Genomic DNA, 53,670 nt, shown 5'->3' with positions numbered 1-53,670 from the left:
ACGGGTCAGATGGTGAAGATCGCGGCGGATGTGCAGCCGGTGCCGCCGGAGACGATGGCGGGCACGCCGTTCCGGCCTGCGGTGTTCATCGGGTTGAAGGTGACGCCGTACGTGAAGGAGGGCTGGGTCACGTACACGATCTGGGCTGACGAGATGGTCTCGAAGGAGCAGGCGGCCAGGCGTGCCGGTGGTCGTGGCGGCTCCAAGCCGGACACGTCCGCGGGTCCCGGTTCGGCTGCGGCGTAGGCGGCTGTGATGTCGATGGTCAAGGCGGTGTTCGTGCCGGGGCCGGGTGCCGGCGTTTCGATCGTGCGGTGGCCGCGCTCGGAGTTCCACGCGTTGCGGTTGGAACTGGATGGGACGCGGTTGGTGTTCGCGCCGGCGGACGGTGAGGGAGGGCCGGAGGTGTTGGCGGCGTTCCTGATGGAGGTGGCACGGAACGCGGAGATGCTGGCGGCGGTGCTGGCTCCTTCTGCGGGGCGGCACCGGTGGAACGGGCCGTCTGGTTGGTCGGGACCGGGCATCGAGGTGGAGACGGGCGAGAGCCTTGGGGAGTCGGGCGCAGGAAGGTTGCCGGGATGAGCGCGGGGCGGGTGACGTTGGCTGATGTCGAGCGGCGGGTATTGGTGCCGGCAGGCGGCGGTCGGCGTGTGACGTTGGCGGCGCGTCGGGCCGGGTGCGGGTTGACCCAGGAGACCTTGGCTGTACGGGTGGGGGTGAACACGCGGGCGGTGGCGGCTTGGGAAGCGGGTGGCAACGTCCCTCGCCCGTTCTACAGGGTCCGTTTGGCTGCCGCGTTGAACGTCGACCAGGCAGGCTTGGCGCGGTTGTTGGCCGGCCTTCCGTTGGAGGACAGGACAAAGCACGGCGTACCGGCCGAGACTGCGGCCGTGTCGGTGGCGGGCCTGGGCAAGGAATTGCTCGGGTTGGGAGTGTTGCTGGTGGTCAGCGCGGTGCGGCGGTTGACCGGCGGTCGGTCATGAGCGGGGCTGTGGGGCCGGAGCGGACCGGGTACGAGGGTCCGTGGGCTGCGACGGAGATGGTGGAGACGTTGGCCCAGGCGCATGTGGCGTTGTTGCGGGTGACGCCTGTGATGTCCGCACCGGTGGAGCTGTGGCGGGAGTTCTGGGAGCGTTCGGCGGCGGTGTTCGATCGGGTCGCGGAGTCGGACCCGCACCCTGAGCAGCGACTTCAGGCGCGTACGTTCGCGTCGCTGAACCGGTATCAGGCCAAGCACTCGGTGCCGTTGTCGCGGGCGGAGTCGTTGGTGGCCGGTCGGCCGCTGGTGCGGGCCGAGGACGTGTGGGGGGCGCGGTTGGCCCCCGAGGTCGAGCGGAACCGGCTCGAAGTCCGGTATTCGGTGGGGATGCTGCACGCGGCGGTGAAGCTGATCACGGGTTCGTCGCCGAACCGCTGGTGGACGGTGGAGGACGTGGCGCAGTCGGCCGGTGTTGCCAGGGAGAGCGTGCGGCTGGTCATGCGGGATCTGTTGGCGGCGGGGCATGTGGAGATCGAGTCTCCGGAGCAGTTGGAGCCTGGTGTGCTGCGGCGGTACCGGTTGACGGTGGCCGGTGCGGCAGCTTGGGAGGGGGTGCGGTTGGACACGGCGATCAGGCGCTACAGGAGGCGGCGTCCCCTGGAGTAGCCGGTCCTGTGTGGACACACGCGGTCGTGGTAGTGGGCCGTCGTGGTGGTGACGCGCGCGCCGATTCGGGCGTGGGCGACAACTGGAGAGCGTGAAAAGTGCCGGTGGGTGTGGTCGCCGGGAACAGTCCAGAGTCTTGGCGGGCCTTGAGCTGTTCCCGGTGACACACCGACTGGCATTCCGTGCACTGTGTTGCGACACAAGGGATTCCAGTCATGTCAAGCGTATCTGTTCACGGGGGTGGCGCGTCAAGTCGGCGCGATGCCCCGTTGGTGTGGTCGTGCTCTCCGGCCGGCGTGGTCGGGGGTGGTGCGTGATGAGTCGTTGGGTGGATCCGGCTCCGTTCGAGGGTGCTCGGCCTCGGGTGCCGTGGTGGATGTTGGTGCCCGGCCGGCTCAAGTGGTTGGCGGCGCTGCTGGCCGTGGTGTGGCTGCTGGTGGTCGGCGTCGCGCGCCTGGTGCTCGTCGTGGTCCGGTATCCGGTGGCGGTGTTGGTGCCGTTGTCGGCGGCCTGGTGCTGGTTGCGGTTCGGGCTCTCGCCGCTGGTGTTGTCGGTACTGGCGGTGACAGCGGCCCTGGTGATCTGGTCGGGGCTCGACCGGGAGTCGTTCCTGCGGCACACGTGGTTGCGGCTGGTGACGGAGTGGCGGCGGGCGTCGGTGTACGTGCCGAAGTGGCGGACCACCATGCGCCTGGCGGAGCTGGCGAAGGACAGTCGCGGGCGGGAGTACCGGCCGGTGTTGCGGCGGGTGCGGTCGGATGGGTGGAGGGACCGGGTTCGGGTGCGGATGGTGCCTGCCCAGTCGCCGGAAGCGTGGGAGCTGCGCCGTGACGGCCTCGCCCACTCGTTCGGGGCGAAGTCGTGTCGGGTGCGGGTGTTGAAGCCGCGTCTGCTGGAGCTGGACTTCGTGCACCGTGACCCGCTGGTCCGTGCGGTGCCGGTGCCGGCGTTGTCCCGTGACACGGAGGTGGATCTCAAGCGGGTGGTCGTCGGGCGGACGGAGTCGGGTCGGCCGTGGCGGCTGCGGTTGCTCGGCTCCCAGGTGCTCGTGGTGGGTGTGCCCGGTGCGGGTAAGGGGTCGGTGTTGTGGTCGTTGGTGTGGCAGCTCGCGCCGGCGGTCCGGGCCGGGCTCGTGCGCCTGGTGGGCATCGACCCCAAGGGCGGGATGGAGCTGGGGCAGTGCCCGGACGCGTTCGACCGGGTCGTCTACGACAACGGCCCGGACGCGGTGGCGCTCTTGGAGGAGATCGCCGCTGAAGTCAAGGAACGGGCGGCGCGGTACCGGGGCGTACGGCGGCTGTGGGCGCGCTCCAGCGGCGAGCCGTTCACCGTACTCGTCGTTGATGAGTTGGCGGACCTGATCGCCTACCAGCCGGATAAGGGGCTGCGGGAGCGGGCGGCTCGGGCTGTCCAGACCATCACCTCACAGGGGCGTGCACCGGGCTATGCGGTCGTGGGCCTGGTCCAGGACCCGCGCAAGGAAGTCGTCTCGTTCCGTCATCTGTTCACCACCCGCGTGGCGCTGCGGCTGGACGAACCGGGCCAGGTGGACATGGTGCTCGGGGACGGTGTCCGTCAACGAGGTGCGGCGGCGCACGAGATCGGGGAGAACACGCCCGGTGTCGCCTGGGTGAAGCAGGACGGGCAGCGGGAACCGGAGCGCGCTCGGGCCTTCCACGTCACCGACGCCGATTTGGTCGAGCTGGGCCTGTTCCTGACGGCGAAGGACGCGACGGTGCACACGTTCCCGAACCGTCCCCGACCCGACAACAACACTGGGGGTGTTGCGGCATGAGCGAGTCCACACAGGACACAACGAAGGAAATCGTTGTTAGCGCTGCGGTTCCGGTGGTTCCGGCCATGGCGCTGGACGTGGCGGGGATGACGTCGGCCGAACGGGCTCGGATGCCGTTGACGTTGGACGTGGTCAAGGCTGCGGCCGAACAGCACGGCGTGTGCACCCGACCCGTGCTGCGGGAAGTGGTCGACCTGGACACCGGGGAAGTCCGGATCGTCGGTATCCGGTGCAACGCCACCCAGTCCACGAAGTGCCCGGCGTGCGCGGATCGCAACCGCCGCTCCCGCATGGCCCAATGCCGGGAGGGCTGGCACCTGGACACCGAACCGGTCGCGGAACGACACACCCCGACCGTGGACCAGGTGGCGTTGGTGACCCACCGCTCGGACCTGACCGCCGGCTACCGCCAAGCCGTCGCCACGGGCGAACTGGGCGACGCGGACGACTACCGGGAGGGGATCCGGGAGACTGACGCGGACATCCGGCGGGAGGGAATCCGCGGGAACCTCCCGGCTGTGGAACGACCGGCCCGGACCACCCCGGCCCGGTCCACCCGGCGGCGGCAGGACTCACCGAACCTGCCTCGCCGCAAGGTCGACAAGCGGACCGTGGGGCGGGAGTTCGCGGGGAAGTACCGGCCGTCGACGTTCGTCACGCTCACCCTGGACACCTACGGCAAGGTCCGCCCGGACGGCGCGCCGGTCGACCCGGACACGTACGACTACCGGCGGGCCGCTCGGGACGCGGTCCACTTCGCGAGCCTGATCGACCGGTGGTGGCAGAACCTCCGCCGCGTCGTCGGCTTCGACGCGCAGTACTTCGGCACGGTCGAACCACAACGCCGGATCACCCCACACGCCCACTTCGCCGTACGCGGCTCGATCCCCCACAAAGTCGTCCGCCAGGTGACCGCCGCGACCTACCTACAGGTGTGGTGGCCTGCTCACGACACTCCCCTCTACGGCGGCGGCCGGCTGCCGGTGTGGGACATGCGAACCAAGGGCTTCATAGACCCCGACACCGGGGCACCGCTGACCCCGTGGGCGGACGCCGTGGCCGGCCTGGACGCCCCGTCCCACGTCGCCGAGTTCGGGGCACAGGTGCACTCCAAGGGCATCCTCGGCGGCACCCAGGAAGCCGGACGCCACGTCGGCTACCTCACCAAGTACCTGACCAAATCCATCACCGAAGTGGTCGACACCGACGCATCCGCTCGGCTGGTCGACCACGCGGACCGCCTGACGGCGGAACTGGCCGTGACGCCGTGCTCGGAACGGTGCGCGGTCTGGCTGCTCTACGGCATCCAACCCAAGGGGTGCAGCTCCCGCACCACTCCGGGGCACTGCAAGGGCAAGGCACACCGCCGCGACACCCTCGGACTTCCTGGCCGGCGGGTCCTGGTCTCACGCCGCTGGTCCGGCAAGACCTTGGCGGAGCACAAGAGCGACCGGGCCGCGTTCGTCCGCGAAGCCCTCGAAGCAGCCGGGATCTCCAAGCCCGACCCCGGACAGACCCGCTTGCAGTGGGCACCGGTCCGCGCCGGCGACCCTCACGTCCCTTCACGGACCGAACTGCTCTTGCACATGATCGCCCAACGGCTCAAGTGGCGCGCCGAGTACGACCAGGCGCAGAACGTCCTCGCACTCCTGCGGGCACCGATCCCCGATGTTTCAGCAACTTCGACCGTAGCGGCCTGACCGGCGGAAACGAGGGGGGAAAGCCTCATGACCGAACGACCCCGCTACATCACCGTGGAAGTCCTCTGGACGCCGGAAGACCTCTCCGTCTTCCTCGGCATCCCCGAGAAGACCCTCACGGACTGGCGCTACCGCGACAAGGGACCCGCGTTCAAGCGCCTCGGCAAACACGTCCGCTACCGACCCCAGGACGTCACGGCCTGGCTCGACGCACTACCCGACGCTGCCTGACCCGCCCACCATCACGGCCGCACAGCGTCGTGCGGCCTTTCAGCAACGCACAGAGAGGACACACGGCATGGCCGGACACGTCGAAGACCGCTGGTACCGCGACAAGATCGACCCTGAGACAGGGAACCCCGTGCTCACCACCAAGGGCAAACCCGTCCGGGAAAGAAGCGACCTGTACGGCACAGGACTGCGCTACCGCGTCCGCTACTACAACGACGAGAAGAAGGAGCGCAGCAAGAGCTTCCCGGACAGGGACCTCAAGAAGGCGCAGGACTTCCTGACCAAGATGCAGCATGACGTGTTGGCCGGCGTGTTCGTGGACCCCGACGCCGGGGACATGCTGTTCAAGGCGTTCACCGAGAACTGGCGCAAAGGCCAGTCCCAGGACGCCGCGACCCGGCAGACGGTGGACCGCCGGTTGAACTCGCAGATCTACCCGTTCCTGGGCTCCAAGCCGCTCAAGGTCGTGGAACGGCCCGACACCATCCGCGACTGGCTCCACTGGATGCGCTCCGAACGGCCCGACCGCCGCAAGACCGGCGCGGCCTACCACGCGCAGATGTTCGACCTCGTCTCCGCCGTCCTCCAGGCCGCCAAGGAAGAACGACGCATCCGCACCAACCCCTGCCGCCTCAAGAGCATCAAGAAACCCAAACCCGAACAGCGCAAGGTGGTCCCCTGGCCGGAAACCACCGTGCACGCGCTGCACTCCGCGCTGCCGGAGCGATACAGGATCGTGGTCCCACTCGGCTCCGGCGCGGCCCTGCGACAAATGGAGATCCTCGCCGTCAGCGCCGACGACATCGACCGTGACGGCCTGGAACTCAACGTCGTGCGACAGATCCGGTGGATCGGCAACACCCCGGTGTTCGCCCCTCCGAAACACGGCAAGACCCGCGTCGTCCCCCTGTCCGAAGGAGTCCTGGAGCAGATCGACCGGTACCGCCGCGACCACGAACCCCGGCCGCTCACCCTGCCCTGGCGCGACCCCGGCGGCAAACCCGTCACCGTGAACCTGCTCATCGACTACCGCCACGACATGACCCGCCTGGGCCGGCCGCACACCCGAACCCGGCCCTGGCGCGGCGGCAACTTCGACGCCTCGATCTGGACACCCGCGTTCGCCGAAGCCGGACTGGTCTACGGCGGACGCACCGACGGGATGCACGCCATGCGCCACTTCTGCGCCTCGCACTGGCTCGCCCACGGCGTGTCGATCAAGGAGGTCGCCGAGTACCTCGGACACCGCGACCCCGGATACACCCTCCGCATCTACACCCACCTGGTCCGGTCCAGCCACGCACGCGCACGGGCTGCGATCGACGGAGTGTTCACCCCCGAAGAGTCCACAAAGGACGAACAGAAGTCCACAATGGACACCAACCCGGATGGGGCCGGCGACGACACCGACCACGACACCGAGGACTGACCCCGTGCCCACCTCACCCCACACGGCCTGGACACGGCCTGACAAGATCCACATCGGAGAAGACGCAGGTCAGAGCGCCCTGGATGGAGTCGTCGTACCACTCGATGGTCGTGCCGACGAGGCTTCCTATGACGACCTTGGCGAATCCGGGTTTGGGCGCAGCGGCAGTGCTCATGGCGGGTCACCACTTCATCAGGGGGAGGGGTTCCTACGGGTGCTCGTGGGCCTACTGGGCGGTCCAGCCGCCGTCGATCGTGAAGCTCGCGCCGGTGACGTGGCGGGCCGTGTCGCCGCACAGCCAGCGGACCAGGTCGGCGACCTCGTGCGGCTCGACCAGCTCCTTGACCGCGTGGCGGGTCAGCAGGACGTCGGAGAGCACGCGGTGCGGGTCGACGCCGTGCGCCCTGGCCTGGTCCGCGATCTGGTCCTCGACCAGCGGGGTGCGCACGTAGCCGGGGCTCACGCAGTTGCTGGTGACGCCGTGCTCCGCGCCTTCCAGCGCGAGCACCTTGCTCAGCCCTTCCAGGCCGTGCTTGGCCGCCACGTAGGCGGATTTGAACGCGCTGGCGCGCCGGCCGTGGACGCTGGAGACGTGCACCAGCCGTCCCCGGCCCCGCCGGTGCATGTGCGGCAGCACGTGGCGGGCGAGCAGGAACGGCGCGGTAACCATGACCCGTTGCAGGAGCGCGAACTTCTCCGGCGGGAACTCGTGCACCGGGGCCACGTGCTGGAGGCCGGCGTTGTTGACCAGGATGTCGACGGCGGTCGGGAGGGTGCGGGTCGGGTCGTCGTCGGCGAGGTCGACCACGTGCGCGGTGCCGCCGAGTTCGGCCGCGACGGCGGTGACCGCCTCGTCCCGGTCGACCAGGTGGACCTCCGCGCCGGAGGCGGCCAGCGCGGCGGCGCACGCCCGCCCGATCCCGCTGCCCGCGCCGGTGACCAGGGCGGTGCGGCCGGCGAGGTCCGCGCCGTGCCCGACCTGGCCTGGGTTGTGACCCGGGACACTGTTCATGGGCAGCAACGCTAGGTCCGCCGCGCCCCCGCGCCCATGTCGGCACCGCACACAACCTGCGGGTATCGGGTGTGTTTAGCCAACAGTTAGCGACACGGACCCCGATTTGGCGGATACCAGGTGAAGTGGACACCGGGCCGCGAGTAGGCTGCTTTGGTCCGATCGGGGGATGAACCAGACTGTGGGGGTTACCAAGTGTCACTCACGCCGATCTACGACGACCTGCTGCGCGAGTTCGAGGGCATCATCGAGGCCAGCGCGGACGTCGAGGCAGACGCCACCCCGGCCGACGCCGCACCAGCCGACGCGGAGGGCTGAGCGGGGTTGGCCAGGGGGTCGAGTACGCGAACGGCGCTGTTTCCGGGGGGGGCGGGAACAGCGCCGACGTCGTTCGCACGGCCGACCGGCCGGACCCGACGGGTCGGACCGGCCGGACCGGCTGACTAGCCCGGTTGCTGCAACAGGTCGGCCGGCACCGGCTCGTCCTTCTCCAGCGCGCCGAACAGGCGCAGCGCGTTCTCCCGGTCCCACTGCACGACCGAGCCCGCGCCCGGCACGGTCGGCGTGCCGCCCACCGGCACCGTCACGTTGTCCACGCCGCCGCCCATGCCGAACGCCATGCCGGCCAGGTGGTGCAGGTGGTCGCCCTCGTTGACCGAGATCGAGTCGGTCGCCGAGAACAGCAGCGGGAACGCCTTGAACGGGTTGATCAGGGTGCCGACGCTGGTCGCCTTGTCCGACAACGCCGAGAGGAACTCGCGCTGGTTCTGCACCCGCTGGAGGTCGGCGGTGGCGAACGCGCGGGTCCGCACGAAGCCCAGCGCCTGCGCGCCGTTGAGCTCCTGGCAGCCGGGCTGGAGGTCCAGGCCCGCCAGCGGGTCGTTCATCGGCTCCTTGATGCACAGGTCGACGCCGCCCACGGCGTCCACGATGCCCGCGAACCCGCCGAAGCCGATTTCCATGTAGTGGTCGATGTGCAGGCCGGTCGCGCCCTCGACGGTCTGCGCCAGCAGCGGCGCGCCGCCGAACGCGAACGCCGCGTTGATCTTGTTCTTGCCGTTGCCCGGGATGTCCACATAGGAGTCCCGGGGGACGCTGACCAACGTGGACTTCCCGGAACCCGAGGGGATGTGCAGGATCATGATGGTGTCCGTGCGGCGGCCGCCCGCGTCCCCCGTGGACAGATCGGCCTTCTGCTCCTCGGTCAGGTCGTCGCGCGCGTCGGACCCGACCAGCAGCCAGTTGGTGCCGGGCGTGTCGGCGGGCCTGCCCTCGTAGTCCGGCAGCGCGTCGACGCGGCGCAGCGACGAGTCGACGTAGACCCACATGCCGACCGCGAAGGCCAACAGCAATACCAGGAGCACCAGGATGATGCGCCCGATGCGCGGTTTGCGGCGCTTCGGCGCGGGCCGATAGCCCCTCTGCTGGTAGCCCTGGTGGTAGCCGGCGCTCATGTCAGCGACCCCGATCCCGTATGTCGGCAACTGCTCGCACCTATAGACGCGGCGTGAGGCAAGAGGTTGCCAGCCTAGTGCTCGGGCGGCAGCACGAGGGTGCGCAGGAGGTGCTCCAGCGCCGCCTCCGGGTCGTCGGTCAGCCCGGTGTGCGCGGGCGAGGTCTGGATGATCGTGCTGCGCGGCGCGGTCAGCCACCGGAACCGCCGGCCAGGCGTGGTCCGGGAGACCGGTCCCGCCCCCGGGTGGCCGTCGCAGGACAGCCCGAGGTGGTCCAGGTTCGCCTTGAGCAGCTCGACGTCCAGGAACGGGTCCAGCGCGCGCAGGCGCGCCTCGTCGACGTGCACGCGCGCGCCCAGGAAGCCCAGCGGCGCGCAGTAGACCAGCACGCCCACGTTGACGAACTCGCCGCGCTCCTGCCTGGGCACCGCGCGCAGCAGCGCGTACTCAAACACGTGCGGCACGGTCGGCCTCCAGGGCGTCCACCCAGGCGCGCGGCTGCGCCAGGCGGGTCGTGAAGAACTGGGCGTACGCGGCGCGGACCGCCTCCGGCGGGCCGAACGCACCGTCCTGCGCGAGCCACTCGTCGGGCACCAGCGCCAGCACCTCGCGCAGCAGCTCGGGGGTGATCTTCGCGGACAGCTCGGCGTCCACCTCGGCCAGGGGTCCGGCGAAGGGCAGCATCAGGTGGTCGGCGGCGTCGAACCGGTAGCTCGCGGCCGGGAACCGCTCGGGCTTCCACGAGTGGTGGAAGTACAGCGCGGCGCCGTGGTCGATCAGCCACAGCTCGCGGTGCCACAGCAGGGTGTTCGGGTTGCGCCAGCTGCGGTCCACGTTGAGGGTCAGGGCGTCGAGCCACAGCAGCCGGGCGGCGAGGTCCGCCGAGGGCTCGCGCACCACCGGGTTGTAGTCGAACGAGCCGGGCAGGTAGTCCAGCCCGAGGTTCACGCCGCCGCTGGCCCGCAGCAGCTCCTGGACCTCCTGGTCGGGCTCGGCGCGGGCGAGTTCGGGATCGAGGTCCACCAGGACGATCTCGGGCACCCGGAAGCCCAGCCGGCGGGCCAGCTCGCCCACCACGATCTCGGCGACGAGGGCCTTCACCCCCTGGCCCGCGCCGCGGAACTTGAGCACGTACATGCCGAGGTCGTCGGCCTCGACCAGGCCCGGCAGCGAACCACCCTCCCGGAAGGGGGTGACGTAGCGGGTGGCCGCGACCGTGCGCAGCCCGTTCGTGGCGTTCACGCCGGGCATCATCGCCGGTCGGGGTCGACCACCGCCAACGGGTTCTCCGCGGCGGCGGCGTGCCCGGCGAGGATGCCGCCCCACCCGCCTTCGCCGCCCACGCCGTCCGCGACCTGCCGCGGGGCCACCACGTGCCGCTCGAAGCCGCGGTGCACCAGCTCCACGGTCGTGTCGCCCCGGGCGGTGAACGTGACCTCGACCTCACCGGCGTGCGCGGGGTCGGGGTCGTACTCCCACTCGCCGTCGAGGTGCCAGGCCGGCAGGAGCCGCGCGGGCGGCTGGTAGGCCCTCACCCGGCCCCAGTCGCACTCCCGGCCGTCCACGCCCCGCTCGTACCAGCGTCCGCCGACCGCGCGCTCCACGACCACGTCGGCGAGGTCGGCTCCCCGATGTGGTGCGCGGCGGGCCACCAGCCGGCGAACCCGGCCACGAACACCTCGAACGCCCGTTCCGGCGGCGCGGCCACGGTGACCGAGCGGCGGACTCCGGTCATGACTCCTCCTCGACGGCGCGCGCGAACGCGGCCGGCGCCCGGCCCCGGATCCCGTCGAAGTAGTCGCGCGCACGTCCTCCGGGTCGACCCGGTGGACGCGGCGCGTGCCGACCGCCTCGTCCCGCACCGGCCGCGCCTGCTTGAGCACCTTGAGGTGCTGCGAGACGGCCGGCCTGCTCACAGGCAGCCCGGCCGCGAGCTGCCCGACGGCCGGCGGCCCGGCGGTGGGCCGTTGGAAGGATCAGCCGCCGGGTCGGGTCGCCCAGAGCCGCGACGGCTCGGCAAGTCCCCGCGAACGGCAAGTGCGTGAACTCACCGATGGGCCGGGGTCAAGACCTCACGGCGCCGCGCGCTCCAGGACGGGCAGGTAGCCGGCCCGGTGGCCGGTCGCGTTCGGGTGGTAGGAGTCGCCCACCGGCCACGACACGTCGTTGACCCACGGGTCGCCGCCGCACACCCCGTGCCCCGCAAACGCTTCCCTCACGTCGCCGAAGACGAACCCGGCCGCGCCGGCCCACCTCCGCTCGACGTCGGCGAGCAGGTCGGAGGCCCGGTTCAACGCCGCCCGCTGCTTGGGCGTCATCAGGCACGAACCGGTCGGCTCGAACAGCCTCGGGTAGCCGAGCACCACCACCCGCGCGGACGTCCGCGCGCGCACCGCGCCGCCCACCCGGTCCAGCCGGGCGGGCAGCTCGTCGCGGATGAACCGCTCGGCCTCGGCCACCCTGCTCTCGCACGTCGAGTCCGAGCCGAGCGCGCACGCCTTCATCACCGCGGCGAAGCCCGCGTCGTTGCCGCCGACGGTCACCGTGACCAGGGACGTCCCGGGTGTGATCCGCTCGGTCTGCTGCAGGACCTCGGTCGTCGTCGCCCCGCCGCACGCGGCGAACACCAGCGCGTAGTGCCGCCGGGCCGCGAGGAGTTCGGGGTGGGCGGCGGGGCTGCGCCCGCACTCGTCCCGTTTCGCGCCGACCCCCGCCGCGTAGGAGTCGCCGAGTGCGACGTACTCCGGAGCGACGGGGGTCGGCGCGGGGGTCAGGGCCGCCACCAGCAGTGCTGCCACCAGGTTCATGCGTCCGGCGTACCACTGTGGACGGTCGCGGCGGTGGAAATTCCCCCTACAGGGCGACGCACACCGGGATGGGCGCCGGGAACGTGCTGGTGTGCTTGAGCTTCCCGGTCGCCTGGTCCACCGCGAACGTGGTCACCGTGTTGGAGTTCTGGTTGGCCGCGAACAGCAGCTTGCCGGTCGGGTCCAACGCGATGTGCCGGGGGAACTCGCCGCCCACCGGAACCGCCTCCAGCAGGCGCAGCGCCGCGCCGTCCTGCTCCACCGCGAACACCGCCACGCTGTCGTGCCCCCGGTTGGACAGGTACGCGAACCGCCCGTCCGCCGACACGACGACCTCCGCCGGGTAGTTGCGCGGCCTGGTCGGCGCGCCGGGCGGCAGCGTGCCGAGCTTCTGCCCCGGCGTGAGCGCGCCGGCCGCGTAGGACGCCACCACGACGGTGGAGTCCAGCTCGTTCGCGATGTAGGCGTACCGCCCGTTCGGGTGAAACGCCAGGTGCCTCGGTCCCGCGCCGGGGTGCAGCTTGGCGGTGCCGACGCGGGTCAGCCTGCCCTGCTCCAGCCGGTAGGAGAACACCGCGTCCGCGCCGAGGTCGACGGCCAGCACGAACGCGCCCGCCGGGTCGGCCAGCACCTGGTGCGCGTGCGGGCCTTCCTGGCGGTCCGGGTCGGGCCCGGACCCCTTGTGCAGCACCAGGTCCGTCCGCGCGCCGAGCCCGCCGTCGGCCCGCACCGGGTGCACCGACACGCTGCCCGAGCTGTAGTTCGCGGCCAGCACGTGCCCCTTGTGCAGCACCAGGTGGCACGGGTCCGCGCCGCCGGTGCTCTGCGTGTTGATCACCTTGGGCACCCCGGACGCGCCGACCTCCAGCGCGGTGACGGTGCCCTTGGACTGCTCGTTCACCGCGTAGACGCGCTTGCCCGCGCTGATCACGAACGACGGGTTCGGCACGCCCGCGACCACACCGGTCGACCGCAGCCGGCCGGTGGCCGCGTCGTAGGAGGCCAGCCCCAGGCCGGGGCCGCCGCCCGCCCAGGTGGTGTAGGTGCCCAGGTAGACGCGGACCTCCGCGCGTGCTTCGGCGACACCTTCGGTCATCAGCAACCCCGCTCCAACACCCACGGCCCCCAGGAACCGCCGCCTGTCCATTTCCACGCCAGACCTCCGCTCCACCGTGCCCGCGGCGTGTCCCACAGTGGACTAGACCACAGCGGGAGGGCAATAGGTGCAACGGATATTGCGTCTAGTGCAACGGGTCGGCCTCCTGGAGGCGAGCCAATTCGACCACCGGATCGTACGAGGGCTCGGGGAACACCGGTGCCACCTCCCGAAGCGCCTCCAGCAGCACCCCGGCGACGGCCCAGTTGCGGTACCACTTGCGGTCGGCGGGAATCGCGTACCAGGGCGCGACGGCCGTCGAGCACTTCGCCAGAGCGTCTTGATAGGCGGCCTGGTACTGGGAGAACTTCGCCCGGACGTCGACGTCGTGCGGGTTGTACTTCCACCGCTTGGCCGGGTTCTCCAGCCGCTCGACCAACCGCTCCCGCTGCTTGTCCGGCGAGACGTGCAGGTAGCACTTCACGATCGTGACGCCGCTGTCGGCCAGCTCCGCCTCGAAGTCGTTGATCAGCTTGTACCGGCCGCGCCACTCGGCCGCCGGGACCAGCTTGTCCACCCGGCCCACCAGCACGTCCTCGTAGTGCGACCGGTCGAACACGCCGATCAGCCCCGGCGCGGGCACCTGCCGCCGGATCCGCCACAGGAAGTCGTGCCGCAGCTCGGCCCGGGTGGGCTTCTTGAACGACGCGATGTGCAGCCCCTGCGGGTTCACCAGACCGGCGACGTGCCGGATGACCCCGCCCTTGCCGGCGGTGTCCATGCCCTGGAGCACGAGCAGCACCCGTCGCCGCCCGCCGCCGGTGCCCTCCGCGTAGAGCGCCTCCTGGAGGGCGTCCAGCTCCGCCCCGATCGCCGCCAGGTCGTCGGCGGCGGCGGACTTGGACCTCGGGCCGACCGGTGTGCCCGCCGGGTCGACCCGGGCGATGTCGAAGTCGGCGGGCTCGACCCGCAGCACGTTCCGGACCGATTCGACCTGCGCGGACTTCTTCGCCATCGTCGGACTGTAACCGCGCGATCTTCAGCCCGCCCGGTGCGCAACGGATCGCCGCACCAATCCCCAACTGCGCAATGAATACACCAGAGACGCAACACCTCACGGATGAAATCGCCGTGACAAGCCGTTTAGCCTGGTGACATGACCACCGTCGCCGCTACCACCACGGGGCAGTTCATCGCACTCGACGAGCAGTGGAGCACGCACAACTACCACCCGCTGCCGGTCGTGATCTCCCACGGCGAGGGCGCGTGGGTGACCGACGTCGAGGGCCGCCGCCACCTCGACTTCCTGTCCGGCTACTCGTCGCTCAACTTCGGCCACCGGCACCCCGACCTGGTGGCCGCCGCGGTGGCGCAGCTCGGTCGGGTGACGCTGACCAGCCGGGCGTTCCACCACGACCAGTTCGGCCCGTTCTGCCGCGAACTCGCCGAGCTGACCGGCACCGAGATGGTGCTGGCCATGAACTCCGGCGCGGAGGCCGTCGAATCCGCGATCAAGGTCGCCCGCAAGTGGGCCTACCAGGTCAAGGGCGTCCCCGAGGGCACCGCCGAGATCGTCGTGGCCGGCTCCAACTTCCACGGCCGCACCACCACGATCGTGTCGTTCTCCACCGACGACACCGCGCGCGCCGACTTCGGCCCGTTCACCCCCGGCTTCCGGGTGGTCAAGTACGGCGACCTGGACGCGCTGCGCGACGCGGTCGGCCCGCGCACGGCCGCCGTGCTGATCGAGCCCATCCAGGGCGAGGCGGGCGTGGTCGTGCCGCCGGCGGGCTACCTGGCGGGCGTGCGGGCGCTGTGCGACGAGCACCGGGCGCTGTTCATCGCCGACGAGATCCAGTCCGGCCTGGGCCGCACCGGCGAGGTGCTCGCGCTCGACCACGAGGGCGTGCGCGCCGACCTGTACACCCTGGGCAAGGCGCTGGGCGGCGGCATCGTGCCGGTGTCCGCCGTGGTCGGCCGGCGCGACGTGCTGGGCGTGCTCAAGCCCGGCGAGCACGGGTCCACCTTCGGCGGCAACCCGCTGGCGTGCGCGGTCGGCCGGGCCGTGGTGCGGCTGCTGGCGACCGGCGAGTTCCAGCAGCGCTCGCGGGAGCTGGGCGCACGGCTGCACGGGCGGCTGGGCGAGCTGGTCGGCCGGGGCGTCGCCGAGGTGCGCGGCCGGGGCCTGTGGGCGGGCGTGGAGATCGCGCCCGGCGGGCCGCGCGGGCGCGAGGCGTCCGAGGAGCTGGCCCGGCTCGGCGTGCTGTGCAAGGAAACCCAGGACACCACGCTGCGGGTCGCGCCGCCGCTGGTGATCACCGAGGCCGAACTCGACCAGGGCCTGGACGCGATCGCCCGGGTGCTCGGCCGGTAACCCACCCACGGTGGCGCGGCCGACCTCCGCGACCCGTCCGCGCCACCACCACACCCGCCGTCACCGCCACACCGACGCCACCCACCGCGTTCCCGCACCGCCCGACTGCCGCCCGCCGCGCTGGTGCCGACACCCGCACCGCCGGCACGCGCACCGCCGGCACCGCGCCGCCCGTCCACCTCAGGGCCGCCACCTCGGGGCCGATCGCGCCCGTCCGTCACGTCGTCGTCGGAGCCGTGCGCGGCCGAGTGGTCGGCACTGTTCGCCACCGTTCGGACACGGCCGGTGGCGATCATGCCCGAATTGCGCGAACAGCCCGATTGCGCAGGTCACAGGCTCGGCACGGCGCGGTATCCAGCGCGTCGCCCGTGCATCATTCCCGGTATGGGAGAACACAGGCGGGCCGAGGCGGCCGTCGCGCTGGGACGGTGGACGGAGCCCGAGGAGGTCCTGGCGGAAGGTCGCCGGCTGCGCTCGGCGGTGGCGCACGAGGAGCACCGCGCGCTGATCCTCGCACCGGACCGGCCGTCGGTCGTCGAGTACGTCGAGGCGTCCAACGAGGGCCGGCTGCCGCACCTGGTGCCGTTGCGGATCGGGCGGATGCTGGCCTCGCCGTTCGCGTTCTTCCGCGGCAGCGCCGGGCTGATGGCGGGCGACCTCGCGGCCGGGCCGCGCAGCGGGCTGGACGCGCAGCTGTGCGGCGACGCGCACGCGGCGAACTTCGGCCTCTACGGCACGCCCGACGGCCAGATCGTCATGGACATCAACGACTTCGACGAGACGCTGCCCGGCCCGTGGGAGTGGGACCTCAAGCGGCTGGTGGCCTCGCTGGTGCTGGCCGGGCGGGTCGGCGGGGTGTCGGAGAAGGGCTGCCGGGACGCGGCGGGCGACGCGGTGCGCGCCTACCGGGACGCGGCCAAGCACCTCGCGGAGATCCCGTTCCTGGAGTCGTGGAGCGCGCTGGGCGACGAGTCGGTGCTGACCAAGGCCAAGGCCGACGACCTGACCGACGAGTTCAGCAAGGCCGCGTCCAAGGCGCGCAAGAACACCAGCGCGAAGGTCGCCGCGAAGTGGACCCGCCGGGAGGGCGGGCACTGGCGGTTCGTCGCCGATCCCCCGGTGCTGACCCGGATCCCGGACGCCGAGGCGCGGGCCGTGATCGACGCGCTGCCGTCCTACGTGGACACGCTGCGCGAGTCGCGGTACAGCCTGATCATGCGCTACGGGGTGTCGGACGTGGCGTTCCGGGTGGTCGGCACCGGCAGCGTCGGGCTGCGCAACTACCTGGTCCTGTTGCACGGCAACGGGGACGAGGCGCTGATCCTCCAGGTCAAGGAGGCCCGCCGGTCCGCGCTCGCGCCGTTCCTGGACGTGCCGGAGGCCAAGCACGAGGGCAAGCGGATCGTGCACGGCGCGCGGCTGGTGCAGGCCGAGACGGACATCCTGCTCGGCTGGACCACGATCGGCGACCGGCACTTCATCGTGCGGCAGTTCCGCAACCGCAAGGGCGAGATCGACGCGACCACGCTCAAGCGCGACGACCTGGACGACTACGGCCGGTTCGCCGGGGCGCTGCTGGCGCGGGCGCACTCCCGTTCGGTGGACCCGAGGCTGCTCGCCGGGTACTGCGCGGGCGGCGACGACCTGGACGACGCCTTCACCCGGTACGCGGTGGACTACGCCGACCAGACCACGGCCGACCACGAGCAGCTGGTGAAGGCGGTCAAGTCCGGTCGGCTGACCGCCCACGTCGAATAGCCGCCCGCGCGACCAGGAACAGCACCGCGGCGTTGAGCACGTGCCAGGCGTAGTGCGTGCCGCTCGGCCAGACCCCGCACAGGGGCTGGTCGAGCGTGCGCAGCGTCAACGACACGGCGAAGATCCCGGCCGCCGCCGCGAGGTCGTGCCACGGCAGGTCGCGCACGGCGGCCACGACCGCGAGCACGACCAGCGCCAGCCACGGTGCCAGGTACCCGCCGCCGGGCAGCACGGCGGCGAGCGGGCCGGTCGCGACCGCGAACACCGCGAACGCCGGGACCGCGAGCCACGCCCGCGCCCAGCGCACGCCCAGGTGCCAGTGCGTGAACACCACCAGGTACCAGAGCACGAACACCGCGATGGACCCCGTGTCGAGCGCGCCGGTGAGCCGGGTCGCGTAGGTGTGGAACGCCAGGCTCGCCACGCCGACCAGGGCGAGCAGCACCGGCAGCGCCCGCAGGCTGCGCGCGGCCGGCCGGTACCGCCACAGGAGGGCGGCGGCGAGCAGGAAGGCGAGGTTGCTGACCGCGTTGAGGGGCTCGGCCCACAACGCGTCGGTCAGCCGTTCGCAGTACGCGTCGACGTGCTCCACGCGCCGGTTGTACCGGATCCGGGTGAACAGCCGCCGCGATCTGGTTGGCTGGACGGGTGGACCCGATCAGTCGCCCGATGTGCGCCGCGGGCGCGTTGTTCGTCGACCCGGACGGCCTGGTGCTGCTGGTCGAGCCGACCTACAAGGACGGCTGGGAGATCCCCGGCGGGCTGGTGGAACCCGGCGAGACGCCGGCGCAGGCGTGCCGCCGGGAGGTCGCCGAGGAACTCGGGCTGGAGCTGGACCCGGGGCGGCTGCTGGTGGTCGACTGGGCGCCCGACGGCGTCGAGGACAAGGTGCTGTTCGTGTTCGACGGCGGCGTGCTGGACGACGAGCGGCTGGACCACGTGCACGTCGACCACACCGAGATCCGGGCCTGGCACTTCGTGCACCCGGCCCGGCTCGCCGACCACCTGATCCCCCGCCTCGCCCGCCGGGTGACCGCCGCCCTGCGCGCCCGCGCGGACGACGTCACCCGCTACCTGGAGCACGGCGTGCCGCGCCCGGTCGACGCACCCGGGCCGGGAGACCGACCGGCGGGCACGGCCTGAGGCGGGTCGCGCGGCCCGGTCAGCGGGCGCGGCGGACCCGCTGCTCGTCCCACACCGGCTCGTCCACCTCGACCACCTCGCCGTCCGACCGGAACAGCAGGAACCGGTCGAAGGTGCGGGCGAACCAGCGGTCGTGGGTGACCGCCACCACGGTCCCGGTGAACTCGTCCAGCGCCGACTGCAACGCCTCAGCGGAGTTCAGGTCCAGGTTGTCGGTCGGCTCGTCGAGCAGCAGCAGCGTCGCTCCGGACAGCTCCAGCAGCAGCACCTGGAACCGGGCCTGCTGGCCGCCCGAGAGCGACTCGAACCGCTGGTCCCCCGACTTGGCCAGGCCGTAGCGGTCCAGCGTCGCCATCGCCGCGCCCCGGTCCTTGCCCGAACGGCCGTCGTCGCCGTGCCACAGGATGTCCACCAGGGTCCGGCCGATCCACTCCGGGTGCTGGTGGGTCTGCGCGAACAGCCCCGGCACGACCCGCGCGCCCAGCTTCCACGCCCCGGTGTGCGCCACCTCGCCGCCGCCCAGCAGCCGCAGGAAGTGGCTCTTGCCCGACCCGTTCGAGCCCAGCACGGCCACCCGGTCGCCGAAGAACACCTCCACGTCGAACGGCTTCATCAGCCCGGTCAGCTCCAGGCCGGCGCAGGTGATCGCGCGCACGCCGGTCCGCCCGCCGCGCAGCCGGGGCGTGACCCGCTCGTCGGTGGGCAGCTCCGGCGGCGGCCCGGCCTCCTCGAACTTGGCCAGCCGGGTCTGCATGGCCCGGTACTTGGCCGCCATCACCTCGCTGATCCGGGCCTGCACCTGCAGCGTGCGGACCAGCTCCTTGAGCCGGGCGTGCTCCTCCTCCCACCGCCGGTGCTGCTCGGCCAGCCGGTCGATCCGGGCCAGCCGCGCCGCGTGCCACGTGCCGAACGACCCGCTGTGCGTCCACGCCGAGTGCGCCTCGACCGTCACCACCTGGGTGGCGGCCACGTCGAGCAGCTCCCGGTCGTGGCTGACCAGCAGGACCGCCTTGGCGGTGTCGGTGAGCCGCTCCTCCAGCCAGCGCTTGCCCGGCACGTCCAGGTAGTTGTCCGGCTCGTCGAGCAGCAGCACCTGCTCCGGCCCGCGCAGCAGCGCCTCCAGCACCAGCCGCTTCTGCTCGCCGCCGGACAGCGTGCGCACCTCGCGGAACCGGGCCCGGTCGAACGGGACGCCGAGCGCGGCCACGGTGACCGTGTCCCACAGCACCTCGGCGTCGTAGCCGCCCACCTCGCCCCACCCGGTCAGGGCGTCCGCGTAGCGCATCTGGGTGGGCTCGTCGTCGGTCTCCATCAGCGCCAGCTCGACCTCGTCGAGCGCCTTCGCCGCGTCCCGCAGCGCGCGCGGCGAGGCGGCCAGCAGCAGGTCGCGCACCGTGCTGCCGTCCCGCACCGAGCCGACGAACTGCGGCATCACACCGAGCCCGCCCTGCACCCGCACGCTGCCCGCGCCCGGTGTCAGCTCGCCCGACAGGATGCGCAGCAAGGTCGTCTTGCCGACGCCGTTCGCGCCGACCAGCGCCACCACCGCGCCCGCGCCGACTTTGAACGACACGTCGCGGAACAGCTCTCGGCCGTCGGGCAGGCGGAAGGCGAGGCCGTTCGAGTCCAGGAATCCCACACCGCGCATGGTCGCCCGGACACGCATCGTCACGCCAACCGGTTTCGCGTATCAGCGGGCCCCTCCGGGTGCTCCTTAGGACACGGACACCATTCTGGGGAGGGTTCGATGGCCACGGTCGAGATGGCGCGGCTGGTCGCGGCACAGCTGGGGGTGCTCGTCACGGTCGGCGCGCTGCCGCTCCCGGGCGACGGCGTGCGGCTGTCCGACCGGCCGGTGCCGGTGTGCGACGGGACGGGCGAGGTCGTGCTGTGGCGGCACGCCGCAGGTGAGGGCTACGTGGACGTCGCCGCCCGGCCGTGCCTGGGCGCGCCGCTGGTCGCGGTGGTGCCGCGGGGCGGGCCGGAACCGGCGCGGCCCGTCGTGCGGCCGTCGGTGTCGGTGGCCGCGCGGATCGCGAACGAGGAGCGCTACCGGCAGCGGGTGCAGGACCTCACCCACCTGGCGCAGGTGTTGAAGGTCACCGAGCCCGTGGTGCGCAGATTCGACCGGGGCCTGGTCGAGGAGGTGCTCAGACCGCGCGTGGACACCCAGGAGCTGGGGCTGTGCGGGCGGCCGTTCCGGCAGGAGACCGCGCAGTGGGCGACGGCGGCGTGCGCGCAGGTCGTGCTGGACTTCTACCGCTACCGCTACGACCAGGAGCGGCTGGCCGAGGAGCTGGGGCTGGGCACCGAGGAGTTCCCGGTGTCCGGGGACGAGCACGACGTGGCGCCCGCCCTGGAGACGTTGACCGGCAAGGCGCTGACCGCCGAGCTGACCTCCACGCCGACCTTCGCCGAGTACCGGTCCGAGGTGCGCGAGCAGCGGCCGTCGATCAGCTTCGTGCCCGGTCACGCGCGGGTCGTCACCGGGTACACCCGGATGAGTTCGCTGCGGCTGATCGGGGCGAGCTTCGCCGGACTGCTGGTGCAGGACCCGTGGGACGGCGGCGCGCGCTGGGAGAACTACGACGCGACGACGTTCATCGGCACGTGCACCGCCCGCGTGAACCTCATCCCGTAGTACGAGGGCCTCGTACCCGGGGACGAGCGGACCCGGTCAGCGGAGGGTGAAACCGCGCAGCAGCAAGGTGATCGCCGCGCAGCCGAAGCAGAGCAGAGCGGTGCCGACGACGCCCAGGGCGAGCAGCAGCACGCCGAGCGCGGCGAACGTGGCCGCCAGTGCGTAGGTGAGGACGGGGTGGCGAGGGCGACCGCTGACCAGCACGTCGGCCAGTCCCGGCTCCTCCACGGCGAGTCTGTGCTCTATCTCGTTCAGCGTCCGGCGCTCCGCTTCGCTCATCACGGATTCTGGATACCCGGCGCACACCCGGTAAAACCAGCGCCCGCGGTATCTACCACGTCCTCCCCGAGGAGGGTTTTCCGGTACCCCGAGGGGTGGTGCGGAACTACCGCGAAAGGGCTACCAGCCGGGACACCGCGCGCAGGTACTTCTTGCGGTAGCCACCGCGCAGCATCTCCTCGGTGAACAGCTCGGACAGCGGCGCACCCGACACCGCCACCGGGACGTCCCGGTCGTAGAGCCGGTCGCCCAGCGCCACCAGCCGCAGCGCCACCGCCTGGTCCGGCGCGGGCGCGACGCCCCGCAGGTGCACCGCCGTCACGCCGTCGAGCAGCCGCCCGTAGCGCGACGGGTGCAGCCGCGCCAGCCGCGCGCACAGCTCGGCGAAGTCGTCCAGCGTCGACCCGGGCGTCGCCTCGGCCCGCGCGGTCAGCTCGTCGTCGGTCATCGGCTCCGGCGCGTCCGGCAGCCCCCGGTGCCGGTAGTCCGGGCCGTCCACCCGCACCACGGTGAACTTCGCCGACATCGACTGGATCTCGCGCAGGAAGTCCGCCGCCGCGAACCGGCCCTCGCCGAGCTTGTCCGGCAGCGTGTTCGACGTCGCCGCGACCGCCACCCCCGCCGCCGCCAACTCCTTGATCAGCCGGGTCACCAGCATCGTGTCGCCCGGGTCGTCCAGCTCGAACTCGTCGATCGCCAGCAGCTTGTGCCCCGACAGCCGGCGCACCGTCTCGGCGAACCCGAGCGCGCCGACCAGGTTCGTGACCTCCACGAACGTGCCGTAGCTCTTGGGGCCGGGCACCGCGTGCCAGATCGACGCGAGCAGGTGCGTCTTGCCGACGCCGAACCCGCCGTCGAGGTAGAGCCCCGGCTTGTCCTCGCGCTCCTTGCGGAACAGCGAACCGAACCAGCCCCTCGCGCCCTGCGACACCCGCTCGGCGAACGCCCGGCACGCCTCGACCGCCGCCGCCTGGCTCGGCTCGTCCGGATTGGGCAGGTAGGTCGCGAACCGGACGGTGTCGAACCGGGGCGGCGGGACCATCGCCCCGACCAGTTCGTCCGCCTCGACGTGCGGGTCGCGGTCGGACAGGCGCGGGGCTGACATGCCCGAAGCCTAACGGCGTGCTGGGATGGGCACGTGCAGATGTTGTGGCCGCCACCCCCCGCCGACCCCGGGCCGACCGGCGGGATCACCGAAGCCGACCTGGAACGGCTCTACGACTACCCCGCCGGGCTGGACCGGCCGTGGGTGCAGGTCAACTTCGTGTCCAGCGTGGACGGAGCGGTGACCGTCGCCGGGAAGTCCCGCGGCCTGGGCAACCCCGCCGACAAGAAGGTCTTCGCGCTCGGCCGCGACCTCGCCGACGTCGTGCTGGTCGGCGCGGGCACCGCCCTCATCGAGGGCTACCGGGGCGTGCGGGCCGGCGACGTGCGGCAGGAGCGGCGCGCCCGGCTGGGGCTCTCCGCCGTGCCGCCGATCGCCGTGGTCACCGCCCGGTGCTCGATCGAACCCACCTCGCCGCTGATCACCGACACGTCGACACCGCTGATCGTGCTCACCACCTCCGCCGCGCCCGCCGAACGGCGCGACGCGCTGGCCGACGCGGGCGCGGACGTCGTCGTCGCCGGCGACGAGGCGGTGGACCTGCCCACCGCGCTGGCCGCCCTGGACGAGCGCGGCCTGCGCCGGGTCGACTGCGAGGGCGGGCCGTCCCTGTTCGGGGCGCTGATCGCGGCGGACCTGGTGGACGTGCTGTGCGTGACGATCGCCCCGGTGCTCGCGGGCGGTGACGCCGGCCGCATCGCCACCGGCCCGCTGCCCCCGGTGCCGCGCGAGCTGGAGCTGGCGTCGATCCTGCGGTACGAGAGCGCGCTGCTGCTCCGGTACCGGCGGGCGGGCGAGTGACGTCGGACCAGCCTCTGCTGGAGGCCGCCGTGCGCGGGGACACCGCGGCGTTCGACGAACTCGTGCGGCGGCACACCGGCCGGATGTACCGGGTCGCGCTGCGGATCGTCGGCGACCCGGTCGAGGCCGAGGACGTCGTGCAGGACGCGTGGATCTCCGCGTGGCGGGCGCTGCCCCGGTTCCGCGGCGACGCGGCACCGTCCACCTGGCTGTACCGGGTGGTGACCAACGCGGCCCTAGCGCACCTGCGGCGCAAGAAGCCGACCGTGCCGCTGGAATCCGCGCCCGAGCCGCGCGCCGCGGACGGGCCGGAGGCGTCGCTGCTGCGCAACGAGACGACCGACGTCGTGCTGCGCGCGATCGCCGGCCTGGAACCGTCCCAGCGGGTGCCGCTGGTGCTGCGCGAGCTGGAGGGACTGAGCTACGAGGAGGTGGCCGAGGTGCTGGGCACGGGGGTGCCTGCCTTGCGCGCGCGGCTGCACCGGGCAAGGGTGGCTCTCATGGCGAAGCTGAGGGAGCAGCGATGAGCCCGCTCCCCTGCGGACGCTCGGTGGACGAGCTGGTGGCGTACCTGGCGGACCGCGACGACGACCCGTCGTTGGCGCGGCACGTCGACGGGTGCACCGACTGCGAGGCGGAACTGGCGGACCTGGAACGGCGGTGGACGGCCGTGCGGGAGACCGCCGTGACCCCCGTGCCGACCCCGCCCGGCCTGGTGACGAGGGTGCTGGCGGCGGTGCGCGGCGTGCGCCCGAGACTGGGTTCCACGCCGGTCGAGTTCGACCAGGACGGCGGCCGGGTGCGGGTGTCGGAGCGCGCGGTGCTCGCGGTGTGCCGGCAGCTGGCCGTGGAGCTGGCGGCGGAGTCGGGGCTGCACGTGCGCGGCACAGCAGTGGAGGACGGGCAGTTGCAGGTGCTGGTGGCGGCGAGGTACCCGGCGCCGGCGATCTCGGCGGCGGACGAGCTGCGGTCGAGGCTGGCCAGGGAGCTGGTCGCCCACCTGGGCGACGCGTCGCCCGTCGTGCACGTGCACCTGATCGACATCGCCCCGTGACACCGCTCCTGTGACACCGCTCCCGCGACATCGCACCGTGACGACGGCTGCTTCAACCCGGCCCGCTCGGACGCGGTTGCTTGGACGCGGGGCTGCTCGACGGCGGCCGCTTGAACACGGGGCTGCTTGACGACGGCTGCTTGAACACGGGCTGTTCGCACACCGACCGCTTGGTGCGCCCGCCCTTGCCCGGGGTCTCCGCGACCCCGTTTGACGTGACGCGCATCACATTGCCGTGATGACCCGGACACGGTCCGCATCCGAACCTGTGCAGAACGACTTCGGATCCGGAGAGGACCGCGCCATGGCCCAGAACACAGTCACCAAGCCCGACAACACCCCCGCCCGCCTGGCCGACGACACGACGCAGGGCAAGACGACCATCGCGTCGTCCGTCGTGCAGAAGGTCGCCGGGATCGCGGCACGCGAGATCTCCGGCGTGCACGCCCTGGGCGGCGGCGTTTCCCGGGCGTTCGGTGCGCTGCGCGAACGAATCCCCGGCGCGGGCACGGCGGCGACGTCCGGCGTGTCGGTCGAGGTGGGCGAGAAGCAGGCGGCGATCGACCTGGACATCGTCGTCGAGTACGGCGCGGGGATCGTCGATTTGGCGCGGGCGGTGCGGCGCAACGTGATCACGGCCGTGGAGCGGATCACCGGCCTGGAGGTCATCGAGGTGAACATCGCCGTGAACGACATCCACCTGCCCGACGAGAACGGCGACTCCGAGGAGCAGCCCCAGTCCTCGCGCGTCGAGTAGTCCGGATGCACCCGGCGGAGCGGATCGAGGCGGCGCTGCTGGCGCACCCGTCGGTGGCCCGCCTGGCCAGTGGGTACGCGTCGTACCTGCCGGGCAGGCAGGTCGTCGGGGTGCGGGCGGAGGAGCGGGTGGGGGTGGCGGTCGTCCTGCGTTCCGGCCGCCCCATCCCGGAGGTGGTCGCGGAACTGCGGGACGTCGTGGCCCAGGTGGCCGGCAACGTGCCGGTGGATGTGGTGGTGGCCGACCTGGAGGAGCCGTGACCAGCGGAAACGGTTCAGCCAAAAACGCCACTCGCCCTTCGATCGGGCGAAGCTCCAGCAATCCGGGCACGATCCGCGCGACAATTTCGTTGCCGGAAACAAGGAGCGCGGCACTCCCGGCGAAGCAATTGCGCAAGGCCCCCACACCCCCGTCGACCCCAGCCCACTCCACCTCACCGCCACCAGCCACGAGCCCCACCAACAGCCCCCACACCCCCACCCACGCGCCCACCCACCCCACCTCGGCCGACCCCACCTTTAGCGACACCAGCACTGCCCTCACCAGCCCACAGCACACCCCGCCAGCCCACGCGATATCGGTCGGTGCGACACCGCTCGGCACAGCACCGCCGAACCCGACACTGGCCGCCGCAGCATCAGCCGATGCAGCACAGTCGAACGCGACACCAGCGGCTGTAGCACTTGGCGATGCAACGCCCGGCGCGGCGATGCCCGGTGGGACAGCGCTCGGTGGGACAGCGCTCGGTGGGACAGCGCTCGGAGCTGCGATGCCTCGCGCAGCGACGCCCGGCGAGGCAACGCCCAGCGAGGCAACGCTCGGGGCTGTGACGCCTGGTCCCGTGACGCCTCGCGCCGTGGCGCGTGGCACGGCGACGGCTGGCACGGCGACGGCTGGCGGGGCAGCGCATGGCGCGGGGACGGCTGGCGCGGGGATTCACGCACTTGCCGATGCACCCCGCGTGCTCGCTGAACGCACGATGGTCCCCTACAGGCCAGGAACGGCTACGGCTGGCGTGTACACCGCGAGCGCCGCAGGCGCGGGGTTGGCTTTGGCGGCTGAAGCGCTGCGCGAACGCGCAGGGTGGGCGCGACGGCGCTTTCAGCGCCCCGGCGAGTGGCAGCGCGTCCCGCGATCAATGCGTTCGCGGCGGCCGCGTACCTCGACTCTTCGGTCCGCCGCTCCGGCTTCTCAGGCCGCGCGGCCTGTACCTGCTGCGCCCTCCGCACCCGCCGCACCGACGGCGCGGGTAGCGCAGCTCACGGTGCCAACCGACCGCGTGGGGACGCGGTGCCGGCCGCACCAGTCGCATCGGCCACACCAGTCGCATCGGCCGCATCACTTGCGGTGGCCGCACCGATTGCAGCGGCCGCATCACTTGCGGCGGGTGCACCGATTGCAGCGGGTGCACCGATCGAGTCGCGTGCATCAGTTGCGGTGGGCACCGCTGAATCGGTTGCGGGGGCTGGGTTTTCGTGGAGATCTGCGTGCGATGGCCTTGGTGGGCAAGAGGTTCTTCTTCCCGTGGGTGGGCCCAGTGGCTCAGGCCGGGTGTCGGGGCGGGAGGGGGATTGGTGAATCGGCGGGCTGAGATTCGGGCGTTCGTGCGGGCCAACCACCCGGACGTCGGGGGCGATCCGGAGGTCTTCGTGCGGGGGTTGGCCGAGTTGCGGGACGCAGCGTCGCGGGATGGCGACTCGCCGGGTGACGGAGCCGGAGCCGGGGCCGGAGCAGGTGTGGACGTCGGGGTGGCGGACGGACGGTTCGACGCGCCGGTTTTCTTCGTGCGGCGCGGGTTTTGGCAGCGGTTGGTTGGGTGTCGGCGGTTGGTCGGGCGTCGGGTTCGGCGGGACCTCATCTAGGTGGTTGGGAGTGTTGGCAATGAACGGGACTCAGACCGGGTTGTTGGCGGGGCTTGTGCTCGGGTTGGCGGCGTCCAGCGGGTTCACGGCCTTTCTCGTCACGTTGGCCGTCGGTGTGATCGGGCTGGTGGTGGGGCGGGTGCTGGACGGGGAACTCGATCTCGGCGATCTCCTCGGACGGGGGCGGGACAAGTGAGTTCGGTGGCCGCCGAGGCGGGTCCCGCCGAACCCGGGCCGGCCGGACCGGGTCGCGCCGAACCCGGGGCGACCGCAGTGGCCGCCGCTGAAGTGGGTGACGACCTCGCGACGGACCCTGCGGTGGGTGATCGGGGACGGTTGGAGATTCACTCGTCCGTGGTGCGGAAGATCGCGGTTCGGGCCATTGGGCTGGTTCCCGGTACCGGGGACGGGTCTTCGGTGAAGATCCGGGAGAACGGGGACGTGGTCGACGTCGCCGTCCGCCTCGCCCTGAACTACCCGTCCCCCGTCCGGCAGGCCGCCGATCACGTGCGGCGCAACGTGGTCGACGAGGTCGAGCGCATCACGGGCTACCGCGTCCGCGACGTCGACGTCACCGTGTCCGCCCTGCGCGCCCCGACCCGTCCCCGGGTGGGGTGACGGCGATGCGCGCGTTCCTCCGCCTCCTCTCCCCGTTCCTCGGCCTGGCCGTGGCCGCTGCGGGCGTGCTGCTCATCGCGGACGTCTCCTGGCACTGGGCGGGCCACGGCCACCTCGTGCCGTGGCCGCGCGACCTGCGCTGGACCGACGACCGGGTCCGCACGGTCGGGCTGATCACCGCGGCCTCGGGCCTGCTGCTGCTGATCGTCGCGATGGCCGCCCGCTTCCGCTACGTCCGCCTGCACGACCCGTCCACCGGGGTCGTCGTGACCACGACCCCGACCGCGCTGGCCCGCGTCGTCGGCCACCGCGTGCGCGCCGAGGACGGGGTCACGTCGGCCGCCGTCACCGTCTCGCGCCGCAAGGTCCACGTCCGGGCGACGAGCGCGCTGCACGATGAAGCTTCGCTGCGCCCCCGGCTGCTCGAAGTCGTCCGCGAGACGGTCAAGGCGCTGCCGCTCGCGAAGACCCCCAAGGTCTCCGTGGTCGTCAGCTCCCCCAAGGACCGCCGCGCCACGTCACCGATCGACCGCCGGACGTCACCGGGCCGCACGCCGGACCAGGCGCCGGGCCACCCGCGTCCGGCGGACGACCTGGCCGCCACCGGAACGGAGGGACGATGATCGCCCGCTCCTACCGCACCGAACGCGTGTGCGCCGCGATCCTCGGCTTGGTCGCGCTGCTCGCCGGAGCCGGCGCGGTCGTGCTCAACGTCCGCCGGGTCGACCGCCCGCTGCTCGACCCGACCGTGCTGGACTGGGCGCGCGAGCACCTGCTGCCGGTGCGGATCGGCGCGCTGGTCGTGGGGCTGGTCCTGCTGGTCGTCGGGTTGCGCTGGGCGTGGCGCGCGGCGACCCCGGAACGGCACCCGGACCTCACCTTGGACCACCACCTGGTGGTCACCTCGGGTGCGATCGCCGACGCGGTGAAGTCCGACGTGGAGCAGGTCGACGGGGTGGCGTCCGCGCAGGTCAAGGTGATCGGCGAGCCCGCGCTGCGGATGAAGCTCACGCTGCGCCAGGGCGCGGACGTCCGCGCGGTGTGGCGGGAGCTGGACGGGGTGCTCGCGCGGGCCCGCGACACGCTCGGCGTGTCGGTGCTCCCGACGGCGATCCGGGTGGACCTGGCGGCCCGCACCCGGCAGCGGGTCCGCTGACCGCGGCCGCCGGTTGCGCCGAGCAGGTGCGCCGGAGCCCGTCACCAGGCAGGATGTCGGCGTGGTGCTTCCGCTGAACCCGCCCGTGCAGCCGATGCTGGCCAACGCGGTGGACGAGATCCCGACCGGCTCGGACTGGGTGTTCGAGCCCAAGTGGGACGGCTACCGCTGCCTGGTGTTCCGCGACGGCGACGAGCTGACCCTCCAGTCGCGCAGCGGCAAGCCGCTCAACCGGTACTTCCCGGAGGCGGTTGCGGCGCTGCTGCGCACCCTGCCGGAACGGGTCGTGGTGGACGGCGAGCTGGTCGTGGCGAAGGACGACAAGCTCGACTTCGACGCGCTGTCCGAGCGCATCCACCCGGCGGCCAGCCGGGTGGAGCTGCTGGCCGAGCGGACGCCCGCGAGTTTCGTGGCGTTCGACCTGCTCGCGGTGGGTGACGAGGTGCTGCTGGACGAGCCGTGCACGGTGCGCCGGGAACGGCTGGAGGGCCTGGTCACGCCGGGCGACTCGCTGTACCTGACGCCCGCGACGACCGATGCCGCGCTGGCCGCGCAGTGGTTCGCGCTGTTCGAGGGCGCGGGGCTGGACGGGGTGATCGGCAAGCCCGCGTCGGCCGGTTACGCGCCGGGCAAGCGCACCATGATCAAGGTGAAGCACCAGCGGACCGCGGAGTGCGTGGTGGCGGGGCTGCGCTGGCACAAGGACACCGAGCCGGGCACGGCGGTCGGGTCGCTGCTGCTGGGCCTGCACGACGACCGCGGGGTGCTGCACCACGTGGGCGTGGTCGGGTCGTTCAAGGCGGCCGAGCGGCGGGCGCTGGCGGCCGAGTTCGCCGGGCTGATCACCGAGGGCGACCACCCGTGGCTGGTGGAGCCGGACGGCCGGCGGCTGCCGGGCGAGATCAACCGGTGGCGCGGCAAGCACGCGGACTGGGTGCCGCTGCGGCCGGAGCGGGTGCTGGAGATCGCCTACTCGCAGACCGAGGGCGCGGCGCCGGCGCGGTTGCGGCACAACGGCCAGTTCCGGCGGTGGCGGCCGGACCGCACGCCCGAGTCGTGCGGCTACGACCAGCTCGAACAGCCGGCGCGCTACGACGTGGAGTCGGTGCTGCGCGGCGAGGTCAAGCCGGCCTGAGGCCCGGGATCGGTGATTCCGGGGACGGTGACGGGTCGGCGGCGTACCGTGACCGGGCGTGGCGGATGTGAACGCGCTCGTCCAGGAACTCGACGACCGGATGCGCAAGGACTGCCGGCGGCTGACGATGTGGCGGCAGGTGCACCGCACCACGGGCCTGCTCTACACGGTCGTGCTGATCCTGGTGCCCGCTGTGCTGGCGGTGGGGTTCACGTCGTCGGAAACGGTGCTGGGCAAGGCTTTGCTGCTGATCGCGGCCGTGGTGGGCGGGCTGAACGTGACGTTCAAGCCGTACCTGCACAGCCAGAAGCGGCGGACCGACGTGAACACCATGCGGCGGTTGCGCGACCAGTTCCGGGGCGAGGTGGCGAGGTCCGACGACGTGGTCGCGGTCTACGACCGGTACTCGGCGCAGTACGCGGCGGTGTTCGAGGCGCGCGGCCAGGCCCTGGTCGACGGGACCCTGATCGACGCGACCACGGCACCGGCACCGAGCGCCTCGGTGACGGCGCCGGCGACACCGAAGGCGTGAGCCGTCAGCGGTCGGAGCGGGCCGTCCTGACCAGTTCGAGGTAGTCGTCCACCGGGTAGCGGGCCACCTCGCGGCCGATCAGGTCCAGCGGCAGGTCTTCGACCCGCTTGAACCGGATGCACGACTTGCCCATGTCGAGCTTGTGGCCGGTGGCCTCGAACTCGGCCCGGAACTCCTGCTCGCGCCCGCTGTAGACGCACATCAGGTACAGCGACAGGTGGTTCTTCTGGGACGCCAGCGCCACGTACCCGAGCGGCTGCCCGTTGTAGGTCCGGCCCGACCGGCTCAGCGGCACGGAGTAGGTGATCATCCCCCACGCCATGCCCTCCTGGTAGCCCTCGGGCAGGTTCGCCAGGATCACCTCGCGCACCTCGGCCACCGCGTCGCGCCGGTCGTCGGGCAGTTCGCCCAGGTACTCCTCGACCGTCGCCGCCTTGCTCTGCACCACCTAGACCTCCGGGGGACGCGCGGTCCTCGTCGCGCCCACCGACGCGAGCACGACGCAGCACACCGCCACCCATTGTGCGGGACGCAGGGCCTCGTGCAGCAGCACCAGCCCGGCCACCGCCGCGACGGCGGGTTCCAGGCTCATCAGGATGCCGAACACGCGCGGCGGGATCCGCCGCAGCGCCTCCAGCTCCAGCGAGTACGGGACGACCGAGGACAGCAGCGCCACGGCCAGGCCCGCGATCAGCACCACCGGGTCGAGCAGGGCGGTGCCCGCGTCGGCGATGCCGAACGGGAGCACGACCACCGAGGCGAACACCATCGCCATCGCCAGGCCGCGCCCGTCGGACGTGCGGCTGCCCAGCGCCGCGGCCAGCAGGATGTAGCCGGCCCAGCACACCGCCGCGCCCAGCGCGAACAGCACGCCGGTCAGCTCCAGCCCGCCGTCGGCCTTGGTCAGCAGCAGCACGCCGGCCGCGGCGAGCAGCGCCCACACGCCGTCCAGCCAGCGCCGCGACCCGAGCACGGCCACCGCGAGCGGTCCGAGGAACTCGATGGTGACCGCCGCGCCCAGCGGGATGCGCTCGATGGCCTGGTAGAAGGTCAGGTTCATGGCGCCGAGCACGAGGCCGTAGCCGGCGATGACCGCCAGGGTGCGCTTGTCCACCCGGAACCTCGGCCGCCACACGACCACCAGCACCAGGGCGGCCAGCACGAGCCGCAGCGTGACCGTGCCGGCCGAGCCGGCCAGCGTGAACAGCTGCTTGGCGACGGCCGCGCCGACCTGGACGCTCACCACGCCGAGCAGCACCAGCGCCGGCGGCGGGACCGCGCCGAACGCGCGGACGACGGCGGCGAGCGGCCCGGAACCGGAAAACCGCCGCTCAGGGATACCTTCGACGTGCACCATGACCACGGCGCTCATCTTGCCCCCCGCTCACCGAAGTCTCACCTCGATTATGTGAGGCTTTGGCCACCCGTCGACTGAGAGTGAGGGACGACTGTGCCGCGTCGGCGTCACGCCGCCCTGTTGCTGGTGGCCCTGAGCGCGCTCGGCGCGTGCAGCGCGGGCCCGTCGACCCGGCCGGTGATCGCCGTGCACGGGGACGGCGAGCAGACCCAGGCGCCGGACCCGACCGGCCCGCGCGAGGTCCCGCCGCTGGAGAACTTCAAGTCGACGCTCACCTGGTCGTCGTGCACCGAGGCGACGAGGTCCCGGATGGGGTCCTCCGCGCCGGCGGGCGGCCAGGAGTACCAGTGCGCGCGGCTGACCGTGAAGCTGGACGTGCCCAACCGGCCGGGGCGCGGCGCGCTCGGCATGTCGCTGCTCAAGGTCGGCACGGGCGGCAGCGCGCTGGTCGTGGTGGGCGACCCGGACGGCGAGCCGGGCACGGTGAAGGCGGCCCGGTTGGCGGCGTCGCTGCCGCCCGCGCTGCTGAGCACGTTCTCGCTGATCGGGGTGGACCGGCGGGGCACCGGCAAGTCGGACGGCGTGCAGTGCGTGCCGGAGGTGGCGCGGGTCGGGATCGTCGAGTCGGACCCGGACAGCCCGACCCAGGACGAGCTGTTGGAGTCGATCGGGCGGGCCAGCCAGGAGTGCGTGCTGGACCTGGAGAACCGGCTGCCCGCGGTGGACTCGTGGCGCGCGTCGGCGGACCTGGAGCAGTTGCGGGAGGCGCTGGGCACCTCGCACCTGAACGCGATCGGCGTCGGCGACGGGTCGAAGGTGCTGACCCTGTACGCGAGCCGCTACCCGGACCGGGTGGGGCGGATGGTGTTCGACGGCGCGCCGGACCCGACGTTGGACGTGCCGGGGGTGGCGCAGGCGCAGGCGGTCGCGGCCGAGGAGACGTTCGCGGCGTTCCAGAAGGACTGCGTGATCCGGTCGTGCCCGCTGGGGTCGGACGCCACCAAGCGGTTCACCGCACTGCTGGACTCGTTGCGGAGCAAGAAGATCCGCGGCGGCGACCTGGACCTGACGCCGGGCACGGCGGTGTCCGCGGTGCTGGCGGGGCTGGCGGACCGGGCCCGGTGGCCGGCGCTGGCGGATGCGCTGGTGGCCGCGGAGCAGGGCAACGCCGCGCCGCTGACCGATTTCGTGCGCCCGCAGGTGGTGGACCGGGACGAGAACCCGCCGCTGCTCGACCCGGGCATCGTGACCAGGTGCAACGACACCACGACCCGGATCCCGCCGGAGCGGGTCAAGAGCATGGCCGACGACTGGCGGACCAAGCAGCCGCTGTTCGGCGCCTGGTACGCGCGGCGGCTGCTGCTGTGCGGGCCGTTCCCGGTGCCGCCACTGGCCAAGGTGCCCAAGCTGACCAGCGCGCCGCCGGTGCTGGTGCTGAGCACCGCGACCGACCCGGTCACGCCCCGGGGCGGCACCGAGCGGGCGGCGCAGGCGCTGCCCGCCGGGATCGTGGTGGGCTGGCAGGGCGGCGGGCACGGGGCGCTGGTGCAGTCGGCGTGCGCGACGCAGTCCGCGGTCGAATTCCTGACAAACGCAAAACTGCCCACCAACGGCACCGTCTGCCCGCCCTGATGAAATCGATCCGGTAACTCCCGGCGATCTCGCCGCGGCGTATTTGTTCGCTATCAATCCATATCCCGCGGCGGCTCACCGGGCACATTTCCGACATTTGCCGCCAGACCTGCGGCGACCCCCGGGGCGGTTGCCCCGGGGGTCGCCGATGCGGAATCAACAGCTTGAGCAGCACCCGCAGCCGGGGCCCGTGCAGCCGCCGCAGCAGCCGCACGTGCCGGCCGCCGGGACCTGTTCCGTGGTCGTGATCTCTACCGCCATCATGGCCTCCCGTGATCGCGTTGGGCATCCAGGTATTGGCAAGGTATGACGGCCCCCACGGTGCGCCCTACCGCCGTGCGTGGGAAGGGTCTTCACCCGATCGCGGAACGTTTATCATCAGAATGTCGCACTACGTGGCCGTATTTCAGCCGGTCAGCTCATCCAATGCCCGCTGGGCCGCCTCCAACTCTGCGCGGAGTTGTTCGACGCGCGCCAAGTGGCGTTCCCGAGCAGCGCTCAAAACCGTCTCCACCGCCTCGTCGACTTCCGGCAGCAGCAGCTTCGCGGCCTGGGCGACCGAGGACGCCGCGATCGGGGCGCTCTTGAGCACCCGCTTCGCGCCGGTCTGCACGTCGACGGTCCACTCGCCCTCGGCGGTGGAGGTCAGCGTGACGGTCACCTCGGCGGGCTTGGGCTGCTTGCGCCCGGCCGCGCGGGCGGGCGACGCGGCGGGGGCCGGGGCGGGGGCGGGCTTGGGTGCGGGCTTCGGGGGCACGGGCTTCGGCTCCGGGGTGTAGATGTGCTCGATCGGGGCGGGCTCGGCCGCGGCGGGCTCCGGCTGGGGCGTCGGCGGGGCCGGTGGTGTCTTCCGCCTCGGCGCGGGCTTCTCCAGGGTGAGTTCCGCGGGCGAGAACGACAACTCGTCCTTGGCCCCGGTCGGGCGGACCTGGATGTAGTCGCCCTCCGGCGGGTCGGTGAAGGCCAGCACCTTCGCCGATCTGCCGGCCTCCACGCCGACCGCCGCGGAGGTGAACCACACCGCGGGCGGGCGGCCCGCGGCGAGTTCCTCGCGCAGGTGGTCGAGATCCTCGGCCGACAAGGAACTCTGCTTCGCCTTGGCCATCGGGCACCTCCACTGCCGATCATGTTCCGTCGCGTGCAGCTTGCCCTACGGCACCGACAATTCCGCGGGCCGGCCGGACGCGGCACCCACTGTGCGACCGACGGGCGGCGAGCGCAAGCAAATCCGCATAACGACCGCGACTGTCCATAGTGGACTATCCGACCGTCGCGCGACCGGATCGGTTCCCCGGGGTCGACGGGGTCGGCAGAGACCGCAGAGACCGCACACCCGGCCGACGGAGAGTCCCACCACCGGCCGCAGGCAGCCTCGACGGCCTTGAGCGAGGCACAGGCGGCGTCCGCGCCGGCGGACCGGTTGCGGTCCGCGCGGGCGACGATCACCCCCGCACCCTGACGCGCACGCCCCCGTCGGGATGCGGCGACCGGCCCCACTTCTGTCCACAGTGGACGAAAGCCGGTGAGATCGCCGTCACTCGCGGTGAGCGCGGACGGGGCGGCCGGACACGGCCGAGCCGGGGATCAGTCCTCGACGCGCAGGCGGTACTCGCAGCCGTACTCGACGGCGTACTGGAGGTCGTAGTGGTGCACGATCTTCGGCCCACCGTGCAGGTGGACGTGGGTGAGCGTCGGCTTGGGCGACTCCGGCGGCGTGCTCACCGAATCGACCCGCCCGTCCAGCGGGCCACCGACGAACCGCACCACGTACGCACCCGCCATGGTCGACCTCCTCCGCTCCCGGCGTCGTCGTTCATGGTACGAGAGGTGTAGTCCGATCGCGGCTGAACTGCGGCGACAACTAGCCGGTTGGCCCAAACCAGTGCTCCGCCAGGCCGTCCAGGGTGGTCGATCCGGTGGGCACCTCGCGCAGGTACCAGGCGAGGTTCGAGTAGACGTGCAGGAGCGTGTAGGCCATCACGCGGCGCGGGTCGACGGCACGGCCGTACCCGGCGCGCAGCGCGGCGTTCGCGGCCCCCTCGCCCCTGGTGAGGAAGACCCCGGTGGCGACGAACTCGTACTCGCGGGCCGCGCGCATCGCGGGTTCGAAGTCGAACAGGCCGGACAGCCGGCCGTCCTGGACGAGCAGGTGCGCGCCCATCACCTCGGTGTGCGCGAGCACGGGTTCGGGGTCGCCGAGGTCGACCGAGTCGAGGAAGTCCGGGATCTGCTCCGACCAGGCCGGGTCGAGCCCCCGGGCGGCCTGCCGGGCGACGCAGCCGGCCCGCTGCGCGGCGACGAACGCCCCCCAGTCGGCGGGCCCGGCGATCGGCGGCGCGATGGTGTGCAGCACGGCGAGCGCCTCGCCGACCTGGCGGGCGACGTGGTGCCGCCGGGAGGCGTCGAGGCCGGGCCAGGCGTCGGCCAGGCTCGTGCCGTGCAGGCGCGACATGTGGACGTACCCCCAGCCGCCGAACTCCCCCGCGCCCAACACCTCGGGCGTGGGCACCGGCAGCCGGCCCGCGACGGCGGCGAGCACGTCCCGTTCGGTGGCGACCTCGGCGAGGTGGACGGTGGGAAAGAGCTTGAGCACGTGGCCCTGCCCCACGGCGTAGACCGGCAGCGACCCGTCGGCGAACCGCTCGACCGCGCCGTCGAGGCCGAGATCCCGGCACAGCGCGTCGACCGCCGGCCGCAACGCCCGCTCGTCCGCCACGATCTCGTCGAACTGGGCTTCGGTCTCGGCCACCGGGAACGAGGTCACGCACGTGAGGCTAGCCGGCGCTCCCCCGACGGGCGAACGGATAAACCCCGCATGACCGTGCTCCACCGCCGCCGTGCGCTCGGCGCGAATTGACCCGGCTGGAATTCCGGACCGCTCACCCGGCCTCACGGAGGGCTCACGTGAGCGACAGGTTCCGATCTTGTCCAGCCGACCGGCATCTCACCCACCAAGGCACCCGGACCTTGCGCCGAAGGCCCGGCGGCTGGTTCCAGTTCGGGCCGAGGCGTATCCGGATGAGCCGCAACCCGTCCCGGAGCACGGTGGCCCTCACCAGGATCGTGGTCGACGCATCACCGTTCCGCGCGACCACGACGTCGCAGTGGCGGAAAGCAGCGCTGCCCGCGACCTCGACATCCGCACAGGTCGGCCCGGTGTCAGGAGCCGCGACTGGAGCGAGGCCGCCCATGAGTGCGCTGACCGGCCGGGACGACCGTGTACGCCACCGCCGTCGCCCTGCGCCCCAAGGTGGACAGCTACCACCTGGTCACCACGACCACCAGCGGCGGACGGCCGGTGGCCGAGCTGGTCGCCCGCGACATCGCCGCCGACCGCAGGTTCGGGATGCGGTTGGACCTCGGCTGACGCGCCCCCGGCCGACGAATCCCGCTCAGGCGGTGCCGATCGTGCCGAACGGGCGTTGGTCGGCGGCGGGGAGCGGGGTGTGGGCCCAGCGGCGGATGCGGGCCGCGTACAGGGTTCGGGTCAGCGGGCCGGTGGCCGCGGTCGCCACGTCGGCGAAGGTCGGGCGGACGCCCAGGCGGCGCATCGCGCGCAGGTGCGCGACGGTCGTGCGCTGCCGGTCGCTGCCCCGTTCGAAGCGCTGCCAGCGGCGGGCGTCGGCGTGCCGTTCGCCGGAGGTCCGCGCGACCTCGACGGCGAACGCCAGGCGCGCCCGGCGCACCCGCACCGACGCGGCGGGGTCGGCGAGGTCGAACTTGCGGTTCGCCGGGTCGTCGCAGAACCGGTGGGCGAGCCGCAGGTCGTCCGCGCCACCGGTGGCGACGGGCGCGGCCGGGTGGCAGACGGGCCACTCCAGGTCCGCCTTCAGGCCGCACCACCGGCAGAGCAGGCCGTCCCGCTCCACCAGGGCCAGGACCTTCCGGCGGGCCACCGGCACGCGCGGCAGCACGGGCAGCGGGGCCGCGACGCGGATGACGAACTCCATACCCCGAACGCTACAAGCGCCGGCGGCCGATCGGCCGCGATCTGCGTCCGCAAGGCGGAAAGTTCGGCGGAGGTGATCAGTCCGACCGATCACGCCGGCACCCGTCCGGGCCGCCGGCTACCGCTCGTCCCCGCCGAGCGGCCGGTCCCCGCACGACCGCCCGGGTGCCGTATCCCCCGGGTCACTCCGCTTCACGGGCCTTGGAGGCCGCACGCGCGGCGGTTCGCGGGGCGTCTTCGGGGTCCGACGCGGGAGTGCCGTGCCCAGAAGGGAAAAACCGGTTCGTCGCGAAACGTGCTGCGGCAGTTCGTCCGGCGGCTTCAACCGGCCACGCGTACCGGGGTGACGGTGTTGGCGGGCTCGCCCACCCACACCGCCTGCCCGTCCGGTGTGACGGTCAATCCGAACTCGGACCGCGACGGGCACCGCTGGCCGACCCACCAGGCGTGCGCGGCCTCCACCTCGTCCCACAGCCGGCGCGGCCCGTGCCGGCGCACCTCGAAGCTGCCGGCCGCGGTGGCCTCGGGCGTGGTCCGCGCCGTCGCCCAGGAACCACTGTCCACATGGAACGTGAGAAGCTCCCAGCAGTCGTCCTCGTCGTCGTATGCCACGGAATGCTGCACATCGGGGACCTGCACGCCCACCGCGAACGCCCCGTCGCGGTCGTGGACGACCTGGTGCGGCGGCAGGGCGGTCAGCGTGGCAGGCAGGTCGGAATCCTCGGCGAGATCGCCGAACCGGGCGGCGTACCCCCACGGTGCGCGGTGGTCGCGCAGCGCCATGAAGAACGCGTCGCCTGCCACGGAACCGGTCGCCGTGCCACCGTCGTGCACGATCAAGCGCATGAGCACGGCCGCGCCCCACGTGGTCCGCCACGGCAGAAGGAGCTTCCCGCCGGGTCGGGCCGTCTGCTCGATCCACGTCGACGGGATGCGCCCGGCCGCGACGGCGGCCGTGGAGATCACCCGGTCGAACGGGGCTCGGGCCGCGCACCCGTCCGTGCCGTCCCCGGTGACGACGGTCGGGTCGTGGCCCACGTCCTTGAGCGCGTGGCGCGCGCGGTCCGCCAACTCCGCGTCCAGTTCGATCGTGGTCACGTGGTCGTCGCCGAGGCGCGACGCGAGCAAGGCGGCGTTGTACCCGGTGCCGGTGCCGACCTCCAGGACGCGGTGTCCCGGCTCGACGTCCAGGGCGTCGAGCATCGCCAGCACCAAGCTGGGCTGCGACGCGGACGAGGTGGGGTTGCGGCTGGTGTCCGGCCACACCGTCGCGCCGTCATCGAGTTGCGTGACGATCGGCCGGTCGCTGAAGACCGCCGCCGCCCAGCCCTCCGGGTCCGTCGTGCGGTCGAGCGGGGCGGGTCGCCCGGTCGCGTCGTCCGCCCAGCACCGGGGTGGTGCGAAGCAGCCTCGGTCGACGGCGGCGAACACCTCCGCCCACGCCTCCGGCACGGCGTCGTCCGCCCGCAGGTCGGCGACCAGGTCGGCGTGCGTCCGGGTCATTTACCGCCGCCGTGCCTACCGCCGTCGGGACCGTCCGGGTTCGACCCCCCGCCCCCGCCTCCTTGAGGCTTGTGCGGCTGGGTGGACGTGTCCTCGTCGCTCTTGTCATCGTGCTTGCCCATCGGGGGCTCCCCTCGGGTCGTCGTGCAGGTCGCGCTGTTCGCCGTGACGAACGTGGACGACCATGGCCATGCAGTGACCGTACGAACACGTACCGCGATGCGGGCAACACGTCGCGTAGGACTACCCGCTCGTGCTCCTCCCCCGTGACGCCCAGCCGCTTCGCCAACGCGCGGCATGGTCCGGGCGACCTTCACGGCCTGGTCGTAGCGCTCGCTCACCACGTGCACGTCCACCCGCTGCATCACGACCTGTGCCGGGCCGAACGGCGACTCGTAGTCGTCGCGGTCCGCGCCGTTGCGCCGTGCTGTCGCGTCGGCCTCCGCCAGCAGGTCACCGGTGTGCGGGCGGCACGTCCCCGACCGGTTCGACGGCCGACGCCGCCCGCAGGGCGACCCGCGCGGCCTCGTCGTAACGGCCCTGTACGAGGAGCTGCCGCGCGACGGAGCCGCGCAGCACCGCGTCCGACAGCGAGTCGGCGCCCCGGTCCGCCGCGTCGAGCGGCTGGCGGATGGCGAGCCACGCGGAGTCCTGTTGGCCCAGGTGGATCAGCATGCAGGCGGTCAGCCAGTAGCCGCGCGCCGGCAGCTCGTGCGCGACGACGTCAGCGTGGGTGGTGTGCGCGGTGGCGCGGAGCTGGGCGAGCGTGGAGGGCAGCAGCGCGGACAGCCGGCCGTAGTTCCCGGGCCTGGTCCACGTCGAGGGGTTCGCCGTCGCCCAGGAGGTTGGTGCGCTTGCCCGGCAGCACACCGATGTCGGTGTCCAGGGCGCGGGCGAGCTTGTGCGGGCTCGCGATCGACGCGGTGTGCCGCTGACGCTGTTCCAGCGCCCGAACCAGCGAGAGCGACACCCCGGCTGCGTCCGCCAGTTCCCGCCGGGCCACCAGAAGTCGGACGCCGGCCGGCAGTTCCGCGCTCTCGGACGGGGCTCGCCTTGATCGCGGGCCGGGCCGCCTCGGTCGACAGGCGGTGCACCACCGATCAATGCGCCTGTCCGTCCCGGCCGAGTTGTGGTCGCTCCGTTTATGCAGCTCAGGGCCTTACGGGTGAAGCGGTGCGCACTGCTGGGTGAATCCCTTCCGACACCCTCCACCCCACCAACCTGCGTGCTTTGCTCCGAACAGCCCATCAGGCGTTACGAGGGAGAAACCCATGCCACGCCGAGCACTCGCCATCGTGATCGCGGTGGCGGCCACCATGACCGCGCTGGTCGTGCCCGCCGCAGCCACCGGTAAGGGCATCTCCGCGTCGTTCCAACGCGACGAGGTCCGCATCCGCTCGGGTCCGCGCCTGAACGCGGCGGTGAAGGGCCTGGGCTACCGGGCCCATCAGGTCACCGTGTGGTGCTTGACCTACGGCGACCCGGTCACCGACGACCCGTCGTGGTTTCGCCTGACCGACCGGACCACAGGTGTCGAGGGCTATTCCTACGCCCCGTACGTGAGCATCAACCAGCCGGTGCGGGTGCCCGACTGCTGAGAATGGGGTGCGCCCTGGGGTGGTCGGCACGTCGAGCACGCGCCGAGCAGCTCAAGCCTTCTTCCGGGACGGCTGCACGCGCGGCGGCTCGCCGGGCATCTTCGGGTAGTCCGGCGGGTAGGGCAGCTCGCCCCGCTCGTCGGAGGCGTACCAGTCGAGCAGGGTCTCCAGGCCGAACGCCGCGCTGTCCAGGGCGGCGTGCGGGTCGCCGTGCTCGGCCAGGTACGCGGGCACGGTCAGCACGTCGAAGTCGTCCGGATCCACTGTGGACAGACGTTCCCAGGTGACCGGTGTGGACACCGTCGCGCGCGGGGTGCCGCGGACCGACCACGCGGAGGCGATGGTGCGGTCGCGGGCGGCCTGGTTGTAGTCCAGGAAGACCTTCGTGCCGCGTTCCTCCTTCCACCACGACGTGGTGGCGAGGTCCGGTGCGCGGCGTTCGACCTCGCGGGCCAGGGCGATCACGGCGTGCCGGACGTCGATGAAGTCCCAGTCCGGGCGGATCCGCACGGCGACGTGGATGCCGCGGCCGCCGGAGGTCTTCGGGTAGCCCGTCAGGCCCAGTTCGTCCAGGACCTCGCGCAGCACCAGCGCGACCCGCACCGCGTCGCCGAAGTCGGTGCCGGGCTGGGGGTCCAGGTCGACGCGCAGTTCGTCGGGGTGGTCGGTGTCGGCCCGGCGGACCGGCCACGGGTGGAAGTCGAACGTGCCGAGGTTCGCCGCCCACGCGAGCACGGCGGGCTCGGTGGGGCAGACCTCGTCGGCGGGCCGCCCGGACGGGAACGTGATACGCGCGGTCCGCACCCAGTCCGGGGCGCCCTTGGGCAGCCGCTTCTGGTAGAACGCCTCGCCGGTCACGCCGTCGACGTACCGCTTCAACGTGGTCGGGCGGTCCCGCAGCACGGTGAGCAGCGGCTCGGCGACCGCGATGTAGTACTCCACGACCTGGCGCTTGGTGATGCCGCGCTCCGGGAAGTACAGCTTGTCCGGGTTCGACACCCGGACCTCGCGCTCGCCGACGGTCAGTTCCAGCGCCTTCGCAGCCACCCGGGGAGCCTAACCCGCGGCCACCGGCGGCGCGCGGAACTCAGCCGGGCAGGCGCTGCGCCAGGCCGTCGACGAACGCGGCCAGCGCCAGCTCGAAGCTGTCGTGGTCGAGTTCGGCGGCGACGCCGGGCAGCAGGTGGGCCTTGTCCAGGTTCGGGTACCGGTCGCGGTAGAGCGCCTGGTCCTCGGAGAAGCCGCTGGAGAACGAGCTCAGCGCGGCGCCGAAGACCAGGTACATCAGCGACGCGGCGATCATGGTCGCCTCGCGGCGGCTCCAGCCCGCCGCGACCAGGCCGCCGTGCAGGGCGTCGAGCCGGCGCAGGGACGCCTCGCGGTGCGCCGGGCCGTAGGCCAGGAACGGCACGATGTTGGGGTGCTCGGCCAGCGCCGCCCGGTACGAGCGGGCGCACATGGTCAGGCCGTGCCGCCAGTCGCCGTCGGCGAAGCCGGACACGTCGACCTTCTCCAGGATCTCGCCGGCCAGGTCGTGCAGCAGGTCGTCCTTGGTGGCCACGTGCCCGTAGAGCGACGCCGCCTGCACGCCGAGTTCGGCGGCGAGCTTGCGCATGGACAGGCCGTCGAGGCCGTGGCGGTCGATGATGCCCAGGGCCGCGGTGCGGATGCCGGAGGCGCTCAGGATCGGGGTCCTCGGCATGGTCGGCTCCTCTTGCCTCGGTCGGGGTGCGCGCCTACGTTAGAAAACCTAACACTGTTCGTCGGGTAGGTCGCCGGGCTCGGTCCGCGACTTCCCGGCGACCGGGCGGCGGGCTCGCAGGAGGAGGATGGTCATGGACTTCGCCCTCGACGAGGAGCAGCGCGAGATCCGCGACTGGGTGCGGACCTTCGTGCGCAAGGAGGTCGTGCCGCTGGAGCCCGAGGTGCTGCGCCGGGAGCGCGCGGGCGAGCCGGGGCTGCCCGCCGACGAGCTGAAGCGGTTGCAGGACAAGGCGAAGGCGGCCGGGTTCTTCGGCGTGCTCACCCCTCGGGAGTACGGCGGCATGGGTCTGGGCGCGGTGATGGCCGCGCTGGTCGAGCAGGAGCTGGGGCGCAGCTTCGTGCCGTTCCGGTTCGGCGGGTACGCCGACAACATCCTGTTCCGCGGCAACGAGGAGCAGCGGCGGCGCTACCTGCTGCCGACCATCTCCGGCGAGCGGGTGTCGTGCTTCGCGATCACCGAGCCGGGCGCGGGCTCGGACGCCAAGGCCATCCGCACCTCGGCCCGCAAACAGGGCGGCGAGTGGGTGGTCAACGGCGAGAAGACGTTCATCACGCACGGCCACGAGGCCGATTTCGCGATGGTGTTCGCGGTGACCGACAAGGAGAAGGGCGCGGCCGGCGGCGTCACCTGCTTCCTGGTCGACCGGGACATGGGCTGGAAGTCCGAGCCGATCCCGACCATGGGCCAGTGGGGTCCGGCGGCGCTGGTGTTCGACGAGGTGCGGGTGCCCGAGGAGAACGTGCTGGGCGAGGTCGGGCAGGGGTTCGCACTGGCCATGCGGTGGATCGGCCAGGGCCGCTACCTGCTGCCCGCGCGGGCGCTCGGGGCGTGCGAGCGGCTGGTGGAGATGGCCGTGGCGCAGGCGAACAACCGGGTCGCGTTCGGGCAGCCGATCGCCGAGTACCAGGCCATCCAGTGGATGCTGGCCGACTCGGCGGTGGAGGTCGAGGCGCTGCGCTGGCTGGTGCTGCACGCCGCGTGGCTGGTCGACCAGGGCGCGGACTCCCGGCAGGCGCAGAGCATCGCCAAGCTCTACGGCGGGATCAAGGCCAACGAGATCGTGGACCGGGTGCTCCAGGTCCACGGCGGCATGGGCTACACCCGGGAGCTGCCGATCGAGCGCTGGTACCGCGAGCTGCGGCTGCTGCGGATCTACGAGGGCACCGACGAGATCCAGCGCCGCACGATCGCCCGCAACCTGCTCAAGGGGCACGCCAAGGTGACCGGCACGCTGGGCTGAACGCCCCGCCGGGGCACTGGGTCAAACCACCCCGATGAGGGTAGGGCTGCCCCCACCAGCCCTCGGGTGCGCACACCAGGGACTCTCCGTTCACCGCTCGCCACGATGAGTACATGCGATCACGACCCGCAGTCTTCGAGTCGGACCTGACCCGAGAGCGCGTCACGACCGACGCCGGCACGTTCGACGCCATCGCCACCGGCCCGGCCACCGGGCGCAAAGTGCTGCTGCTGCACGGGGTGCCGGAGTGCGGCATCGAGTGGCGGCACCAGCTGCGCGCCCTGGCCGCGCACGGCTACCGCGCCGTCGCGCCGGACCTGCGCGGCTACTCGCCGGGCGTGCGGCCCCGCGACGTGTCGGCCTACCGGCTGGAGCACGCCGTGCAGGACGTGCGGGACATCGCGGACGCGCTCGGCTGGAAGCGGTTCGACCTGGTGGGGCACGACTGGGGCGCGATCGTGGCGTGGATCGCCGCGGCCCGGTACCCGCTGCGGATCCGGACGCTGACCGCCGTGTCCGCGCCGCACCCCGGCGCGCTGGCGCAGGCCCTGCGCACCGACCCGGACCAGCAGCGGCGGTGGTCGTTCCTGGAGCACCTGCGCACGCCGGGCGTGGCCGAGCGGGAGCTGCTGGCCAACGACGCGGCGCAGCTGCGGGCGGGGTGGCCGGCGGCGATCCCGCAGGAGCGGGTGAACCAGTACGTGCGCAAGCTCAGCGAGCCGGGCGCGTTGACCGCGGCGCTGAACTGGTACCGGGCCAACGACTTCGGCGGGACGTTCCGGCCGGTGTCGGTGCCCACCCGGTTCCTGTGGGGCGAGGACGACCAGGTGATCGGGCCGGAGGCGGCGCAGAACAGCGGGCGGTGGGTGACCGGGCCGTACTGGTTCGAGGTGATGGCGGGCGCGGGCCACTTCGTGCCCGAGGAGGCCGCCGAGGAGACCACCCTGCACCTGCTGGACCACCTGGCGACGTACTGAGCGCCCGGTCGCGCGGTCAGTCCGCGACGCCGGTCGCGTCCAGGGCTTCGGCGGTCAGGCCGGTGAGCATCTGCGAGCAGACCCGGGCCAGGTGCCGGCGCATCACCTCGGCCGCCTTGGCCGGGTCGCCCGCGGCGACGGCCGCGACCAGGGCGTCGTGGTCGTCCAGGGACGCGCGCTGGTGCGGCGGGTCGTCGCGCAGGCCGCTGCGCAGCAGGACCACCCGTTGCTGCACCAGCCGCACCTGCTCGGCGATCCGCGGCGAGCGCGCGGCGGCCAGCAGCGCCTGGTGGAACGCCAGGTCCAGCCGGTACGGGAAGCGCTCGCCGGCCTGGTAGGCGCGCCGCGACTCGGCGCACACCTCGTGCAGCCGGGCCACGTCCGCCTCGGTCCGCCGGTGCGCCGCGAGTTCGGCCGCCGCGCACTCCAGCGCGGCGCGCAGTTCGAACAGCGCCCGCACGTCGTCGGGGGTCGCGGTCGGCACGTGCGCGCCCCGGTGCGGGACCAGGATGAGCACGCCCTCGGACGCCAGGTGCCGGATCGCCTCGCGCAGCGGGCCCCGGCTGATGCCCAGGCGGGCGGCCAGTTCGACCTCGTTGACCCTCGTGCCGGGCGGGATCTCCCCGGTCAGCACCAGCTCGCGCAGCGCGTCCACGGCCTGCCCGGCCAGGCTCAGGTGCAGGGGAGGTGTCACGAACGTCTCCCTACCACGATCACCCCTCATGTTGTTAACTGTCGACAGTTGGCAGTTGGCTTTTCCCGGGTGCAGAGGGGGCGGACGATGGCGCACGAACTGGTCGCCGAGGTGTGGCGGGGAGATTTCCTGGAGTCCGTGCACCACGGGTCGGTCGTCGCCCTGGGCCCCGGCGGCGCGCCGGAGCTGCTGGTCGGGCAGCCGGAGCAGGTCGCCTACCCGCGTTCGTCGAACAAGCCCGTGCAGGCGCTGGCGATGCTGCGCAACGGCCTCGACCTCGACGGCGAACTGCTCGCCCTGGCCTGCGCCAGCCACTCCGGCGAGGACTTCCACGTCGACGGCGTGGCCCGGATCCTGGCCGGCGCCGGCCTGACCACCGACGCCCTGCGGTGCACCCCGGACCTGCCGATCGGCGAAGCGGCGCTGCGCGCGCACCTCGCCGCCGGCCGCGACAAGGCCCCCGTCTACATGAACTGCTCCGGCAAGCACGCCGCGATGCTGGCCACCTGCGTGGTCAACGACTGGCCGACCGGGACCTACCTCGACCCGACCCACCCCCTCCAGTCCGCGATCCGGGACACCCTGGAGGAGCTGGCGGGCGAGCGGATCGGGGCCGAGGGCGTGGACGGCTGCGGCGCGCCCCTGTTCGGCATCAGCCTGGTCGGACTGGCCCGCGCGTTCGCCCGGCTGGCCGCCGCCGCCGACGGCCCGGAGCGCCGGGTCGCGCACGCCATGAACGGCCACCCGGAGTGGGTCGGCGGCACCGGGCGGGACGTCACCACGCTGATGCGCGCGATCCCCGGCGCGGTCGCCAAGGACGGCGCCGAGGGCGTCTACGCGATCGGCCTGCCCTCGGGCGCGGCCGTGGCGTGCAAGATCGCGGACGGGTCGAGCCGGGCGCGGGCCGTCGTGCTGGTCGCCGCGCTGCGCCGGCTGGGCGTCGACGCGCCGGCGGAACTGGCCGCCTTCCCGGTCCTCGGACACGGCGAGCCGGTCGGTGCCGTCCGGCCGGCCGCCGCGGTGGCGGGCTGAACGGCCGCAGTCGCGCGCGGGCTGTCGCGTAGTCGGGCGAAAAGACCGTTCCGTCCGGTCTCCCGGGTTGAAACCACCACTACCCTTGCCGCATGGCCAGTTCGCGTGCCGCCGACACCCCGGAAGAGGACCGGCCGTCCGGCCGGACCGACGACCGGCCGTCGAGCGTGGAAGACGAGCTCATCGGCTTGGACCCGCACGACCCGGAGACCAGGGCGTTCGCCGAGCACCTGGGCCGGATGCAGCGCCAGCACCCCGGGTTCACCGTGGAGGGCTACCTGGCGGGCGTGGAGAACTTCGCCGACTCCGCCAACCGCGCGGGCGGCCTGCGCAGGCTCACCGCGGTGGCCGTGGTGCTGCTGATCCTGCTCGGCGTGGTGGTCAGCGTGTGGTTCGGCCTCGGCGAGATCCTGTCCACGTTCTTCGATTAACGTGGAGGTATGGAACCTGTCGTCGGCGCCACCCCGAAGGTGGTCCACTCCGAGCTGGAGTGGCGGGAGATCCTCAGCCCCAAGGAGTACGCCGTCCTGCGCGACGCGGGCACCGAGCCCGCCTGGACCGGCGAGTACACCGACACCAAGACCGAGGGCGTGTACTCCTGCCGCGCCTGCGGGGCCGAGCTGTTCCGCAGCGAGACCAAGTTCGACTCGCACTGCGGGTGGCCCTCGTTCTTCTCCCCGCTGGCCGCGGACACGGTGATCCTGCGCGAGGACCGGGCCATGGGCATGGTCCGCACCGAAGTGCTCTGCGCCACATGCCACAGCCACCTCGGGCACGTTTTCGAGGGTGAGGGCTACGCGACCCCGACGGACCAGCGCTACTGCATAAACAGTGTCAGTTTGCGTCTGGTCGAGAACCCCGGCGGTCCGACAGACTGAAGGCGCTACTCCGAATGACGACGTTCATCGACACCAGGAGGAATCATGCGCATCTTCAAGGGCACCGACGGCGAGGGTTCCGGCGGCGTGGACGGCTCGTCGTCGTCCTGACCGACGGCGCACGGCGTCCTGACCGGGGGCGGGGCAACCCTAAGGTTTGCTAAAGCCCCCTTGCTGGGGTGTGGCCTGACGCACACGATTGCCCCCTGGCGCGGACCACGAGTCCGCCGAGGCCCGCAGGGGGTGTGGACCGTGGAGCGACCGTGGGGCTTGTCGGGCCCGGAATTCCTTGAGCTGTACTGGATCGCCCTGGCCGTCACGGTGGCCTGGGCGATCGCCGTCCGAGTGCGCCTGCGGGGGACGCGGGGAGGCGCCCCCGCAGGCGTGCTCGGGCCCTACGACATCGCGTTCCTGACCGGCGGCCCGCGCCGGACCGTGGAGACCGCCGTCGCCTCGCTGGTCGCGTCCGGCGCGCTGCGCCCGGCCCGCAACGGCGCGGTGAGCGTCGTCGGCACCCCCACCGCGCACGACCCGGTGGACAAGGCCGTGATCGCCGACGCGACCCGCTACAAGTACCGCACGCTCGCCCTGCTGATCACCTCCGTGTCCGACCGGGGCTCGGCGGGCGCGGTCGGCGACCGGCTGGTGGAACAGGGCTATTTGGTGCCGCCCCGAGACGCCAAGCGCCGGCTGGGCCGCAGCGTCCTGCCGATGGCGCTGCTGTTCGCGGTCGGCCTGGTGCGCTGGGTCAACGGCCTCGCGATCGGCGCGCCGGTCGGCTGGCTGACCTTGCAACTCGTGCTCACCGGCGTGCTGATCTGGTTGCTCCGCAAGGCGAAGTACGTGACTCCCACCGCGGCGGGCAACAGCGCGGTGGGTTTGGCCCGCACAGGCGGGAACACCGGGGGTCGAGGGGCGGCCGGCCAGTCCGACGAGGTCTGGCTGGTCGCTCTCAACGGGTTCAACGCGCACCCGAACATCCCGCTGCGGGCGGCGGCCCGGCCACGGCCACACCCGCGCGCCCGCACGGCCCGAGCGGGCGCGGCCGGTGCGGTGTCCGGCGGGTTCCTCGCCTCCGGGTCGTCGTGCTCCAGCGGTTCGTCGTGCGGGTCGTCGTCTTCGTGCGGGTCGTCGTCATCGTCGTGTGGCGGCGGGTCGTCCTGCGGTGGTGGTGGCGGCGGTGGCTGCGGGGGCGGCGGAGGTTAGTCCGCGCACAGCCCCCGGCTCCTAGGCTGACGGCCATGGTTTTCCTCTGGTGGTACGGGCCGGCGCTGGTGCTCGCGGTCCTGCTCGGCTTGCGGCTCAAGCGGGTCACCGGCTCCGCGCCGACCCGGCCGCTCACCTTCGAGGAGATCGGCTACCTCGGCGGTGGCCCGGTGCGGGCGGCCGAGGTCGCGGTGGCGGGCCTGGTCGCGGACAACCGGGCCCGGCTGTCCGGCACGGCGCTGGCCGCCGTGCCGACGCCGGAACCGACCGCGTCGACCGCCCTCCAGGACGTGCTGGCGACCCGCCTGGACCGGCCGCGCGACCTGGACGGGCTGCTGGTCGAGGTCGCCCGCAGCGCCCCGGCCCGGCGGATCGGTCAGGGCCTGGTCGACGCGGGGCTGCTGGTGTCGCCGAAGCACCGGCTGGTGCGGGCGGTGCTCTGCGTCCTGCCGGTGCTCGCGCTGATGGCGGCGGGGTTGGCGACGGCCCCGGCCGGCTGGCTGGTCGCCCTGGTGCCGTCGGTGACCGGCGTGGCGGCGGTGCTGCTGCTGCTCGGCCCGCCCCCGGTGCGCACCCGGCGCGGCGCGCGGGCGTACGAGGAGGCCACCGCCGGGCTGGCCCCGGTGGACCCGGCCGAGGTGACCGCCCGCTACGGCTTGGCGCGCCCGGCGGCCGCCGCGCCGCCGCAGCCCCGCGGGCGGCGCGCGGACACCGCGGTGTTCGACGGCGAGACGGCGGAACCGATCGGGTATGCCGCAGCGTCCCAACTGGCGCTTCCCCGACGCAGGCGGCCGGCGGTCGTCGTCGAGCCGCAGCGTTGGCGCAAGCGCAACGGATGGCTCGTCGCGGGCGGCTGGCTCGCCGGCGGGTGGCTGGCCTCGGAGTGGTTGGAAGGGGACGACGGTGGCGACTTCCTGGACACCGACTTCGGCGGGTTCGGCGGCTGAGCTGTGGCCCGAGGAGCAGGGGTTCCTCGCGGGCGGTCCCGGCCGGGCCGCCGAGGTCGCGGTGGTGTCGCTGGTCGAGGCGGGTGCGGTGCGGATCTCGCGCGAGGGCGTGGTGAGCGCGGTGCGCACCCAACGCGGTTCGTGGACGCCGTTGCAGGCGTGCGTGATGCAGTCGCTGCCGCAGAAGCTGGGCGACGCCGTCGCGTCGGCCGCGCGCAGCGGCGAGGCGGAATCCCTGCGGCGGCACCTGGTCGAGCGCGGACTCGTGCGGTCCACCGGGCGGCGTCGAGCGGTGCGCGCGGTGCGGCGGCTGCTGGTGCTCGGCGGGATCGTGACCATGGCGCTGGCCATCGGCGGAGTGGTGCCCTTCGGCGGCGCGGCGGCGGCGCTGTTCTTCGCGATCCTGCTGGCCGTCGTGCTCGGGCGGGCCGCGCGGCCGTTGACGACGACCGGGCGGGCGGCGGTGAAGCGGCTCGACGGCGTGGCGACGACCACCAACCGGGTCGCGCTGGTCGCGTACTACGGGCTGTTGGGCAAGGTCGAGGGGAAGCTGGTGTGGGAGGTCCTCGGCATGGCCCCCACGGCCGCGTCCACGTTGAAGCGGCGGCGGCGCACCGACAACGCGAACGGCAGCGCGTCGTGCGGCGGCGGGTGCGGGAGCTGTTCGAGCAACAGCTGCGGCAGCGCTTCCGGCTCGGACGGCGGGTCGTCGTGCGGCAGCAGCGGATCGTCGTGCGGCGGTGGGTCGTCCTGTGGCGGCGGCTGCGGCGGGGGCGGCGACTGATGGCCGAGCCGACCACGCCAGACCACGCCGTCCACCTCGTTGTCGCAACACGAGTCGCGTTTAAGGCTCCGACTAACGCAACACGAATCGCGTTTGCCTCGTACGGCACAACACGTGTTGCGTTTGGCGACACCACTAACGCAACACGAGTCGCTTTCAAGCACCGGCATGGCGCGACGCGAGTCGCCTTCAAGCCGCCGGCTAACGCGACACGTGTTGCGTTACGACGGCTTTAACGCAACACGTGTCGCGTTTGGATCCGGTGGAACGGCGGTCGTGGTGGATGCCCGGCCTGGTGTGATGGGGTGGCGGTCATGAAGCTCGGTGTCGGGATCGGCTGGCGGCCGGAGATCGACCTCACGGTGGAGCAGCTCGACGTCGACTTCGTCGAGGTCGTGGCGGAGAACCTGCACGTGGGGCACCTGCCGGAGTCCGTGCTGCTGCTGCGCGAACGCGGCCTGCCCGTCCTGCCGCACGCCGTGTCGCTGTCGCTGGGCGGCGCGGACCCCGTCGACGCCGGCCGGGTCGCGCACCTCGGCGCGCTCGCCGAGGCCCTGGACGCCCCGTTCGTCAGCGACCACGTCTGCTTCGTGCGCGCGGGCGGCCTCGACTCCGGGCACCTGATGCCGCTGCCGCGCACCAAGGACGCGCTGGACGTGCTGGTGGCCAACGTGAAGGCCGCGCAGGCGGACCTGCCCGTGCCGCTGGCGCTGGAGAACGTGGCCGCCCTGCTGGAGTGGCCGGACGGCGAGCTGACCGAGGGCCAGTTCCTGGCCGACCTCGTGGAGCGCACCGACTGCCTGCTGCTGGTGGACGTGGCGAACCTCTACGCCAACGCCCGCAACCTGGGCACCGACGTGGGCCGGTTCCTGGACGAGATCCCGTTGGAGCGCTTGGCGTACGTGCACGTCGCGGGCGGCGAGGAGCACCACGGCGTCTACCACGACACGCACGCGCACGCGGTCCTGCCGGAAGTCCTCGACGTGCTGCGCCAGTTGCGCGAGCGGGTCGACCCGCCGGGCGTGCTGCTGGAACGGGACGACGACTACCCGGCCGACGCGGAACTGGCCGGTGAGCTGGCCGCGATCCGGGCGGTGCTGGCGTGACCGGGCCCCAGCGCGACCGGCTGGCGGCGGCGCAGGCCGAGCTGCTGCACGCGCTGATGGGCGACGGCCCGCCGCCGGAGGGGTTCGACCCGGAGCGGCTGCGGGTGGAGGCCCGGGCGTTGCTCAACAAGCGGCGCGGCATCGTGGCGGTGCTGCGCCCGGAGGTGGCGGCCGAGCTGGGCGAGCGCTTCCGGCCGCTGTTCGACGAGTACGCCCGCGCGCACCCGCGCCGGGTCGGCAGCCGGTTCCGGGAGGACGCGGCGGCGTTCGCCGAGTGGGCGACCGGGCGCGGCGAGCTGGCCCCGCCGAAGAAGCGGCGTTGGTGGCAGCGGGCAACCTGACCGCCGGGCCGTTCCGTCCCCTGGTCATGTGGAGACCACTGTTGGCCGTCCTGCTGTGCGTCCTGCTGGGCGTCACGGCCTGCGCAGCGCAGCCCGAGCGGCTGTGCACCGCGATGGCCGGGCCGGACGGCATCCAGCTGGAAGTCCGGCTCGGCGCGGCGCGCAGCGGCACGGTCGAGGTGTGCTGGGACGGCCGGTGCGTCGAGCCCCAGCTGTTCCTGAGCCCGCAGACCACGATCGCCGGCAGCACGTGCACGGGCACCGCGCCGGAGGACTCGTGTTCCGCGAGCGGTGTGCCGACCGGCCGGCAGGTGGGCTGGGCGTCGATCCCGGACCTGCCCGCGAAGCAGGTCACCGTGCGGTTGGAGCTGCTCGACGGGGCCGGTGCGACGGTGGTGGACCGGGAGCTGACGGCCACCGCGAAGCTGGTCCACCCCAACGGCCCGGACTGCGGCCCGGCGAGCCCGCTGCTGGCGCTGACGGTCGGCGAGGACGGCTCGGTGGTCCAGCAGCGCTAGCCCGGCGGACACGGGCCGATCAGCGGGTGCCTGCCGCCGTCCGGTCGGACTAGCGTCGGGCGGGTCCTGGGTTCCGGTCACTCCCGGTGCCGTCGCCGCGACCTCGGGTGACCAGGCCCCTCCGGCTGTGCGATCCGCCGCGCGCGGCACACCTCCGGGAGGTAGTTCCGTTGACACCCCCACGCGGGCGCGGCGCGTTGTGCGTCGTGCTGGCGCTGTTCGGCCTGGTCACGGCCGCAACGCCGGCGAACAGCAACCAGCCGGGCGGCGGCCCTGCGCACACCGACCCGGCGCACACCGGCCCGGTCGGCGGGCGGGCGGTCACCCTGGTCACCGGTGACCGGATCGTCCTGGACGGCGACCGGGTCGCCTCGGCGGCCGGCGGGCCGGGCCGGGAACGCGCCGTGTTCCACACCTTCCGCCGGGACGGCCACGTGCACGTGGTGCCGCGCGACGCGACCCGCGCCCTGGCGGAGGGCCGGCTCGACCCGAGGCTGTTCGACGTGACCGGGCTGCTGGAGGCCGGCTACGACCGCCGCGCGACGATCCCGCTGATCGTCGTCGGCGAGGCGGACCTGCCCCGGACGGCGTCGCTGGCCGCGGTCGGCGGGTTCGCGACCGAGGTGCCGGCGGACCGGGCGGCCGAGGCCTGGCGAACGCTCGTGTCGAGGGCGAGCGTGCGCAAGGTGTGGCTGGACGGGCTGCGCCGGCCGAGCCTGGACCGCAGCACCGCGCAGATCGGCGCGCCCGCCGCGTGGAGCGCGGGGCTGACCGGCAGGGGCGTCAAGGTGGCCGTGCTGGACACCGGGATCGACGGCACGCACCCGGACCTGGCGGGGCGGGTCGTCGCGAGGTCGAACTTCACCGAGGACGCCGAGACCACCGACACCATCGGCCACGGCACGCACGTCGCCGCCGCCATCGCGAGCCGGCACGCCAAGTACCGGGGCGTCGCGCCGGACGTGGACCTGCTCGACGGCAAGGTGTGCGTGGCCGGGGGCTGCCCGGAGTCGGCGATCCTGGCCGGGATGCAGTGGGCGGTCGGGCGGGGCGCGGCCGTGGTCAACCTCAGCCTCGGCGGCCCCGACACCCCGGACACCGATCCGCTGGAGGCGGCGGTGCAGGCGCTGTCCGCGCGGACGCTGTTCGTGGTCGCGGCGGGCAACTCGGGGCGGCCGGGCACCGTGTCCTCCCCCGGCAGCGCCGACGCCGCGCTGACCGTGGGCGCGGTGGACCGGGCGGACGGGATCGCGGAGTTCTCCAGTCGCGGCCCCCGGGTGGGCGACGGCGGGGTGAAGCCCGACGTGACCGCGCCGGGCGTGGACATCGCGGCGGCGAAGGCCGCGCGCGGCACCATCGGCACGCCCGTGGACGCGACGCACGTCGCGCTGTCCGGCACGTCGATGGCGACCCCGCACGTGACGGGGGCGGTGGCGCTGCTGGCCCAGCAGCACCCGGACTGGACCGGTGCGCGGTTGAAGGCGGCGCTGGTCGCGTCGGCCCGGCCGAACCCGGCGCTGACCGCGTTCGACCAGGGCGCGGGCCGGATCGACGTGGCCGGGGCGATCGGCACGTCGGTGACCGCGCAGCCCGCGAACGTGGCGCTGGGCTTGCAGAAGTGGCCGCACGACGACGACGTCCCGGTGACCAGGAACGTCGTCTACCGCAACTCCGGGACCGCCGCGTTGACGTTGCGGGCGACCGCCGAGGTCACCGCGCCGGACGGCAAGGCGAGCGATGTGGTCAAGGTGTCGCCGGC

63 protein-coding genes and 1 pseudogene (2 of these 64 cut by a window edge) are annotated in these 53,670 nt (G+C 72.8%); 39 read left to right on the top strand and 25 right to left on the bottom strand.

Going from position 1 to position 53,670, the window contains the following annotated elements:
- From AC0HI0_RS45610 to AC0HI0_RS45575, 8 genes are all read left to right on the top strand, one after another.
- A protein-coding gene (locus AC0HI0_RS45610) for a hypothetical protein (protein WP_480929680.1) crosses the window boundary here: on the top strand, window positions 1–246 show its 3' portion. It extends 144 nt beyond the left edge of the window; the window shows 246 of its 390 coding nt (coding positions 145–390); its start codon lies beyond the left edge, outside the window; it ends in the stop codon at window positions 244–246.
- Between the two features lie 15 nt (window positions 247–261).
- Window positions 262–582 carry a hypothetical protein gene (locus AC0HI0_RS45605; RefSeq protein ID WP_480929679.1) on the top strand — a complete coding sequence of 107 codons (321 nt, stop codon included), beginning with the start codon at window positions 262–264 and terminating at the stop codon, window positions 580–582.
- Window positions 579–983 (top strand): helix-turn-helix transcriptional regulator, encoded by a 405-nt coding sequence (locus tag AC0HI0_RS45600; protein ID WP_480929678.1) that lies wholly within the window; start codon window positions 579–581, stop codon window positions 981–983. Before AC0HI0_RS45605 ends, AC0HI0_RS45600 begins: the two co-directional genes overlap by 4 nt.
- Window positions 980–1,645, top strand: coding sequence for an AMED_5909 family protein (locus AC0HI0_RS45595; protein ID WP_480929677.1), 666 nt, complete (start codon window positions 980–982; stop codon window positions 1,643–1,645). The genes AC0HI0_RS45600 and AC0HI0_RS45595 overlap by 4 nt, the downstream gene beginning before the upstream one ends.
- A 316-nt stretch (window positions 1,646–1,961) precedes the next feature.
- Window positions 1,962–3,440: an FtsK/SpoIIIE domain-containing protein gene (locus AC0HI0_RS45590; RefSeq protein ID WP_480929676.1), complete on the top strand. Its 1,479-nt coding sequence runs from the start codon at window positions 1,962–1,964 to the stop codon at window positions 3,438–3,440.
- A 65-nt stretch (window positions 3,441–3,505) separates the two neighbouring features.
- On the top strand, window positions 3,506–5,140 hold the full coding sequence (locus AC0HI0_RS45585; RefSeq protein WP_480929675.1) for a replication initiator: 1,635 nt from the start codon (window positions 3,506–3,508) through the stop codon (window positions 5,138–5,140).
- A gap of 27 nt (window positions 5,141–5,167) precedes the next feature.
- Window positions 5,168–5,371, top strand: a complete 204-nt coding sequence (locus AC0HI0_RS45580; protein WP_480929674.1) for a helix-turn-helix domain-containing protein — start codon at window positions 5,168–5,170, stop codon at window positions 5,369–5,371.
- Between the two features lie 67 nt (window positions 5,372–5,438).
- Window positions 5,439–6,800, top strand: coding sequence for a tyrosine-type recombinase/integrase (locus AC0HI0_RS45575; RefSeq protein WP_480929673.1), 1,362 nt, complete (start codon window positions 5,439–5,441; stop codon window positions 6,798–6,800).
- Window positions 6,801–7,026: 226 nt separating this feature from the next.
- Here AC0HI0_RS45575 and AC0HI0_RS45570 read toward each other — a convergent pair whose 3' ends face one another.
- Window positions 7,027–7,812, bottom strand: a complete 786-nt coding sequence (locus tag AC0HI0_RS45570) for a 3-hydroxybutyrate dehydrogenase (protein WP_480929672.1) — start codon at window positions 7,810–7,812, stop codon at window positions 7,027–7,029.
- Window positions 7,813–8,007: 195 nt separating this feature from the next.
- Between AC0HI0_RS45570 and AC0HI0_RS45565 the strand changes: the two genes are divergently transcribed.
- Window positions 8,008–8,130: a hypothetical protein gene (locus AC0HI0_RS45565; protein WP_480929671.1), complete on the top strand. Its 123-nt coding sequence runs from the start codon at window positions 8,008–8,010 to the stop codon at window positions 8,128–8,130.
- Between the two features lie 125 nt (window positions 8,131–8,255).
- Here the strand turns inward: AC0HI0_RS45565 and AC0HI0_RS45560 are convergent, their stop codons facing one another.
- The 8 genes from AC0HI0_RS45560 to AC0HI0_RS45525 all read right to left on the bottom strand — a co-directional run bounded on the left by AC0HI0_RS45560 (window position 8,256) and on the right by AC0HI0_RS45525 (window position 14,184).
- Window positions 8,256–9,266, bottom strand: a complete 1,011-nt coding sequence (locus AC0HI0_RS45560; RefSeq protein WP_480929670.1) for an LCP family protein — start codon at window positions 9,264–9,266, stop codon at window positions 8,256–8,258.
- 74 nt (window positions 9,267–9,340) lie between these two features.
- Complete coding sequence (locus AC0HI0_RS45555) at window positions 9,341–9,730, bottom strand: DUF3037 domain-containing protein (RefSeq protein WP_480929669.1); 390 nt, start codon at window positions 9,728–9,730, stop codon at window positions 9,341–9,343.
- Window positions 9,714–10,517 carry a HipA family kinase gene (locus AC0HI0_RS45550; protein WP_480934536.1) on the bottom strand — a complete coding sequence of 268 codons (804 nt, stop codon included), beginning with the start codon at window positions 10,515–10,517 and terminating at the stop codon, window positions 9,714–9,716. The genes AC0HI0_RS45555 and AC0HI0_RS45550 overlap by 17 nt, the downstream gene beginning before the upstream one ends.
- A complete protein-coding gene (locus AC0HI0_RS45545; protein WP_480934535.1) occupies window positions 10,517–10,831 on the bottom strand; it encodes an SRPBCC domain-containing protein in 315 nt (104 codons plus the stop codon). The genes AC0HI0_RS45550 and AC0HI0_RS45545 overlap by 1 nt, the downstream gene beginning before the upstream one ends.
- Window positions 10,798–11,001, bottom strand: coding sequence for a hypothetical protein (locus AC0HI0_RS45540; RefSeq protein WP_480934564.1), 204 nt, complete (start codon window positions 10,999–11,001; stop codon window positions 10,798–10,800). Before AC0HI0_RS45540 ends, AC0HI0_RS45545 begins: the two co-directional genes overlap by 34 nt.
- A gap of 337 nt (window positions 11,002–11,338) precedes the next feature.
- Window positions 11,339–12,073: an SGNH/GDSL hydrolase family protein gene (locus AC0HI0_RS45535; protein ID WP_480929668.1), complete on the bottom strand. Its 735-nt coding sequence runs from the start codon at window positions 12,071–12,073 to the stop codon at window positions 11,339–11,341.
- A 46-nt stretch (window positions 12,074–12,119) separates the two neighbouring features.
- The gene (locus AC0HI0_RS45530) at window positions 12,120–13,169 is read right to left on the bottom strand and encodes a lactonase family protein (RefSeq protein WP_480929667.1); all 1,050 of its coding nucleotides are present in this window, start codon (window positions 13,167–13,169) and stop codon (window positions 12,120–12,122) included.
- 145 nt (window positions 13,170–13,314) lie between these two features.
- Window positions 13,315–14,184: a PPK2 family polyphosphate kinase gene (locus AC0HI0_RS45525; RefSeq protein WP_480929666.1), complete on the bottom strand. Its 870-nt coding sequence runs from the start codon at window positions 14,182–14,184 to the stop codon at window positions 13,315–13,317.
- Window positions 14,185–14,325: 141 nt separating this feature from the next.
- On the opposite strand from AC0HI0_RS45525, the gene rocD reads away from it, so the two are divergent.
- Together rocD and AC0HI0_RS45515 are read left to right on the top strand one after the other, a co-directional pair.
- Window positions 14,326–15,543, top strand: coding sequence for an ornithine--oxo-acid transaminase (gene rocD / locus AC0HI0_RS45520; protein WP_480929665.1), 1,218 nt, complete (start codon window positions 14,326–14,328; stop codon window positions 15,541–15,543).
- 384 nt (window positions 15,544–15,927) lie between these two features.
- Complete coding sequence (locus AC0HI0_RS45515; protein WP_480929664.1) at window positions 15,928–17,301, top strand: DUF2252 domain-containing protein; 1,374 nt, start codon at window positions 15,928–15,930, stop codon at window positions 17,299–17,301.
- On the opposite strand, the gene AC0HI0_RS45510 is transcribed toward AC0HI0_RS45515, so the two are convergent.
- A complete protein-coding gene (locus AC0HI0_RS45510) occupies window positions 17,267–17,893 on the bottom strand; it encodes a hypothetical protein (protein WP_480929663.1) in 627 nt (208 codons plus the stop codon). The two genes, AC0HI0_RS45515 and AC0HI0_RS45510, sit on opposite strands and share 35 nt — an antisense overlap.
- 56 nt (window positions 17,894–17,949) lie before the next feature.
- Between AC0HI0_RS45510 and AC0HI0_RS45505 the strand changes: the two genes are divergently transcribed.
- Window positions 17,950–18,444 carry an NUDIX domain-containing protein gene (locus AC0HI0_RS45505; protein ID WP_480929662.1) on the top strand — a complete coding sequence of 165 codons (495 nt, stop codon included), beginning with the start codon at window positions 17,950–17,952 and terminating at the stop codon, window positions 18,442–18,444.
- Between the two features lie 19 nt (window positions 18,445–18,463).
- Here the strand turns inward: AC0HI0_RS45505 and AC0HI0_RS45500 are convergent, their stop codons facing one another.
- The gene (locus tag AC0HI0_RS45500) at window positions 18,464–19,057 is read right to left on the bottom strand and encodes an ATP-binding cassette domain-containing protein (protein WP_480934534.1); all 594 of its coding nucleotides are present in this window, start codon (window positions 19,055–19,057) and stop codon (window positions 18,464–18,466) included.
- 516 nt (window positions 19,058–19,573) lie between these two features.
- Window positions 19,574–19,975: pseudogene (locus AC0HI0_RS45495) on the bottom strand (ATP-binding cassette domain-containing protein); the annotation flags it as partial.
- 216 nt (window positions 19,976–20,191) lie between these two features.
- Between AC0HI0_RS45495 and AC0HI0_RS45490 the strand changes: the two are divergent.
- Window positions 20,192–21,085, top strand: a complete 894-nt coding sequence (locus tag AC0HI0_RS45490; protein ID WP_480929661.1) for a hypothetical protein — start codon at window positions 20,192–20,194, stop codon at window positions 21,083–21,085.
- A 36-nt stretch (window positions 21,086–21,121) separates the two neighbouring features.
- Here the strand turns inward: AC0HI0_RS45490 and AC0HI0_RS45485 are convergent, their stop codons facing one another.
- On the bottom strand, window positions 21,122–21,364 hold the full coding sequence (locus AC0HI0_RS45485; protein WP_480929660.1) for a DUF3040 domain-containing protein: 243 nt from the start codon (window positions 21,362–21,364) through the stop codon (window positions 21,122–21,124).
- Window positions 21,365–21,470: 106 nt separating this feature from the next.
- Complete coding sequence (gene zapE, locus AC0HI0_RS45480; protein ID WP_480929659.1) at window positions 21,471–22,469, bottom strand: cell division protein ZapE; 999 nt, start codon at window positions 22,467–22,469, stop codon at window positions 21,471–21,473.
- 39 nt (window positions 22,470–22,508) lie between these two features.
- Between zapE and AC0HI0_RS45475 the strand changes: the two genes are divergently transcribed.
- From AC0HI0_RS45475 to AC0HI0_RS45425, 11 genes are all read left to right on the top strand, one after another.
- Window positions 22,509–23,270, top strand: a complete 762-nt coding sequence (locus tag AC0HI0_RS45475; RefSeq protein ID WP_480934533.1) for a pyrimidine reductase family protein — start codon at window positions 22,509–22,511, stop codon at window positions 23,268–23,270.
- The gene (locus AC0HI0_RS45470) at window positions 23,267–23,797 is read left to right on the top strand and encodes an RNA polymerase sigma factor (protein ID WP_480929658.1); all 531 of its coding nucleotides are present in this window, start codon (window positions 23,267–23,269) and stop codon (window positions 23,795–23,797) included. The genes AC0HI0_RS45475 and AC0HI0_RS45470 overlap by 4 nt, the downstream gene beginning before the upstream one ends.
- Window positions 23,794–24,324 (top strand): anti-sigma factor family protein, encoded by a 531-nt coding sequence (locus tag AC0HI0_RS45465; RefSeq protein WP_480929657.1) that lies wholly within the window; start codon window positions 23,794–23,796, stop codon window positions 24,322–24,324. Before AC0HI0_RS45470 ends, AC0HI0_RS45465 begins: the two co-directional genes overlap by 4 nt.
- Window positions 24,325–24,628: 304 nt before the next feature.
- Window positions 24,629–25,081 carry an Asp23/Gls24 family envelope stress response protein gene (locus AC0HI0_RS45460; RefSeq protein WP_480929656.1) on the top strand — a complete coding sequence of 151 codons (453 nt, stop codon included), beginning with the start codon at window positions 24,629–24,631 and terminating at the stop codon, window positions 25,079–25,081.
- A 5-nt stretch (window positions 25,082–25,086) separates the two neighbouring features.
- A complete protein-coding gene (locus AC0HI0_RS45455; protein ID WP_480929655.1) occupies window positions 25,087–25,341 on the top strand; it encodes a hypothetical protein in 255 nt (84 codons plus the stop codon).
- A gap of 1,621 nt (window positions 25,342–26,962) precedes the next feature.
- Entirely contained in the window at window positions 26,963–27,139 is a 177-nt protein-coding gene (locus AC0HI0_RS45450; protein WP_480929654.1) for a hypothetical protein, read from the top strand.
- A 221-nt stretch (window positions 27,140–27,360) separates the two neighbouring features.
- Entirely contained in the window at window positions 27,361–27,561 is a 201-nt protein-coding gene (locus AC0HI0_RS45445; RefSeq protein ID WP_480929653.1) for an Asp23/Gls24 family envelope stress response protein, read from the top strand.
- Between the two features lie 5 nt (window positions 27,562–27,566).
- On the top strand, window positions 27,567–28,184 hold the full coding sequence (locus tag AC0HI0_RS45440; RefSeq protein ID WP_480929652.1) for a DUF6286 domain-containing protein: 618 nt from the start codon (window positions 27,567–27,569) through the stop codon (window positions 28,182–28,184).
- Window positions 28,181–28,717, top strand: coding sequence for an alkaline shock response membrane anchor protein AmaP (locus AC0HI0_RS45435; protein ID WP_480929651.1), 537 nt, complete (start codon window positions 28,181–28,183; stop codon window positions 28,715–28,717). The genes AC0HI0_RS45440 and AC0HI0_RS45435 overlap by 4 nt, the downstream gene beginning before the upstream one ends.
- Window positions 28,718–28,778: 61 nt before the next feature.
- Window positions 28,779–29,852, top strand: coding sequence for an ATP-dependent DNA ligase (locus AC0HI0_RS45430; protein ID WP_480929650.1), 1,074 nt, complete (start codon window positions 28,779–28,781; stop codon window positions 29,850–29,852).
- A 58-nt stretch (window positions 29,853–29,910) separates the two neighbouring features.
- Window positions 29,911–30,384, top strand: a complete 474-nt coding sequence (locus AC0HI0_RS45425) for a hypothetical protein (protein ID WP_480929649.1) — start codon at window positions 29,911–29,913, stop codon at window positions 30,382–30,384.
- A 4-nt stretch (window positions 30,385–30,388) separates the two neighbouring features.
- On the opposite strand, the gene AC0HI0_RS45420 is transcribed toward AC0HI0_RS45425, so the two are convergent.
- Together AC0HI0_RS45420 and AC0HI0_RS45415 are read right to left on the bottom strand one after the other, a co-directional pair.
- Complete coding sequence (locus AC0HI0_RS45420) at window positions 30,389–30,832, bottom strand: iron chaperone (RefSeq protein ID WP_480929648.1); 444 nt, start codon at window positions 30,830–30,832, stop codon at window positions 30,389–30,391.
- Window positions 30,833–31,756, bottom strand: a complete 924-nt coding sequence (locus AC0HI0_RS45415) for an EamA family transporter (protein WP_480929647.1) — start codon at window positions 31,754–31,756, stop codon at window positions 30,833–30,835. It abuts the gene before it with no gap.
- A gap of 78 nt (window positions 31,757–31,834) precedes the next feature.
- Between AC0HI0_RS45415 and AC0HI0_RS45410 the strand changes: the two genes are divergently transcribed.
- Window positions 31,835–33,373, top strand: a complete 1,539-nt coding sequence (locus tag AC0HI0_RS45410) for an alpha/beta hydrolase (protein ID WP_480929646.1) — start codon at window positions 31,835–31,837, stop codon at window positions 33,371–33,373.
- A 406-nt stretch (window positions 33,374–33,779) separates the two neighbouring features.
- Here AC0HI0_RS45410 and AC0HI0_RS45405 read toward each other — a convergent pair whose 3' ends face one another.
- The 3 genes from AC0HI0_RS45405 to AC0HI0_RS45395 all read right to left on the bottom strand — a co-directional run bounded on the left by AC0HI0_RS45405 (window position 33,780) and on the right by AC0HI0_RS45395 (window position 36,137).
- Complete coding sequence (locus AC0HI0_RS45405) at window positions 33,780–34,478, bottom strand: DUF6319 family protein (protein ID WP_480929645.1); 699 nt, start codon at window positions 34,476–34,478, stop codon at window positions 33,780–33,782.
- Window positions 34,479–34,957: 479 nt separating this feature from the next.
- Window positions 34,958–35,155, bottom strand: coding sequence for a hypothetical protein (locus tag AC0HI0_RS45400; protein ID WP_480929644.1), 198 nt, complete (start codon window positions 35,153–35,155; stop codon window positions 34,958–34,960).
- A 79-nt stretch (window positions 35,156–35,234) separates the two neighbouring features.
- Entirely contained in the window at window positions 35,235–36,137 is a 903-nt protein-coding gene (locus AC0HI0_RS45395) for a phosphotransferase family protein (protein WP_480929643.1), read from the bottom strand.
- A 453-nt stretch (window positions 36,138–36,590) separates the two neighbouring features.
- On the opposite strand from AC0HI0_RS45395, the gene AC0HI0_RS45390 reads away from it, so the two are divergent.
- Window positions 36,591–36,740, top strand: coding sequence for a hypothetical protein (locus AC0HI0_RS45390; protein WP_480929642.1), 150 nt, complete (start codon window positions 36,591–36,593; stop codon window positions 36,738–36,740).
- A 25-nt stretch (window positions 36,741–36,765) separates the two neighbouring features.
- Here the strand turns inward: AC0HI0_RS45390 and AC0HI0_RS45385 are convergent, their stop codons facing one another.
- The 3 genes from AC0HI0_RS45385 to AC0HI0_RS45375 form a co-directional block, all read right to left on the bottom strand.
- On the bottom strand, window positions 36,766–37,323 hold the full coding sequence (locus AC0HI0_RS45385; protein WP_480929641.1) for a hypothetical protein: 558 nt from the start codon (window positions 37,321–37,323) through the stop codon (window positions 36,766–36,768).
- 320 nt (window positions 37,324–37,643) lie between these two features.
- Complete coding sequence (locus tag AC0HI0_RS45380) at window positions 37,644–38,825, bottom strand: methyltransferase domain-containing protein (protein WP_480929640.1); 1,182 nt, start codon at window positions 38,823–38,825, stop codon at window positions 37,644–37,646.
- 453 nt (window positions 38,826–39,278) lie between these two features.
- Window positions 39,279–39,695, bottom strand: coding sequence for a hypothetical protein (locus AC0HI0_RS45375; RefSeq protein ID WP_480929639.1), 417 nt, complete (start codon window positions 39,693–39,695; stop codon window positions 39,279–39,281).
- A gap of 401 nt (window positions 39,696–40,096) precedes the next feature.
- On the opposite strand from AC0HI0_RS45375, the gene AC0HI0_RS45370 reads away from it, so the two are divergent.
- A complete protein-coding gene (locus AC0HI0_RS45370; protein ID WP_480929638.1) occupies window positions 40,097–40,423 on the top strand; it encodes a hypothetical protein in 327 nt (108 codons plus the stop codon).
- Window positions 40,424–40,474: 51 nt separating this feature from the next.
- On the opposite strand, the gene ligD is transcribed toward AC0HI0_RS45370, so the two are convergent.
- Both ligD and AC0HI0_RS45360 read right to left on the bottom strand, forming a co-directional pair.
- Window positions 40,475–41,470 (bottom strand): non-homologous end-joining DNA ligase, encoded by a 996-nt coding sequence (gene ligD, locus AC0HI0_RS45365; protein WP_480929637.1) that lies wholly within the window; start codon window positions 41,468–41,470, stop codon window positions 40,475–40,477.
- A gap of 40 nt (window positions 41,471–41,510) precedes the next feature.
- Entirely contained in the window at window positions 41,511–42,125 is a 615-nt protein-coding gene (locus AC0HI0_RS45360) for a TetR/AcrR family transcriptional regulator (protein WP_480929636.1), read from the bottom strand.
- Between the two features lie 133 nt (window positions 42,126–42,258).
- Here AC0HI0_RS45360 and AC0HI0_RS45355 point away from each other — a divergent pair, with 133 nt between their 5' ends.
- Window positions 42,259–43,428 carry an acyl-CoA dehydrogenase family protein gene (locus AC0HI0_RS45355; protein ID WP_480929635.1) on the top strand — a complete coding sequence of 390 codons (1,170 nt, stop codon included), beginning with the start codon at window positions 42,259–42,261 and terminating at the stop codon, window positions 43,426–43,428.
- Between the two features lie 113 nt (window positions 43,429–43,541).
- Window positions 43,542–44,405: an alpha/beta fold hydrolase gene (locus AC0HI0_RS45350; RefSeq protein ID WP_480929634.1), complete on the top strand. Its 864-nt coding sequence runs from the start codon at window positions 43,542–43,544 to the stop codon at window positions 44,403–44,405.
- 16 nt (window positions 44,406–44,421) lie between these two features.
- Here AC0HI0_RS45350 and AC0HI0_RS45345 read toward each other — a convergent pair whose 3' ends face one another.
- Entirely contained in the window at window positions 44,422–45,099 is a 678-nt protein-coding gene (locus AC0HI0_RS45345) for a GntR family transcriptional regulator (RefSeq protein WP_480929633.1), read from the bottom strand.
- 87 nt (window positions 45,100–45,186) lie between these two features.
- On the opposite strand from AC0HI0_RS45345, the gene AC0HI0_RS45340 reads away from it, so the two are divergent.
- From AC0HI0_RS45340 to AC0HI0_RS45295, 10 genes are all read left to right on the top strand, one after another.
- Window positions 45,187–46,131, top strand: a complete 945-nt coding sequence (locus AC0HI0_RS45340; protein ID WP_480929632.1) for an asparaginase — start codon at window positions 45,187–45,189, stop codon at window positions 46,129–46,131.
- A 92-nt stretch (window positions 46,132–46,223) separates the two neighbouring features.
- Complete coding sequence (locus tag AC0HI0_RS45335) at window positions 46,224–46,562, top strand: hypothetical protein (protein WP_480929631.1); 339 nt, start codon at window positions 46,224–46,226, stop codon at window positions 46,560–46,562.
- Window positions 46,563–46,571: 9 nt separating this feature from the next.
- The gene (msrB, locus tag AC0HI0_RS45330; protein ID WP_480929630.1) at window positions 46,572–47,009 is read left to right on the top strand and encodes a peptide-methionine (R)-S-oxide reductase MsrB; all 438 of its coding nucleotides are present in this window, start codon (window positions 46,572–46,574) and stop codon (window positions 47,007–47,009) included.
- Window positions 47,010–47,261: 252 nt separating this feature from the next.
- Window positions 47,262–48,215, top strand: a complete 954-nt coding sequence (locus AC0HI0_RS45325; RefSeq protein WP_480929629.1) for a TIGR04222 domain-containing membrane protein — start codon at window positions 47,262–47,264, stop codon at window positions 48,213–48,215.
- A gap of 35 nt (window positions 48,216–48,250) precedes the next feature.
- The gene (locus AC0HI0_RS45320; protein WP_480929628.1) at window positions 48,251–49,162 is read left to right on the top strand and encodes a TIGR04222 domain-containing membrane protein; all 912 of its coding nucleotides are present in this window, start codon (window positions 48,251–48,253) and stop codon (window positions 49,160–49,162) included.
- A complete protein-coding gene (locus tag AC0HI0_RS45315; RefSeq protein ID WP_480929627.1) occupies window positions 49,119–49,946 on the top strand; it encodes a TIGR04222 domain-containing membrane protein in 828 nt (275 codons plus the stop codon). Before AC0HI0_RS45320 ends, AC0HI0_RS45315 begins: the two co-directional genes overlap by 44 nt.
- A 314-nt stretch (window positions 49,947–50,260) precedes the next feature.
- Complete coding sequence (locus tag AC0HI0_RS45310; protein WP_480929626.1) at window positions 50,261–51,052, top strand: MbnB/TglH/ChrH family RiPP precursor modification enzyme; 792 nt, start codon at window positions 50,261–50,263, stop codon at window positions 51,050–51,052.
- Window positions 51,049–51,393: an SCO6045 C-terminal-like domain-containing protein gene (locus tag AC0HI0_RS45305; RefSeq protein ID WP_480929625.1), complete on the top strand. Its 345-nt coding sequence runs from the start codon at window positions 51,049–51,051 to the stop codon at window positions 51,391–51,393. Before AC0HI0_RS45310 ends, AC0HI0_RS45305 begins: the two co-directional genes overlap by 4 nt.
- A gap of 41 nt (window positions 51,394–51,434) precedes the next feature.
- Window positions 51,435–51,911 (top strand): hypothetical protein, encoded by a 477-nt coding sequence (locus AC0HI0_RS45300; protein WP_480929624.1) that lies wholly within the window; start codon window positions 51,435–51,437, stop codon window positions 51,909–51,911.
- Between the two features lie 170 nt (window positions 51,912–52,081).
- Window positions 52,082–53,670, top strand: the beginning of a protein-coding gene (locus AC0HI0_RS45295) for a S8 family serine peptidase (protein ID WP_480929623.1). It continues 1,609 nt past the right edge of the window; only the first 1,589 of its 3,198 coding nucleotides appear in the window; the start codon lies at window positions 52,082–52,084; its stop codon lies beyond the right edge, outside the window.

It is taken from the genome of Saccharothrix sp. NBAS 001, assembly GCF_056640475.1.
This window is presented reverse-complemented; position numbering and strand designations above follow the sequence as displayed.

Coding starts and splice junctions, on each gene's coding strand:
- AC0HI0_RS45435 (WP_480929651.1), top strand. CDS start 28,181: ATGATCGCCCGCTCCTACCGCACCGAACGCGTGTGCGCCGCGATCCTC.
- AC0HI0_RS45450 (WP_480929654.1), top strand. CDS start 26,963: ATGAACGGGACTCAGACCGGGTTGTTGGCGGGGCTTGTGCTCGGGTTG.
- AC0HI0_RS45530 (WP_480929667.1), bottom strand. CDS start 13,169: ATGACCGAAGGTGTCGCCGAAGCACGCGCGGAGGTCCGCGTCTACCTG.
- AC0HI0_RS45500 (WP_480934534.1), bottom strand. CDS start 19,057: ATGAAGCCGTTCGACGTGGAGGTGTTCTTCGGCGACCGGGTGGCCGTG.
- AC0HI0_RS45385 (WP_480929641.1), bottom strand. CDS start 37,323: ATGGAGTTCGTCATCCGCGTCGCGGCCCCGCTGCCCGTGCTGCCGCGC.
- AC0HI0_RS45460 (WP_480929656.1), top strand. CDS start 24,629: ATGGCCCAGAACACAGTCACCAAGCCCGACAACACCCCCGCCCGCCTG.
- AC0HI0_RS45560 (WP_480929670.1), bottom strand. CDS start 9,266: ATGAGCGCCGGCTACCACCAGGGCTACCAGCAGAGGGGCTATCGGCCC.
- AC0HI0_RS45400 (WP_480929644.1), bottom strand. CDS start 35,155: ATGGCGGGTGCGTACGTGGTGCGGTTCGTCGGTGGCCCGCTGGACGGG.
- AC0HI0_RS45405 (WP_480929645.1), bottom strand. CDS start 34,478: ATGGCCAAGGCGAAGCAGAGTTCCTTGTCGGCCGAGGATCTCGACCAC.
- AC0HI0_RS45605 (WP_480929679.1), top strand. CDS start 262: ATGGTCAAGGCGGTGTTCGTGCCGGGGCCGGGTGCCGGCGTTTCGATC.
- AC0HI0_RS45455 (WP_480929655.1), top strand. CDS start 25,087: ATGCACCCGGCGGAGCGGATCGAGGCGGCGCTGCTGGCGCACCCGTCG.
- AC0HI0_RS45440 (WP_480929652.1), top strand. CDS start 27,567: ATGCGCGCGTTCCTCCGCCTCCTCTCCCCGTTCCTCGGCCTGGCCGTG.
- AC0HI0_RS45600 (WP_480929678.1), top strand. CDS start 579: ATGAGCGCGGGGCGGGTGACGTTGGCTGATGTCGAGCGGCGGGTATTG.
- AC0HI0_RS45515 (WP_480929664.1), top strand. CDS start 15,928: ATGGGAGAACACAGGCGGGCCGAGGCGGCCGTCGCGCTGGGACGGTGG.
- AC0HI0_RS45575 (WP_480929673.1), top strand. CDS start 5,439: ATGGCCGGACACGTCGAAGACCGCTGGTACCGCGACAAGATCGACCCT.
- AC0HI0_RS45310 (WP_480929626.1), top strand. CDS start 50,261: ATGAAGCTCGGTGTCGGGATCGGCTGGCGGCCGGAGATCGACCTCACG.
- AC0HI0_RS45540 (WP_480934564.1), bottom strand. CDS start 11,001: ATGACCGGAGTCCGCCGCTCGGTCACCGTGGCCGCGCCGCCGGAACGG.
- AC0HI0_RS45320 (WP_480929628.1), top strand. CDS start 48,251: ATGGTTTTCCTCTGGTGGTACGGGCCGGCGCTGGTGCTCGCGGTCCTG.
- AC0HI0_RS45585 (WP_480929675.1), top strand. CDS start 3,506: ATGGCGCTGGACGTGGCGGGGATGACGTCGGCCGAACGGGCTCGGATG.
- AC0HI0_RS45380 (WP_480929640.1), bottom strand. CDS start 38,825: ATGACCCGGACGCACGCCGACCTGGTCGCCGACCTGCGGGCGGACGAC.
- AC0HI0_RS45475 (WP_480934533.1), top strand. CDS start 22,509: ATGTTGTGGCCGCCACCCCCCGCCGACCCCGGGCCGACCGGCGGGATC.
- AC0HI0_RS45490 (WP_480929661.1), top strand. CDS start 20,192: ATGGCCACGGTCGAGATGGCGCGGCTGGTCGCGGCACAGCTGGGGGTG.
- AC0HI0_RS45370 (WP_480929638.1), top strand. CDS start 40,097: ATGCCACGCCGAGCACTCGCCATCGTGATCGCGGTGGCGGCCACCATG.
- AC0HI0_RS45550 (WP_480934536.1), bottom strand. CDS start 10,517: ATGCCCGGCGTGAACGCCACGAACGGGCTGCGCACGGTCGCGGCCACC.
- msrB (WP_480929630.1), top strand. CDS start 46,572: ATGGAACCTGTCGTCGGCGCCACCCCGAAGGTGGTCCACTCCGAGCTG.
- AC0HI0_RS45350 (WP_480929634.1), top strand. CDS start 43,542: ATGCGATCACGACCCGCAGTCTTCGAGTCGGACCTGACCCGAGAGCGC.
- zapE (WP_480929659.1), bottom strand. CDS start 22,469: ATGTCAGCCCCGCGCCTGTCCGACCGCGACCCGCACGTCGAGGCGGAC.
- AC0HI0_RS45485 (WP_480929660.1), bottom strand. CDS start 21,364: ATGAGCGAAGCGGAGCGCCGGACGCTGAACGAGATAGAGCACAGACTC.
- AC0HI0_RS45570 (WP_480929672.1), bottom strand. CDS start 7,812: ATGAACAGTGTCCCGGGTCACAACCCAGGCCAGGTCGGGCACGGCGCG.
- AC0HI0_RS45415 (WP_480929647.1), bottom strand. CDS start 31,756: ATGAGCGCCGTGGTCATGGTGCACGTCGAAGGTATCCCTGAGCGGCGG.
- AC0HI0_RS45465 (WP_480929657.1), top strand. CDS start 23,794: ATGAGCCCGCTCCCCTGCGGACGCTCGGTGGACGAGCTGGTGGCGTAC.
- AC0HI0_RS45595 (WP_480929677.1), top strand. CDS start 980: ATGAGCGGGGCTGTGGGGCCGGAGCGGACCGGGTACGAGGGTCCGTGG.
- AC0HI0_RS45340 (WP_480929632.1), top strand. CDS start 45,187: ATGGCGCACGAACTGGTCGCCGAGGTGTGGCGGGGAGATTTCCTGGAG.
- AC0HI0_RS45335 (WP_480929631.1), top strand. CDS start 46,224: ATGGCCAGTTCGCGTGCCGCCGACACCCCGGAAGAGGACCGGCCGTCC.
- AC0HI0_RS45355 (WP_480929635.1), top strand. CDS start 42,259: ATGGACTTCGCCCTCGACGAGGAGCAGCGCGAGATCCGCGACTGGGTG.
- AC0HI0_RS45580 (WP_480929674.1), top strand. CDS start 5,168: ATGACCGAACGACCCCGCTACATCACCGTGGAAGTCCTCTGGACGCCG.
- AC0HI0_RS45590 (WP_480929676.1), top strand. CDS start 1,962: ATGAGTCGTTGGGTGGATCCGGCTCCGTTCGAGGGTGCTCGGCCTCGG.
- AC0HI0_RS45525 (WP_480929666.1), bottom strand. CDS start 14,184: ATGGCGAAGAAGTCCGCGCAGGTCGAATCGGTCCGGAACGTGCTGCGG.
- rocD (WP_480929665.1), top strand. CDS start 14,326: ATGACCACCGTCGCCGCTACCACCACGGGGCAGTTCATCGCACTCGAC.
- AC0HI0_RS45360 (WP_480929636.1), bottom strand. CDS start 42,125: ATGCCGAGGACCCCGATCCTGAGCGCCTCCGGCATCCGCACCGCGGCC.
- AC0HI0_RS45535 (WP_480929668.1), bottom strand. CDS start 12,073: ATGAACCTGGTGGCAGCACTGCTGGTGGCGGCCCTGACCCCCGCGCCG.